This is a genomic window from Celeribacter naphthalenivorans (genome assembly GCF_020524585.1).
In the GTDB taxonomy this organism is placed as follows: Bacteria; Pseudomonadota; Alphaproteobacteria; order Rhodobacterales; family Rhodobacteraceae; genus Celeribacter; species Celeribacter naphthalenivorans.
The window spans coordinates 1-56521 of sequence record NZ_JAIVLK010000006.1 but is presented as its reverse complement, the minus strand read 5'-3'; the positions used below and the strand labels follow the sequence as shown (position 1 = coordinate 56521).

Here is a 56521-nt window from a genome sequence, read left to right as displayed (position 1 = left end):
CGGTCACGCCCTGCATGTTCTTCAGAAGCGTCACTTCGTCGGCATTCTGAGGCATGCCCTCGGAGGCGGCAGGCAGGTTGATTTTCGGGTTCACATATTCGGAGTTGATCGCGAGGATCGTTTTGTCGCCATCGACAAAGGTCTCCATGCCGTCGGTGTTCTCGCCGAAAACCTTGTCGGACATCGCGACCGGCACGCCGGTCTCGGCGGAATAGGCGCCTTCGGCGTCGGAGAACAGAGCGTCGCCCCAACGGACGAGGACTTTCCACTGGTAGCCTTCCGGCACGTGGATCTCGTGGTCGGTGGAAATGCCGATCGGCGTGAAGTTGAAGCCTGCGCTTTGAGCGCGAGCCGCCGTGGTGGAGGACATCAACCCGGCGGTGCCCATGGCCAGAGCGCCGGAACCAAAGGCCAGAGCGCCGCCCAAAAACCCACGACGCGAAATCGCACGTTCGACGACCGCGTCGAACTCATTGGTGTTCGGACGCGGGTCGCGCATCTCATCGAAATCATCCCAAGACAGGTCGGTGAAATCCTGATCTTTCATTTTTAGCTCCATCGCTTTTGTGCGTTGCTGAAAAGATTAAGGTGCAGCCCCCGTGCGGAGGCCCGTCCCTTCGCGGCGACAAGTGCCAAGTCTTCGCAACAGTTCTGTGACGGCTATATGACGGCTCCATGAAGCCGCTTCATCTGGCCGATCTTTGCCAGTGAAAACCCTTTGGGATCAGCCCTCTGTGCGCAAAAACTATAGGGCTTTCGCATCTCTTCATGAGACCATGCATTTCCCCACAGCCTGCCCACCCTCTTGCCGGGGCGGCAGGAGTTCGGCACAGTCATTCGGCACAGTCATAATGTCACCTATGGCGAGGATCGGGAGGGCCCGCGATGTTGGAAACCGCACTTTTGCAAGACGGCCAAGGCGCCCCCCTGTTGCAGGACAAATTGAACAGCACGCGCGAATGGTCCGTGGTGAATGAGTTTTGCCACCGGGCCTATATGCCGCTCTCGACCCGGCCCTTGGTTGCGGGCACCGACCCCAATGCCAAGATCCGTATGCTGGGCATCGGGCGGATCACCTTTAGTCGCTTTTGCTTCGGCACGCCGACGCGGGCCGATGAGTTCGACCCGGACAGCGGCAATATCATCGTCGTGAACACCCTGCGCGGCTCCGTGCGGCATCCTCTGGGCGGCAATGACGCCATCGACACCCGCCCGGGCGACAGCTACGTCGTCGATTGCAGCCGCACCGACTATTGGAACCTTGCCGACGGGCATGACCTGCAACTCAACCTCACCATTCCGCACAAGCTAATGGAGGAGACCGCCGCGCGGTGGTACGGCTTTGTGCCGGAGGACGATCTCTGGAAGAAACGCCTGATCTTTGGCGCGGGTCAGTCAGCCTGGCTGTCGCTACTGGACTATGCCACCCGCTCGATTGACGCGAGAAATGATCGGGTGAGCGACGCTTTGACGGAAAAACGGATCGAAGAGATGATCTGCCTCGATCTCCTGCGCAACTGGGCCGCGAGCGCGGGGCTCAATCTGGACACCGGCGCGAGGGCCGCGGCACCGCATTACGTGCGCGAGGCCGAACGGCTGATGCGCCGCACCGCCGAAGACGCACCCACCATTGCCGAGATCGCCACGCAACTGGGCATCACCGCCCGCAGCCTCTCCGAAGGTTTTCGCCGCTTTCGCGGCCTCACCCCGCATGAATTCCTGACCCAGGAACGGCTTGACGGCCTGCACCGCGCTTTGAAACAGGCGCGCCCCGGAGACACCGTCGCCGCCATCGCGCGGGCACGCGGCTATGTGAACATGGGCGCGATGACGGCGCGCTATCGGGAGAGGTTCGGTGAAAGCCCGGCGCAGACTTTGCGACGGGGGCGGCATTGAGGGTGAGGGCGTCACAATCAGAAATACGTCGCTTTTGCTGCTAACAGCACCAATCCGGTTGAGTCCTCAGGACAGTATCTTGACTTGAATATAAGGCACTCCGACAATGAAAACTCGTACGCCAGAGGCCTCAGGAATACTAAAAACTTTATGGATCAAAATCAAAAAAACGAAACATTCGGTGACCTTTCGCAACATGATCGCATCTGTGAAAAACTTTATGGTCTTGTTTCTCAGTTACTCCAATTTCCAAACAACAACGAAAATTAACGGCACTATTTGCTTGCCGCAATTCGGCGTACGCTGTCCTTAAATAAGGCGTTTAGACAGGCCATAGAGAGCAAGAATGGGCAAATGGCGTATACTCTTGTCCGGCTAAACTTGGATACGGTCGCCAGAACCTATGCGCTGTACTGGGCCGACGAAACTCACGGAATGTCTGCTGAAACGTTCTCTAAAGCCATTTCCGAAGGTAAAAGCATTAGAGACATGAAGCTCCGGGGGGCTAAGCAAAAAGCTACTGATCGATGGCTGATTGACCAAATCGCCGGTTTAGGAGACTGGATTCCAGAGGTCTACAAACGGACTTCGGGGGCGATACACTTCTCGGCATTCCACATCCAACAGTTATTTCAGCAAGCATCGGCAATTGAAGAGTGTGAGGATGGGACTTTGATTGCTCAATTCGTTATTGGCCCAGGAGAAAAAGACGCTGATGCCGAACTTTATCGCGAGCTGATGCAAGCGTTTCTACACATTACGATGATGTTTGCCACTGCTGTTGAACATAGGGTTGAAACTGTGATTGGTTCTCTTCCTCCCACAGTTACGCCTTCATGATCGAATGCCCACTTTGCCCGCAATAGCAGACTTTACCGCACCAAATGCCAGATTTGGACCAAAGCTGTGCCAAAGCATCCGCATACCCGTTACGCGTCATTTCGGCAAACATTATACATGATATAACATTACACGCCCTTACAACCCAATCTCCGCACCGCAGCACGCTTTCCTTCCGCAATCGAGCGCGAATTTCCGATTTGGATCGGGCGACGGTATGCGGCGGTCTACCCTCTGTCGTTGAGAAGATTAGGCTCTCCCCCGACGCGAGGCCCTGCCCTCGCCTCACCCAACCCCATGAGGAGGAGACCCAGAATGAAAGCGCTCGTATACCAAGGCCCCGGTCAAAAGGACTGGGTCGAGAAAGACAAACCCGGCATCGAGAACCCCACCGACGTGATCGTCAAAGTCACCAAGACGACGATCTGCGGCACGGATTTGCACATTCTCAAGGGCGACGTGCCCGCCGTCACCCCGGGCCGCACGCTGGGCCATGAAGGTGTCGGCGTGGTCGAGGCCGTGGGCGAAGCTGTCGCCAATTTCAAACCGGGCGATCCGGTGTTGATGTCCTGCGTCACCTCCTGTGGCAAATGTCCGAATTGCAAACGTCAGCTCTACGCCCATTGCGATGATGGCGGCTGGATTTTGGGCCACCTGATCGACGGCACTCAGGCCGAATACGTGCGCATCCCACATGGCGACAATTCACTCTACCCGATCCCCGAAGGCGCCGATGAGGAGGCTCTCGTGATGCTCTCCGACATCATGCCGACGGGGCTTGAGATCGGCGTGCAATATGGGCGCGTGAAACCCGGCGACACGGTGGCCATCGTCGGCGCCGGCCCCGTGGGCATGTCAGTGCTTTTGACCGCGCAATTCTATTCGCCGGGGCGGATCGTGATGATCGATATGGACCCGGCGCGGTTGGAGCTTGCGAAACAATTCGGCGCCACCGATACGCTTGAGGTCGGTTCGGTCGATGTGGTCGAGGAAATCATGAAGATGACCGGCGGGCTTGGCGTCGATGTCGCGATCGAGGCGGTCGGCGTGCCCGCCACCTTCGACACCTGTCAAAAGATCGTCTCCGCCGGCGGCTCCATCGCCAATGTGGGCGTGCACGGCAAACCCGTCGAGCTGCATATCGAAGAGCTCTGGATTAAGAACATCAACATTTCCATGGGTTTGGTCAGCACCAACACCACGCCGATGCTGTTGAAAACCCTGAACTCGGGTAAGGTCGATCCGGCAAAACTTGTGACCCACAGGCTCAAGCTGGATGAGATCATGGAGGCCTATGAGATCTTCGGCAATGCTGCACGCGAGAAGGCGATGAAGATCATTCTGACCGCCTGAGCCCCGCCAAGATCAAGACCGTCGGAGCCATCCCCATGGCCCCGGCGGTTGTTTTCGGCAAAAATCTGACAACAGGGAAGATTTCTCTTTCTTTACCCCTTTCGCCTCCGGACGACACGGGTCACAGTCCCCGCGATTATGACTACCGGGGCTTTAGCGCCCCGAAACGAAAAGGATCTTCCGATGTCGTCGCCGAAAAATGCCGTGACCACCTTCTTGCGCCCGCTGGCCACCGCCGCCGTTCTGGGCCTGACCGCCCTGCCCGCCGCCGCCGAGCCGGAGATTTTGACTTTTGACGATCTCGATGTCTTCGAAGAGCTGCTGAGCGGCTTTGGTTCGGTCGAGGCCGACACCGATGGCGAAGACGACCCGATGTTCCGCGGCCGCATGAGCGGCACGCGTTACGCGCTCTACTTCTACGGCTGCGACAACCACAAGGACTGCAACAACGGCACCTTCGTGGCCTATTTCGACGGTAACGACTATTCCACCGATGCGGATGTGATCAACGATTACAACAACAGCTACCGCTTCGGCAAAGCCTCCGTCGACAGCGACGGCGATCTGGAGATCAACTATTCCTTCGCCTTCAAAGGCGGCATCACGCGGGTCGCTCTGGACGACACCTTCGATTGGTGGCGGGTGATTTTGGAAGAAGCCGAAGAGCATTTCGAATAAGCGAAACACGGCTTTGAATGGTTAAAAAGGGCGTCCTCACCGGGGCGCCCTTTCTCTTTGGGGGCGTTAATTTGAGGTGATATTGGGCAAATAGAGGTCGTTATTCACATCGTAAAGCAGCGCGCTCCACGAGGTCACACTCTGTCGGATGTCCCTCTTGGACAGCGCCGGATCAAGCGAGGCCGACATTTGCACAATCAAGACGGGCTCGCTCACATGATATGCAACACCGGCCCCCGGATGCTCCGCCATAAATCGCTCAAGGCGGTCCGGGTCCTTGGTGTAAGAGGCCGCATCGTATTTTGCGAGGAAATCGACCCGCTGACAGTCCGTCTGCGCCGCACAATCTTCGAAATAGGCACGGTAATGGACGGTGTGTGTCACGGCACTGAGCGCACCGTAGAGAACAGGTTCGCCATGCGCGCGCCAGCCGCGATCAACCGTCCCCTGCCGATCCAGAGAGGCTTCAAGCGCGAGCATCTGAGCTGAATATTCCGCTTTCGGCGTCATCTCTTGTGCCAAAGCAGGGGCGCTCACCAGAAGCCCCAATAAAGACCATTTCAAAAACATATGCCGCCCTTTTAAAGCGTCACGCCTTTAACGTGAGACATCAAATAAAGGCGAGGCGCGTGCAACGCTTATATTTTGTACTGCGCTCCGCCAAAATCTGTGTCTCAGGTTTTTGGCGGAACGCTTTCGGGGATTATCCTTCACAGAACATTCCCGAAAAGAGCGGCACACTCAAGAGCAACCGTTCCAACAATGAGGGTCAGCTCACTCGATGCCAAACCCCTGCGCGGCAAAAGCCTCTCGCGCGGTCTCGCCGCCCAGATAGCTCATGAATTCTGCCGCCGCCTCTGTATCGTGGCCTGCGATCATGGCCATCGGGTAGACGATGGGCGGGTGGCTGTCGGCCGGGAACGTGGCGACGACGCTGACACGCTCTTCGGCGACGGCATCCGTGGCGTAGACGATGCCGTAGGGGGCCTCGCCCAAGGCGACGAGGGCCAGTGCGGCACGGACGTTGTCGGCCTGGGCCACCTGCGGGGCAAGTGTGTCCCAAAGGCCAAGATGCGTCAGAGAGGCCTTGCCATAGATGCCCGCAGGCACCGCATCGATCAGCGCCATGGCCAGGCGATCCTCACCCAAAGCCTCGGGCAAGCTGTCGATCTCCATCGCCTCGGCGTCCCCTGTTGCGATGAGGACGATGGCATTGGTCAGCAGATCGCGACGCGTGCCCTCAGCCAACAAACCGTCCTCGTCGAGTGCATCCATCCAGCCGGGATTGGCGGAGATAAAGATGTCGGCGGGCGCGCCCTGTTGAATTTGCCGCGCGAGCGCCGAAGAGCCCGCGTAGGAGATTGCCAGATCATGGCCGGTCTCGGCCTCAAACGCGGTTTCGATCTCGCCCAGAGCATTGGTCATGCTGGCGGCGGCGAAGACGGTGATCTGATCGGCGTAAAGCGTGGCAGGCGCGGAAAGGAGCGCCGCGAGGCAGGCGGCGGTCAAGGAACGGGTGAGCATGGTGGGTCCAGTCTATTCGATATGTTTACACAAACATATTGCAAAGCAGGCCCTCAAAGGCAAGCGATATTCCCGACCGGAAATATCGAAAATCTACGGCGCCAAAAGCGCCTCAAGCGCGGCAATCTCGTCCTGTCCGGCCTGCAAGGTGATCTCTTCAAGCTGGCGGTAATGCGTCAGCACCAGCTCCCCCATCTCCGTCAAAGACGCTCCACCACCATGGGCCCCGCCACGGCTTGAGTGCACCAAGGGCGCGCGAAATGCAGCGTTCATCTCCTCGACCAGAGACCAAGCGCGTTTGTAGCTCATCGACATGCCGCGCCCTGCGGCAGCGATGGAGCCGGTGTCGCGAATGCCCTCCAACAGATCGGCCTTCCCCGGCCCAAGCATCAAGAGATCGCCAAAATGCAGCCTGAGCCGAAGGCGGATCGGGGCGGCGGATCGGGGCGACTTTTCGGGTTTGTCAGGGGACATTGCCGGGGACATTTCTGGGGCGGGCGGTGTTTGATTATCCTGCATAAACGGACTGTGCCGCGCCGCGTCGTCTTGCACAAGCGCCATCATCGCAGCGCGCATCACTTACCGACGTCTCTGCGCGGGCAAACTTGGGCAAATCTGGGCAAAATCTTGCTTAATCCTGCCGCCCCGGCCATTGACGCCCATGCCTCACCCGCCTAGGGTCCGCGCGTTTTTGCAAAGCCTAAAGCCATGCTTCCAAACATATTTTTCGATTCACGACCACACGCGTCAAGGATTCCCATGTTGAAACCCCTCTCTCTCGCCACCGCTCTTTGCCTCTGCCTTGCTCAGCCCATTTTGGCACAAAACGACATCAAAGGCGCTCATGACCACCCGCTGATTTCGCGCATGCCCGGCACCGACATTGTCGGCTACCACACTTCGGAATATCAGGAATTCATGATCGCCACCGGGCGGCTCACACCGGGAGAAAACCTTCCGCCGGTGGACCGGTTCGAGGGCACATCGACCAGCCTGACCTACCGCGCGCAGGAAAAGTCTCTCTCGGCACTGGCGATCTTTCGCAACTTCGAGAAAGCCTTTGAGCAGGCCGGGTTCGAGCCGGTGTTCACCTGCAAATCCGACGCCGAATGTGGTGATCGCTTTGTGCGGCAACTTTATTGGTACGGCGATCCGCAGCGTCATGGGCAGAACCCCTATCTGGGGGCGCCGAACCGGCATGGCGACGACGAAACCTATTTCTACTGGTCCGGCACCGGCGAAGCCGAGGGGGGCACCTATATCATCTCGCTTCTGGTGGCCCAACAAACGGCGATGACCTTCCCGGCCAGCATCGTGCTCGACATCAGCCAGACCGAGGCGTTGAACGACGAACGGATCAGCATCAATCTCGAAGGTCTGACCGACGACATGGAAAAAGACGGCCATGTGGTACTCGACGGGCTGTTTTTCGATTTCGACAAAGCGACCCTGACCGCAGAGTCCGCGCCAGCGCTTGAGGTCATCGCGGACTATCTCGGCAATCATCCCGACAAGCGCTTTTACGTTGTGGGCCACACCGACAGCAAAGGCGCTCTGGCCTACAATCGCGACTTGAGCGAGGCGCGCGCCGAGGCGGTCAGCACGGCCCTCGCGGGGCAATATGGCATCGACGGCGCACGGCTGACGCCCTACGGCGCAGGGCCTGTGGCGCCGGTCACAAGCAATGCCACGGACGCCGGACGCGCCAAGAACCGTCGGGTGGAGCTTGTGCTTCAGGAGTAAGTATAGCCCCTGCCCCAGAGCAGGCCTCAGACCCTGCCCCTGTGCGCATCGCGGTGCGCACAGGGGTTGCCGAAAAACTGACGCCCCCGCACTTTCCGCTCTCGACGGCTGGCCGATTGCGAATTATCTATAAAATATGAGCACAGCCAAATCCGAACCCATCGCCACCCGCATCGCCCGCGCTCTGGCAGAGCGCATCATCTCCGGCCGGATCGACGCCGGCGAGCGGCTGCGCCAAGATCACATCGCCGAGGAATTCGGCGCCAGCCATGTGCCGGTGCGCGAAGCCTTCCGTCAACTCGAAGCGCAAGGACTGGTCGAAAGCGAACCCCGGCGCGGTGTCCGGGTCACGCGGCTCGGGCCTGACGAGGCGCAAGAGATCGCCGAAATGCGCGCAGTCCTCGAAGCGCTGGCGCTCCGCCATGCCGCCCCGCATTTGACCAAAGCCATTCTCGATGAGGCCGAAGAGGCCACAAAAGCAGGGGATCGCGCCCCCGATGTCGAAACCTGGGAACGGGAAAACCGTCGCTTTCACCGCTTGATCCTGGCGCCCTGCAGCATGCCGCGCCTGTTGCGCAGCATCGACGAGCTGCATATTGCCAGCGCAAGATTCCTGTTTCGCGGCTGGCATGCCGAATGGGAAAGCCCCACCGACCGCGACCACCGCGCCATTCTGGTCGCCCTGCGCGCGGGCGATGTCGATGGCGCCGCACAGCGCCTGTCGCGCCATATCCGCTGGAGCGGCAAAAAGCCCACGGGGGCCTCCAAACGCCTCAATCAAGCCGCGCGCTGATTTAGAATTCTTTCCCTCAAAAACAACAGATTGCCTCCCTGCGCGCAGCGCGCGCGCAGGGATCACTTGTGCTTTATCTCGAAATGTGGCGAGTTTTAGATATAGATTCTTAAAATAATCTATAATTTACAAAAGGACCACCACATGACCGCCACCCCGACCACCCAAACACGAACGCCGGACCGCTTTAGCCCGCTGGATCTGCAAAGCCGCTCCCTGCCGATCAAGCTTGCCGCGATTTTCTTAGGCAGCCTGTTTCTGGCGACCTCTTCCTATATCGAAGTGCCGATGATCCCCGTCCCGGTCACCCTGCAAACCTATGCGATCATGCTTGTGGGCGCGCTTTATGGCTGGAAACTCGGTGGCCTCACGGTTCTCACCTGGCTGATCGAAGGCGCTGCGGGCCTGCCGGTTCTGGCAGGTGGGGCCTCCGGGGTTCAGCACTTCCTTGGCGCCACCGGCGGTTACCTTTTCGCCTTTCCAATATCCGCGATGCTGGTCGGCTGGCTGGCCGAACGCGGCTGGAATGGACATCGCCCGTTCCGCGCCTTTGCGGCCATGCTTTTGGGGACGGTGCTGTGCCTGTCGCTCGGCGCGGCCTGGCTCTCGACCTTGATCGGGGTGCAAAAAGCCGTGACCGCAGGGGTCCTGCCCTTCCTGATCGGCGCCGTTCTGAAATCGGCCTTTGGCGCCGCCACGCTCAGGCTGATGCAAGCCACGCGCTAACCCTCAACCCCTCAGAGACGCGCAGTACAACTGCGCGCCTCACACAGCCATAACGCCCAGCCATAACGCACCAAAACGGGCTGGCGAAATAGGTCAGCTCTTTTAACATTATTTCGCGCACACCCCGCCCCGCGACATTTTATTCACGAAACGGCGGTTTTGCAGTTGACGCCTGCTGCGGGTGCACATAATGTCGCCGCACGCAATGAAGGACCCCAAGCCATGTCAGGCATTATTCTTGTAGTCGTAGGGAAAACGCGCATGGGCCGGTGACGGTTAACCAGAATGGAACCCATGCGCCCCCGATTGAAACCGGGGGCTTTTTTATTGCCAAAAACGTAAGTGACGCGTGAGACGGAGAGAAACATGACACGTCAGATGACCGGAGCAAAAATGGTGGTTCAAGCCCTGAAGGATCAGGGTGTGGACACGGTATTTGGCTACCCGGGGGGCGCTGTCCTTCCGGTCTACGACGAAATTTTCCAGCAGAACGACATCAAACACGTTCTGGTGCGCCATGAGCAGGCCGCGATCCACGCCGCCGAAGGCTATGCGCGCTCGACCGGCAAGCCCGGTGTGGCGCTGGTGACCTCTGGTCCCGGCGCGACCAATGCGGTGACCGGCCTGACGGACGCGCTGTTGGATTCGATCCCGCTGGTGGTGTTCTCCGGTCAGGTGCCGACTTTCATGATCGGCACGGACGGGTTCCAAGAGGCCGACACCATCGGCATCACCCGGCCCTGCACGAAACACAACTGGCTGGTGAAGGACACCGACAAGCTGTCGGAGACGATCCATCAGGCGTTTCATGTCGCCACCACCGGTCGTCCCGGCCCGGTGCTGATCGACCTGCCGAAAGACGTGCAATTCGCCGATGGCGAATATACGCCCCCCGCGAAAGCCAAGGTGAGCCATTACCAGCCGCGCGTGAAGGCCTCGATCGAGGACATCAACAACCTCGTCGCTCTCATCGAGAAGGCCGAGCGCCCGGTGTTCTATACCGGCGGCGGTGTGATCAACTCCGGCCCCGGCGCATCGCAACTGTTGCGCGAGCTGGTCGATGCGACCGGCTTCCCGATCACCTCGACCCTGATGGGTCTGGGCGCCTACCCGGCGTCGGGCAAAGGCTGGCTGGGCATGCTGGGCATGCATGGTCTCTATGAGGCCAATATGGCGATGCATGGTTGCGATCTGATGATCAACATCGGCGCGCGGTTTGATGACCGGATCACCGGCCGCATTCAGGATTTCTCGCCGAATTCCACCAAGGTGCATGTCGACATCGACCCCTCCTCGATCAACAAGATCATCCGCGTTGACCTGCCGGTGATCGGCGATGTGGGCCATGTGTTGGAAGACGTGCTTAAGGTCTGGAAATCGCGTGGTCGCAAAACCGCCGACACCTCTGCGTGGTGGAAACAGATCGAGGAATGGCGTGAGGTGCGCTGCCTGACCTACAAACCCTCCGAGACGGTGATCAAACCGCAATATGCGCTGGAGCGTCTCGAAGCGCTGACCAAGGGCATGGACCGTTACGTCACCACTGAAGTGGGCCAGCACCAGATGTGGGCCGCGCAGTTTCTGAACTTCGAGGACCCGAACCGCTGGATGACCTCCGGGGGCTTGGGCACCATGGGCTACGGTTTCCCGGCCTCCATCGGTGTGCAACTGGCGCACCCGGAGAGCCTCGTGATCAACGTGGCTGGTGAGGCCTCGTGGCTGATGAACATGCAGGAAATGGGCACAGCGATGCAGTACCGCGCGCCGGTGAAACAGTTCATCCTGAACAACGAACGCCTCGGCATGGTGCGCCAGTGGCAGCAACTGCTGCACGGCGAGCGCTATTCGTCGAGCTGGTCGGAAAGCCTGCCTGACTTTGTGAAACTCGCCGAAGCCTTTGGCGCCAAGGGCATTCAATGCTCTGATCCCAAAGATTTGGACGACGCGATCATGGAGATGATCAACTACGACGGTCCGGTGATCTTTGACTGCCTCGTCGAGAAGCACGAAAACTGCTTCCCGATGATCCCCTCGGGCAAGGCACACAATGAGATGCTGTTGGGCGATGCCTCCGTCGAAGGTGCGATCAAATCCGACGGCGCGGTGCTGGTCTGATGAAACGGGTCGGGAAAGCACTCCGCACGGCTCTGGTCGCATTGATCGCGACCTGGGGTCTTGCGGGCTGCATGTCCCCGGATGCCGTCGAAGTGTCCTCCGGTGGCTTCGACTTTGCGGTCGAGGTCACGGGCAACACCGCCGTCGCGCGCAATTATCATACGGGTCGCCTCAACTTCGCCGAACTCGAAGAGGCCGCCCGCTCCGCCATTGAAACCGCCTCCGGCTGTGCCGTGCGCACGCTTGTGAAACGCGGTGAGATCAACACATTCGACGCCACTTTGACCTGCGCGTCATAAGGGAGAAAACCATGTCCGCCCTACGTATCCAACAAGGCTCCACCAGCCATTCCGCCTATGACCTTCGCGACTACCACGCCGAAGTGATCGAGAAACACACGCTGGCCGTTCTGGTCGACAACGAAGCGGGCGTTCTGGCCCGTGTCATCGGGTTGTTTTCCGGCCGCGGCTATAACATCGAAAGCCTGACCGTCGCTGAGGTGAACCACGACAGCCATCTGTCGCGCATCACGGTCGTGACCACCGGCACCCGCGACGTGATCGAACAGATCAAGGCGCAGGTGGGCCGTATCGTGCCCGTCCACGAGGTCCACGACCTGACCGTCGAAGGCCCCTCGATCGAACGCGAACTGGCGCTCTTTAAGGTCGAAGGCACCGGCAACAACCGCATCGAAGCGCTGCGTCTGGCGGAGATTTTCCGCGCCAATGTGGTGGACTCGACGCTTGAGAGCTTTGTCTTCGAGATGACCGGCACGTCGGAGAAAATCGATGCCTTTGCCGAGCTGATGCGGCCGCTGGGTCTGGTGGAAACCGCCCGCACGGGTGTCGCCGCTCTGGCGCGGGGCAGCCACGTCTGAGCTCAAGCCCCCAAGACGAAACCAAAGGGCCCCTCGCGGGCCCTTTTGCGACTCTCTGTGAGTTAACGGATCGGCGCGAATTTGTCGAAGAAACCGCGCACCAGAGGCGAGTAGATTCTACGCTCGCGAATGCCGAGTTGGTGTCGCGAGGCGATGAGCGCGGACAAGGTCGGCTCCAGGCGTTCCAAAAGGATCGGCGACGGTGCGATGACGTCCTGCGTCGAGACCGAACTGCCGAAATAGAACTTCGGATTGCCGATGTAATTGGGTTCAAAGCCCCCCAGCACCATGAGCGGCACCTGATCCATCGTCACCATGAAGGCAAAGCCCACCAGTTGACGAAACACCAGCCCGCGAAACAGGCGGGGTTGCGCAGCGCGCGGCAGACCGATCCGGGCGCCGGAGGTATAGGGCATATAGCCCCGAATGCGCAGATTTCCGTTGCCGTCGTAATAGAATTTTAACAGCGTCGTGCTGATGTGATCGGGCACAAAATAGGACACGCGGTGGTGCAGGTAACAGCCGGCGGGAAAGGCCTCGGGCGCAATTTTAAGCGCGTCGACGTCGAAGAGAAAGGAGGACAGCACACGCGAGGTGCGCTCTTTCATCGCCTGATCCCGCAGACAGTCCAGAGGTTCCAAAAGAATGCGCGCATCGACGTCGAAATGCGTGCAAATCTTGTAAAGCACATCAGGGCGCGGGAAAGCCTCGCCTTTCAGGTAGCGGTTGAACTGGGTGCGATTGATGTCAAGATCGCGGCACAGCTGAGAAATAGAGCCCGCCCGTTTCGAGAGCTGCCTCAAATTCGTTCCAAAAATATGGCGCAACTGCGCGGGAGATAATTCTCCTTGCTGCACGCGTCCCCCCTCCTCTGAGCCCCCTCAAAACACGTCGGGTCTTTTCGGACATCCCGTCCGCTATATTCCAATTGATCAGTAAAACGGATCGTCCATCGCCCCAAAATGGAACCGGTAGGATGGCTGATCATGGCCCCTGCAAAGGTTTTCCATCAATTGAATAGGGAGATTATGCGCCCTAGAGCCGTTTTTTGATACAGTTTTGTTTCACTTCTCGACAACTCTCATGATTTGACGCGGTTTAGCGTCACTTCGCGTTCGGTTGTGACACATAAATCGGAATATTTCTCGATATCTGCTCGTGTTATAAGTGAATGCTCACAGTGAATGTCGAGTGTTGAGAGTATTCAGATGGATGGAATTGTTATTTGGTCCAACCCTGACACGCATAAGGCCGTGATTTGGTGCAGTGACCACGCCGATTTGGTGTACGCGTCCGGTGCAGATGCCATGCTTGGCTCCTTTGCCATGCCAGAGGCCGGGACCATGGTTTCTTTCAAAACACGCATGGCAAACGGGGTCCGCATCTGCACCCATTTGACCCCGCTTCAGCGCGATGTGGCCCCTGAACTGGCCAAGGCTTTGCGCGACTTTGCGGCAAGCCTGATTGCGGCCTAGCCCTTTTGACAGGTCGATAGACACAGCGTTTTCACGCGACAGATCGACATAAATCCGACAAAGACAAGAAAAAAGGGGGACCAAACTGGCCCCCCTGAGGTTCGCTGATCAGGCTCATCATTGATACCGCCCGGTAAGTTTTTTTGCCTGCGGCCTGATCCGCGTCAGGGGCGAACGCATCCGCCCCGGAAAAGGAATTCTCTCAAGAACCCCTCACTCGGATGCTCCTGACGCATATGGTCGATAGAGCATCCCCACCCCGGTTCAGCCGTGAGGGGCTGAACCGTATCTCTTCATTGCCTCAGGGCGAAAAACGAAAACCGGTTCCCACTTTTCGTGCCCTTGCGGCGGGTTCTGCCGTGAGGGGCTGAACCGTATCCCATCGTTGCCTCAGGGCGAAAAACGAAAACCGGCTCCCACTTTTCGTGCCCTTGCGGCGGGTTCAGCCGTGAGGGGCTGAACCGTATTCCTTCAATGCAGCACCTGCCCCGCAGAGCTGTTGACCGAAAACGTCGCGCGGCATCCGTGTTCGCCCTCGGTGCGGTAGGTTTGCACCGAATAGGTCACCGACAGAGACGGTACGCCGAGGACAGAGACCGCGTGACTGCCGTCATAGGCATCGGCCAGCGCGCCCACGACGTTGCGGTCGAACTCCGCCTCCAAAGTGTTGCCGCGCATCGTCACGCGATCTGCCGCGCACAATTGACCGGCGATGTCGAAAACCAATTCCATTCTCATGCTCCTCAGCTACAGCCGGACGTGCCGCCGCAGGTGTTGCATTTCATGCAGGTGCCGTTGCGCACCAGCGTGTAGTTGCCGCATTCGCCACAAGCCTCGCCCTCGTAGCCTTGCATCTTTGCCTTATCGCGCGCGGTCATCGACACGGTGCCGGTGGAGAGCGCCGTTTCAGCCGTCGGCTTCACTTCCGGCACCAGCGTCTGAAGCGCGACTTCCGGATCGATGGAGCCATCAAGCGCCACGGCACCCGACTGCATTCCGCCTTGCAAAACAACGAGTTCCTGCGGCAAGCGCTTGCGCAGATAGCCGGTCGAAGAAATCTGTTTCAGCACCTCGATGGATTTCGCTGAGGCACTTTCCGACGGGGTTTTGATGTTGGACACGCCTTCGGCGGCGTCCTTGTCGAGATCGTCAAAGGCCGCGCCCTGCGGTTTGACATGCGCCAGATCGGTGCGGTCGAGGTAGCTGACGGCCAGCTCGCGGAAGATATAGTCGAGGATCGAGGTGGCGTTCTTGATCGAGTCATTGCCCTGCACCATGCCTGCCGGTTCGAATTTGGTGAAGGTGAAGGCATCGACGAACTCTTCCAGCGGCACGCCATACTGGAGACCCACGGAAACCGCGATGGCGAAGTTGTTCATCATCGCCCGGAAACCCGCACCCTCTTTGTGCATGTCGATGAAGATCTCGCCCAGAGAGCCGTCCTCATATTCGCCGGTGCGCAGATAGACCTTATGCCCGCCGACGACGGATTTCTGGGTGTAGCCTTTACGGCGATCGGGCATCTTTTCGCGGCCACGAGCGACCTCTTTGATGATGACCTTCTCGACGATCTTCTCGGCCAGCACAGCAGCTTTTTCCTGCGCGGTGCCGGAGGCAAGGATTTCCTCGGCCTCTTCGTCATCCTCGATCAAAGCGGTGGCCAACGGCTGCGACAGTTTCGAGCCGTCACGGTAAAGCGCGTTGGCTTTGGTGCCCAAGGACCAGGACAGCTCGTAAGCGGCCTGACAATCCTCGATGGTGGCGTCATTCGGCATGTTGATCGTCTTGGAGATCGCGCCGGAGATAAAGGACTGCGCCGCCGCCATCATGGTGATGTGGCTCTCAACCGACAGATAACGCTTGCCTTTTTTGCCGCAGGCATTGGCGCAATCGAAGACGTTGTAATGCTCTTCCTTGAGGAAAGGCGCACCTTCGAGGGTCATCGTGCCACAGACGTGATCATTGGCCGCCGCGATGTCTTTGGCGGTAAAGCCGAGGCTGCGCAGCAGGTCGAAAGACGGATCATTGAGCTTCGCCGCCGGAATGCCGAGCGTGCCGGTGCAGAACTCTTCGCCCAGCGTCCATTGGTTGAACACGAAGCGGATGTCGAAGGCGGACGGCAGAGCGGCCTCGATCTTGTCGATCTGCGCGGGGCCGAAGCCGTGGCCGATCAGAGCCGTGTGGTTGATCCCCGGCGCGTTGCCGATGGTGCCATGACCCACGGCGTAGGACACAATCTCCTCAATCTCAGACGAGGAATAGCCCAGCTTTTCAAGGGCTGCGGGCACGGAGCGGTTGATGATCTTGAAGTAACCACCGCCTGCGAGTTTCTTGAATTTCACCAGCGCAAAGTCCGGCTCAATCCCCGTCGTGTCGCAATCCATCACCAGACCGATGGTGCCGGTGGGCGCGATCACAGAGACCTGCGCGTTGCGATAGCCATGTTTCTCGCCAAGGGACAAAGCCTCGTCCCAAGCGGATTTTGCCAACTCGACAAGATGCGCATCGGGGCAATTGGCGTGATCCAAAGCGACCGGTTTGACCTCCAGGCCCTCATAGCCCGTGGTCTTGCCATAGGCGGCGGTGCGGTGATTGCGGATGACGCGCAGCATGTGCTCGCGGTTCTTCTCGAACTTGTCGAAGGCCCCCAGCTCACCGGCGATCTCAGCGGAGGTCGCATAGGACACGCCGGTCATGATCGCGGTCAGGGCACCGGCCAGCGCGCGACCTTCATCGCTGTCATAGCCAAAGCCCATGTTCATCAAAAGCCCGCCGATGTTGGCGTAACCCAGCCCCAGCGTGCGGAAATCATAAGAGCGCTGCGCGATCTCTTTTGAGGGGAACTGCGCCATCATCACGGAAATCTCGAGCGTCAGCGTCCAGATGCGGGTCGCGTGCATGTAGCTTTCCGCATCGAACACGCCGTCGAGCAAGAAGGTCAGCAGGTTCATCGAGGCAAGGTTACAAGCCGTGTCATCGAGGAACATGTATTCCGAGCACGGGTTGGAGCCGCGAATTTCGCCGTCTTCCGGGCAGGTGTGCCAGGCATTGATCGTGTCGTGGAACTGGATGCCGGGATCGGCACAGGCCCAGGCGGCATGGCCGACTTGCTCCCAGAGATCGCGAGCCTTGACAGTCTTGGCGACCTTCCCGTCGGTGCGGCGCAGCAGTTCCCATTCGGCATCGTCTTTCACGGCCTTGAGGAAGGCGTCGGTGACGCGCACGGAGTTGTTGGAATTCTGTCCGGAGACCGACGCATAGGCCTCAGAATCCCAATCCGTGTCGTAGGTCGGGAATTCGATCGAGGAATAGCCCTGTTTCGCGTAATCCAGCACGCGTTTGACATAGGTTTCCGGGATCGCGACCTGTTTCGCGGATTTCACAGCCGCTTTCAGAGCCGGGTTCTTAGCCGGATCAAAGGCATCGACTTCCGCGCCATCCCAAGTGCCAATCGCATCGAAAATCGCATTGAGCTGGCGTTCGTGCATCTTGGAGCCCGCGACGATGGACGCCACTTTCTGCTCTTCGATCACCTTCCAGTTGATGAAATCCTCGATGTCCGGGTGATCCATGTCGCAGATCACCATTTTCGCCGCGCGGCGCGTGGTGCCGCCGGATTTGATCGCGCCTGCCGCCCGGTCACCGATTTTCAAAAAGCCCATGAGGCCGGAGGATTTGCCACCGCCCGAAAGGCTCTCATTGGCCGCACGCAGCGAGGAAAAGTTGGTGCCGGTGCCGGAACCATATTTGAACAGACGCGCCTCACGCACCCAGAGATCCATGATGCCGCCATCGGACACGAGATCGTCGGCGACGGATTGGATAAAGCACGCGTGCGGCTGCGGATGCTCATAGGCCGAGGCCGAGCGCGTCAGCTCACCGGATTGATAATCCACATAATAATGCCCCTGCCCCGGACCGTCGATGCCATAGGCCCAATGCAGGCCGGTGTTGAACCACTGCGGAGAGTTCGGCGCACCCATTTGAGCCGCCAGCGTGAACCGCATCTCGTCGTAATAGGCTTTGGCGTCTTCTTCGGAGGAGAAATAGCCGCCCTTCCAACCCCAATAGGCCCAGGCGCCTGCGAGACGGTCAAACACCTGTTTCGCGGAGGTCTCGCCGCCGAAACGGGCCACTTCGGGCAACTTCGCGAGCTTGTCTTCGTCAGGAACAGACCGCCAGAGGAAAGACGGAACGCCTTTTTCACGAACTTTCTTCAGCGCCGCCGGCACGCCCGCCTTGCGGAAATATTTCTGCGCGATGACGTCGGAGGCGACCTGCGACCACTTGGCGGGCACTTCGCAATCGTCGAGATGAAACACCACCGTGCCGTCCGGGTTGCGGATTTCCGAGGAGGTCTTGGTGAACTCCAGTTCCGCATATGCGTCTTTGCCTGCCGTCGTGAATTTGCGTTCGATTTTCATCTGCTCAACTCTCGCGTTGTTTTGCTTTACCGCCAAATTTCCGTCACCGGCGACCCCACGACCTCCTCCACATCTTGTGTTTTCTCTTCGGCAAGAAACAAGCCCGGCTCACAGACAAATCTAAGCCATCCCGGTGCGGCCATAGCGCCCGGATGCGACAGAGATTCGTCTTAGGTCCTCAAGCTGATCCTCGGTGGCATATCCGTTCTCACCCCGGCCGCACCCTTTATTTTCAAGCCTTTCGACCTGAAAGCCGGTGCGATCCCTACGCGGATATGTCCCCCGAGACCCTTGTCTCTCGCCGTCGAAAAACAACTAAATGTAGTGTGTCCCTCATCCGGCCTCCACAATGTGCAGCGGCTGAGCCCTTGTGGTCAACGCAAAATTTACCCTTTTGAAACGCAAAAAACGTTTGACGAAAATTGCCCACAGCCCCCTACGATTCGAAGCCCCTCGCGTTAATACTTTTTTCTTTGTTTCCTATGGGTTTCGCAAAATTCGTTAAGATTTTGCACAAGCAGATGTGGATAAGTGACCGCGACAAAAAAACGCTCGGCCTGCCCCCTGTGTGGCACGTTTGCACAATTCATCAGCATACTACATCTAGTGGACCAAGCGATGCGAAGGATGGCTCAAAAACGCCAGTTTTCTCAGGAAAAACCCTGAAAACCAGCGGGGTTAGCCACCAAATCGGCGCATATATACCGTCATCGCACATATATGCGACCAAGGCAGCCACGCTCGAATCATTTTTATGACGCACTCACAAGTTGTCCCGCCCGGCACCGGTTTCAGATCGACCAAAACAGGACGCGCGCAGCAAACCGTCATATAAACGGGCACGGAGCCGGACATCATGCTGAGAGGAGAAAGTGGTCGGGGCGGCGAGATTCGAACTCACGACCCCCTGTACCCAAAACAGGTGCGCTACCAGACTGCGCCACGCCCCGACCGTGCGCCTCTCCTACCGTGCAAACGCGCGGTTGAAAAGCACTTATTTGCGTCTCAGTCGGTGAGACAGGGATCCGCCGCCTCGGCCCCAAAGGCAGGATGGCGGAGATGATCGCCGGGACGAATGCCCAAAGCACGCGCCAGACCGCCATTGATTTCAAGCACCGCATAGACGGCATCGCCCCCCGCAATCGGGGTCCGGTCCAAAGGCACGGCCTCGTCATGCACACGGGTCACCACGCCACGCTGATCAACAAAGATCATATCCAGCGGGATCAAGGTGTTGGCCATCCAAAACGACACCGGCTGCGGCTTTTCATAGACGAACAACATGCCATGCGAGCGCGGCATCTCGGGCCGGTTCATCAGGCCAAGCGCCCGTTCACCGGCGTCGTCGGCAATCTCGACCGAAAAACGCGCCTGCGTCTCTGGCCCAGAGATCACCACCTCATCCATGCGGCAGGTGTTTTGCGCCAGCGCAGGCATGGCGGCGACGCAAAAGATCGCGGTCAAAAGTGTCGGGACACGCGACAGGTGGCGCATCTCAGGCCTCCGCCTCTTGCGCCTCACGCAGAGCCACATCCCAGGCGGTGACATGCGCGGCCATCCGGCCCCGACGCCCGTCGATGACGCGCAGCCCGACGGCCTCGCCCGGCATCAAATCGGCCAGACCGGAACGGCGCAGCACTTCGATATGGATGAAAACATCCTCAGGGCGCCCAAAAACATTGGCAAACCCAAAGCCTTTGCCCTTGTCGAACCATTTCACACGCGCGGGTTCGAGCGGCAAGGACAGGCTTTCCTCATCGATCTCTTCGAGGTCTTCCAGCATCGTCCCGGTGCCCGGCGCCGGGGGTGCAATCTCAAGCACCTCGACCGCCTGCACACCGCGATCCGTGCTTTGCACCACCAGCCGCACCATAGCGGCATCCGCTACGGAGCTTTGCCCGAAGTTGCGCAGAACATTTGCATGCAACAAAATATCCGGACCGCCGTCATCGGCGATCACAAAACCAAAACCGCGAGTCGGATCGAACCATTTTACATGGCCCGAAACGACCTTCCCCAAGTCTGTGTCGTTCATTCTCTCATTTACTCATAAGGGCCAATGCGCATTTCGACTGGCCCATAACAGGGGGTACGCACCCCTCATCCCGCTCTGAACCTGAGACAATCGAGCGGAAGGTGCAAGCCCCCTTCCCCCTGTCTTTTTGATCAGTTGCAAAGCTGACCTAACGTAAACCAAACTCTCAAGGGTTCAGGCGCAGAATGTTCCACGCCGCGTCCGGGCTCTCGCGACGCCAGCGGAAGCGGTCGTGCAAACGGAACTCACCATCGGCCCAGAACTCGATCTCCAAAGGCGTGATCCGATAGCCGCCCCAGAACGGCGGGCGTTTCGGTTTGGGGCCGTGTTTGAGGCCCTCTTTGGCCACGGCTTCCATCAGTGCGGTCTTTGACGCGAGCGGTCGCGATTGTTGGCTGGCCCAGGCGCCGATGCGCGATCCGAGCGCGCGGGATTGGTAATAGGCGTCCGAGGCCTCCGGCGTTTCACGGGCAATCAGGCCGCGCACACGGACCTGACGGCGCAGCGATTTCCAATGCATGACAAAGGCTGCTTTTCCTGCACTTTCAATCTCTTGCCCCTTGGCACTCTCATAGTTGGTGAAAAACACAAAGGCGTCGTCAGCGATCTCTTTCAAGAGCACCATCCGCACATTCGGCAGGCCTCCCTCGTCCACCGTGGCGATCGCGATGGCATTAGGATCGTTGATCTCCTTGGCCTCGGCTTCGGTCAACCAACGTCGCGAAATCTCGAACGGGTCGTCTCCGGCGAAAATGCCTTTGCGGGGGACATCTGCTGACACCATGGCGGCTCTCCTCTGGCGGCGTTCTTAGTTGTTTTCGGGATAGTCCTATTGCGCCCGAGCGACAAGACAAACCCCACGCACACCCCGCCTGTCCCCGGTTTAAACAGCGACGCACAAGCGGTTTGCAGCGGCCAAATGACCCTACGTCGTGAATTTGCCGGGGCCAGACTTGATCGCTTTGCGCAAAACCCCTAAAGCACGTTTCAACATCAAATAATAAGCGGAACAAGACACGCCATGACGAAACTGATGGACGGCAAACGCGGGCTGATCATGGGCCTTGCCAACGACAAATCAATCGCCTGGGGCATTGCCAAAGCGCTCTCCGATCATGGCGCCGAGCTGTGTTTTTCTTATCAAGGTGAACAGCTTAAGAAACGGGTCGATCCGCTGGCCGAACGTCTGGGGTCCGATTTCGTTCTGGAATGCGACGTCTCCGACGAAGCCTCGATGGATGCGCTTTTTGCCGAAATCGAAGCGAAATGGGGCAAGCTCGACTTTATCGTGCATGCCATCGGCTTCTCTGACAAAAACGAGCTGCGCGGTCGTTACGTTGACACCACGCGCGCCAACTTCAATCTGACCATGGATATCTCCGTCTTCTCCTTCACCGCCGTCGCACAGCGCGCCGCTAAGCTGATGACCGAGGGCGGCTCGATGCTGACCATGACCTATTACGGTGCTGAGCGCGTGATGCCGCATTACAATGTGATGGGCGTCGCCAAGGCTGCTCTGGAGGCCTCCGTGCGCTACCTCGCCGAAGATCTGGGCAAAGACGGCATCCGCGTCAACTCGATCTCCGCCGGTCCGATCAAGACGCTTGCCGCCTCCGGCATCGGCGACTTCCGCTACATCATGAAGTGGAACGAATACAACTCGCCGCTGCGTCGCAATGTGACCATCGACGATGTGGGCAATTCCGCGCTGTACCTGCTCTCCGATCTGGGCGCGGGCGTGACCGGCGAGACCCACCATGTGGATGCGGGCTACCATGTCGTCGGCATGAAGGCCGTCGACGCCCCGGACATCTCCAAGGGCTGATCTGCACCATAAACGCTTTGAAAACGGGGGCTTCGGCTCCCGTTTTGGTTTACAGATGTCTTTGGGAGGAGACATGACCCTCGCGATTTTTCTATCCATTTTGAGCCTGCATCTCGTCGCCGCCATGTCGCCCGGCCCCTCTTTCGTGGTCTCCGTGCGCACTGCCGCCTCCGAAGGCTTTCGCCCCGCCTTCGGGCTTGCCGTGGCCTTTGGATTGGGGGCGGTGATCTGGGCGCTGGCCGCCATGTCCGGCCTCTCGATCCTGTTCGAAATTTTCCCCCGCGCCTATCTCGCCTTCAAACTCGCGGGCGGGCTTTTCCTAATCTGGATCGGCTATAAGACCTTCCGCCATGCACATGATCCGCTGCCCGAAACCACGTTGCTCGCCAGCCCGCGTTCGCTCGCCAATGCCTTTCGCCTCGGCCTCATGACGCAATTGTCGAACCCGAAGCCTGCGGTGTTTTTCGGTGCGGTCTTTGCCGGGCTGATCCCGCCCGAGACCTCTTTGGCCGTTAAGGGCTTGTTGTTGTTTTTCGTCTTTTTTGACGAAACACTGTGGTATGTGATTGTCGCGCGGCTTTTTTCACGGCAAAAAGCACGACAAGCCTATGGCCGGGCCAAGCTTTGGACCGACCGCGCCCTTGGCGGTATGATCGCCCTGTTCGGGGTCCGGATCGCAACCCAATAAGCCGCCCAACTTGTTGAAAGGATCAAAAGAGATGTCCGACCGCCTGCCCCATGAAAAAGGCTTTCACATCAGCTGGGATCAGATTCACCGCGACAGCCGGGCGCTGGCGTGGCGGCTCGACGGCAAAGGGCCGGATGACGGCGCGTGGCGTGCCATCGTGGCGATCACCCGCGGCGGCATGGCGCCCGCGATGATCATTGCGCGTGAGCTGGACATCCGCACGGTCGATACGATTTCGGTGAAATCCTACGACCACCAAAATCAATCCGACGCCGTGGTGCTCAACGCGCCGAATGACGAGATGATGGGCGACGGCACCGGCATTCTGGTGATCGACGATCTGGTGGACAGCGGCAAGACGCTTGAGCTGGTCCGCTCGATGTATCCCAACGCGCATTTCGCCACCGTCTACGCCAAGCCGAAAGGCCGGCCGCAAGTCGACAGCTACATCACCGAAGTGTCTCAGGACACGTGGATTTTCTTTCCATGGGATATGGCGATGCAATACGTCAAACCCTATCGCGGTCGCGACTAAGACACATAACTAAGGGGCCAAGCGGCCCCTTGTTCATGCGCCCTTCACCCCCAGAGCCTCGACCTTTTTGAGCCAGCGCGACACGGTTTTGGGCGTCGCATCGGTGGCGCCCGCGAATTGCGTCAGCCGCACCGGTTTGATGCCGACAAATCCCAAGATATGGCCTTTGAGCGTCGACGCAATCGGATTGCGATAGGCCAGCCAGAGAAACCACGTCGGCGTATCTGACGTCAGTACCACCCGCGCGCTGCGCCCCGTCAGCATCGGCGCAGGCATGCCGAAGCGGTTCGGATTGCGCGTGTCAAACGTCCGCCCCGGCAAGAACGCGCGATCAAAGAGCCCCTTGAGTTTGGCGGGCAGCCCGCCCCACCACATCGGCGCGACGATCACCACATGCTCCGCCCACGCGATATTCGCCATGACCTCTTCGAGATCGGTCTCCAGCGGCTTGACGTCTTTGTAGCCCGCGCGTTCGAAATCCATGTCGAACTTCAGGCTGTTCAAATGCTGAAGACGCGTCTCGAACCCTGCGGATTTCGCGGCCTTCGTGTAGGTTTCAGCGAGTGTTTTCGACAGAGACGTCTCGGCCGGATGACCATTCAGGATGTAGATACGCGTTTTGGACATGATGTCCCCCAGACTAAATTGACCACGGTCATTTTCATAGATTCTAAAAGTGACCACGGTCAATAATTAAATTTGACCACAGTCAAAAAACATGCACACTCCCCGCATGACGAACCCCATGACCAAACCGATCCAGAAACGCGCGCTCGCAACCCGAGACAAGCTGCTCACAGCCGCGAAATATCTGATTTCAAAAGAAAGTTTCGAGGCCCTGCGCGTCGAGGACGTGGTGCGCGCGGCGGGTGTCGCCAAGGGCACGTTTTTCGCGCATTTCAAAGATAAAGACGCGTTGATGGAGCAGATCATCGGCGCGCGTATGGCCGATTTGATCGCAGAAACGGCAGACGCGCAAACGCCGAAGGATATTCGGGAGATGGTCGAACGGCTCCTGCCGCTGATCCATTTCATGACATCGGAGCGCTATGTCTTCGATGTGATCATCCGCCACTCGGGCGCGGCGGCGATTTCGGACATCGGGCCGATTGCTACGCAGTTCGATGAACAAATCGCCCTCTTCGCCCGCTGGGCGCGCGAGGCTCCCTACCGCCCCGACATCGCGCCGGAATTGGTCGGCGAAGGCATCAGCGCGTTTTTCATTCAGGCCATCGCATTGAATTTCTGCGCGCTGAACAGCCGTCAGGCGTTGGAGAGCCGGCTGGAGAGCTATCTCGACGCCTGGCTCTGTCCGAAGTAAGTCGGTTCAGGCCGCAGAGGCCGCGCCTTGCGAGCGCCAGAGCATATCCTGAACGTTTTCAATCGCATGTTCGGCGAAAGCGAGACTGTTTTCGCGATCAAACCCACGCATCGCCGCGTCAATCGCACCACAGGCCGAGCGCACCAGATAGCCCGCCTGGCGCGGCATCATCTCATAAGAGGCATCGCGGATGTCCTCCGTCATCTCCTCTTCGCGCGCCTGATCGCCCTCGCGCGCAGCCGTCAAAGCGGCCCGAAGCGCGTCAATCAATGTGTCATATCCGTTCGGTGCGGCGAAACCATATGCCATATCTGTAACCTCATTTATCCTGTTGTGGCGCCGGGTTGATCCCCGGAGCCTGTCTGCTTTTGTCCTCTCGCACGCGCCCCCGTTTCAAATTCGGATGCGCCTCTTGTGAAGAGGCACTTGGGGGCGTTTTTCTTCAAAGTCATCCAAGAGTGAGACAAAAGAGGTAAACAAACCTTGAAGACGCCTGATCAAAACCGCACAACCAGAGTGAACGTCTTTTTTTTCAGCAACTTGCCTGCGTTTTGATCCGATTGCAGGCAGCCTGCGCTCTGCACGAGAGGCGATTGCATCCCCCGCAGCCGCCCCCTACTCTCAGAGCAACTTCAAGACCGAGGATTTCCAAATGCTGACACCTCTTGCCGCCCCCATGGCCCGCACCTTTGCCTCGCCCATCGTGGCCTCTCGTAAATGGGCCGAAGGTGTCACCTTTCCGCCCGAGCGCCCGTTGATCAACGTGAGCCAGGCCGCGCCGATGGAGGCGCCGCCGCTGCCCCTGCGCCAAGAGATCGCCCGCATGGCGATGGACGACACCAGCGCTCATCTTTACGGACCGGTTCTGGGCCTGCCGGAGCTGCGCAGCCAGATCGCCAAGGATTGGACAAAAGCCTATCACGCAGACATCACCGTCGATCAGGTCGCCATCACCGCCGGTTGCAATCAGGCGTTCACCTCTGTGATGAGCACGATTGCCGCGCCGGGCGACGAGGTCATTCTGGTCGCGCCATGGTATTTCAACCATAAAATGTGGTGCGATATGTCGGGCGTCACCGCCGTGCCTTTGGTCGCAGGCGACGATCTTTTGCCCGATCTCGAAGAGGCCGCGCGTCTGATCAGCCCACGCACCCGCGCCATGGTGTTGATCACGCCGAACAATCCGGGCGGCGTGGAATATCCGCCGGAGCTTTTGACGAAATTCTACGCGCTGGCCCGTGATCGTGGCATCATGTTGATCTTGGATGAGACCTATCGCGATTTCGACAGCCGCACGGAGGTGCCGCATTACCTGTTCCGGCAAAAGGGCTGGCAGGATACGTTGGTGCATCTTTATTCCTTCTCGAAAGCGTTTCGCCTCACCGGCCACCGCGTGGGCGCCGTGATCAGCTCCGCGGAACGGCTCGAACAGGTGGAGAAATACCTCGACACCGTGTCGATCTGTCCCAATCAAATCGGCCAGAAGGCGGCGCTTTGGGGGCTGCAAAACCTCAGCGACTGGGTCGCGGGCGAGCGCGCCGAAATTCTGTCGCGGCGTCAGGCCATCATCGATGGTTTCCCGCAACTTGAGGCCAAAGGCTGGCGCCTTTTGGGCTGCGGCGCGTTCTTCGCCTATGTCAGCCACCCCTTCGAGATGCCGTCGTCGGAACTGGCCCCTTGGCTGGTGCGCGAGGCCGGTGTACTCTTGTTGCCGGGCACGACATTCATGCCCGAAGGCGACAAACGCGCCGAGCATCAGCTCCGCATTGCATTCGCCAATATCGATCAAGCCGGGATCACGGAGCTTTTCACCAGATTGGCCCAAATCACACCCTGATCTGCCTTGCCCTCGGTTTCGCTTGCCCCTACACAGTTTCCCAACCTTGAAGGAGACTAAAAACATGGCGAGCGGCAAGGGTTCTGGCACGAAAATGGTGGTGTGGGGCCTGATGGGCCTCCTGATCGTCGGTTTGGGCGGTTTTGGTACGGCAAATTTTGGCGGTTCCGTGACCCGCGTTGGCGCGGTTGGCGATGAAGGTGTCTCCACCAATGCCTATGCGTCCGCGTTGCAAAACCAGATGCGCGCCATCGAGGCCCAAACCGGCCAGCCGTTTTCCGTGGCACAGGCGCTGGAATTCGGCCTGTCGCAACAGGTGCTCGACCAGCTTTTTTCGCAGGCCGCCTTGGATGCGGAAACCGCGCGCGTCGGCCTCTCCGTGGGCGACGATGCCGTGCGCCGCGAGCTGTTGAACATCGACGCGTTCAAAGGTCTCGACGGCAAGTTCGATGCCGAGGCCTATCGTCAGGCCCTGTCGCGCAACAACATGACCGACAAGGGCTTTGAGGACAATCTGCGCAAGGAAGCCGCGCGGTCGCTTTTGACCGGCGCTTTGGCCACCGGCATCACCATGCCGCCCTCTTACGGCCAGGTTGTGGTCGATTGGCTGGGCGAACGCCGCACCGTGTCCGTCGCCACGCTCGAAGCCGACGCGCTTGAAACCGGCGCACCGATTGCCTCCGAGAGCGACATTCAGGCTTGGTATGACGCCCACCCCGACGCCTACACCGCGCCCGAGGCCCGTCGCATCACCTACGCATGGCTCACGCCCGCGATGATCATGGATGAGGTCGATCTCGACGAGGAGGCGCTGCGCAAACTCTATGACGAGAACATCACCAGCTACATCCAGCCGGAGCGCCGTCTGGTCGAGCGTCTGGTCTATGGTTCCGAGGACGAGGCTCAGGCCGCCGCCGACCGCATCGCGGCAGGCGAGACGAGCTATGAAGACGAGGTCACCGCGCGTGGGCTCGATCTCATTGACGTCGATATGGGCGATGTTTCCGAGGGGGATCTATCCACCGCGGCGGGCCCTGCGGTCTTTGCGTTGGACGGCACCGGCGTCGTCGGCCCCGTGATGTCCGATCTCGGCCCGGCGCTTTACCGCGTCAACGGAACTCTGGCGGGGTCTGAAGTGTCCTTTGAAGAGGCGCGTGAGGAATTGGCCGCCGTGATGAGCACCGATGCCGCCGCGCGTCTGATCTCCGGTCTGCTGGAAGAATTCGACAACGATTTGGCCGAAGGCTACACGCTCGAAGACCTCGCCAACGAGACCAAAATGGAGCTTGACACGATGGATTGGACGCCGTCGAGCGAGGGGGGCATCGCCGCCTATACCGCGTTCAAACAAGCCGCCTCTGAGGTGACTTTGGACGATTACCCCGAGATCATCGAATTGTCCGATGGTGGCATTTTCGCGCTGCGCCTCGACGAAATCGTGTCCGCGACACGGATGCCGCTGGACGAGGTGCGTGATCAGGTGACCGCCGATTGGGAAGCCGACGCGCTACAACAACGTCTGACCGAGCGCGCCGAAGCATTTGAAACCGAGGTCGCCACCGGCAAGCTGATCACCGATCTGGGCCTGCCGTCCGAGACCTTCTCGGCGATCACGCGTCAGGATTTCCTGTCCACCATGCCCGAGGGCTTCATGGATGCGGTCTTTGCGCCGGGTCTTCAGGCCGGTGGCACCACCTTGATCCCGGGCGACAACCGCGTTGTCATCGCCAAGATCGACACGATCGAGCCGCCCGCAAGCACCGATGAGAACACCACCATCGCAGAGAGCTATATCACCTCCGCCGCGCAGGGCGCTGCCACGGATGTGATCGACGCTTTCACAGAAGCGCTTCGGACCCGCGAAGGGGTGACGATCAACCAGACGGCACTCACCGCCATTCACAGCCAGATGCAATAAGAGACACTCATGGCCACGCTCATCCCGACCTATTCCGAGTTTGAAACCGGCTTTGCCCAAGGCAAAAACCAGTTGGTCTACGCCAAAGTGGCCGCCGATCTCGACACGCCGGTGTCGATCATGCTCAAACTCGCGGGCGCCCGCACCGACAGTTTCATCCTCGAATCCGTCACCGGCGGCGAGGTGCGCGGGCGCTATTCCATCATCGGCATGAAGCCCGATCTGATCTGGAAATGCGAAGGTACGGGCGGTGAGGCGAAAGCCTCGATCAACCGCAATGCGCGCTTTGACGACGACAGCTATGTCGTTGACGACAAGGACCCTTTGTCCTCGATCCGCGCGTTGATTGACGAGAGCCGCATCGACATTCCCGATGAATTGCCGGGCGCTGCTGCCGGTCTCTTTGGCTACTTGGGCTACGATATGATCCGGCTCGTGGAACATCTGCCCAATGTGAACCCCGACCCGATCGGCCTTCCGGATGCGGTCCTGATGCGGCCCTCTCTGGTGGCGATCCTCGATGGGGTCAAAGGCGATGTGATCCTCGTCTCCCCCGCTTGGGCCTCCTCTGGACTGTCGGCCAAAGCCGCCTATGCGCAGGCCGCCGAACGCGTGATGGATGCCCTGCGCGATCTCGAACGCGCGCCGTCTGAGGCCAGCCACGAAATGGGCGAAGCTTACGTGGCGCCCCCCGCCACCTCGAACTTTACCCACGAGGGCTACAAAGCCGCCGTCGAGAAAGCGAAAGAATACATCACCGCAGGCGACATCTTCCAAGTCGTGCCCGCGCAGCGCTGGACGCAAGACTTCCCGCTGCCGCCCTTCTCGCTCTACCGGAGCCTGCGCCGCACCAACCCGTCGCCCTTCATGTTCTTCTTCAACTTCGGCGGCTTCCAGATCATCGGCGCCTCGCCCGAAATCCTCGTGCGCGTCTTCGATGGCGAGGTCACCATCCGCCCGATCGCTGGCACCCGCAAACGTGGCGCGACGCCCGCCGAGGACAAAGCGCTCGAAGAAGATCTGTTGTCCGATGAAAAGGAACTGGCCGAGCACCTGATGCTTCTCGATCTGGGCCGCAATGACACCGGCAAGGTCTCGAAAATCGGCACGGTGCATCCGACCGAAGAGTTCATCATCGAACGCTATTCGCACGTCATGCACATCGTCTCCAACGTGGTGGGCGAACTGCGCGAGGACGAGGACGCGCTCTCCGCCCTGCTCGCAGGCCTGCCCGCAGGCACCGTCTCCGGCGCGCCGAAAGTCCGCGCCATGGAGATCATCGACGAGCTGGAGCCCGAGAAACGCGGCGTCTATGGCGGCGGCGTGGGCTACTTTTCCGCAGGTGGCGACATGGACATGTGCATCGCGTTGCGCACCGCCGTTTTGAAAGACGAAAAGCTCTATATCCAAGCCGGCGGCGGCGTGGTCTACGACAGCTCGCCCGAGGGCGAATACCAAGAAACCGTCAACAAATCCAACGCGCTGCGCAAAGCGGCCGAGGATGCGGGCCTGTTCACACGCTCCGGCAATCGCTGAGCTGACCGCCACTTAGGACCAAGGGCGCATCGGTCACCCGCTGCGCCCTTTCTTTTGCCAGACCTTCTTTTGTCCTGAAATATCCTGCGGGGGTCCGGGGGTGCAAAACCCCCGGCATTCTCTCAAAGCGGCAACATCGTCGTCGATTTGATCTCTTCCATCGACAAAAGCGCCGTCACATTATAGATCGACACCTCCCCTATCAGCGCCTGGTAAAACTCGTCGTAGGCCTTGGCGTTCTTCACCCGAACCTTGAGGATATAGTCGATCTCCCCCGCCAGCCGGTGCGCCTCCAAGACCTCGGGGCGCTTTTGCAGCACCTTGAGGAATTTCTCCTGCCACCCCGCCTCATGGGCGCTGGTGCGCACGAGGACAAAGAAACAGGCCTCAAGACCGAGGCTTTCCGGGTCCAAAATCACCGTCTGCTGTCCGATGACGCCCGCATCCTTCATTTTGCGAATGCGATTCCACACCGGCGTCTTCGAAGAGCCGACTTTGCGGGCAATTTCGTCCAGAGACTGGCTTGCATCGCGTTGCAGCTCGGCCAGAATTTTCCGGTCCATCGCGTCGATCTGGTCCACCATTTCGATTTTCCTTTCCATATCGGAATTCCGGCCTCTCTGCCGCTAGGGAAAGGAACAATCATCCTTATCTCTCCGCGCATCTGGCCAGATATTGGGACAATGTTCTAAATTAATGGCAAGAAATCGCAAGTTGGAAAAAGCCATGCCGCGCCCGTTTACGCCCAAAGCCATCACCGCCAACGCCCTTTTAGAGGGCGATGTGATCTATCTCGATGATCAAGGCCAGTGGGTCCGCGACCTGCGTCAGGCCCGTGCCTTCACCGAAGCCGAGGTCGCCGACGCCGCTCTGGCCGAGGCCGCGAAAGACGGCATGGTGGTCGGCGCCTATCTGACCGACATCAAGCTGGGCGAAAACGGCCCCGAGCCCACGCACTTCCGCGAGGAGTTCCGCCGCACCGGACCGTCCAACTACTTCCACGGCAAACAGGAGGCCGAAGCCCATGTATAAGTACAACGACTTCGACGAAGCCTTTGTCCGCGAGCGCGTCGCTCAGTTCTCCGCTCAGGTGGCCCGCCGCATCGACGGCAGCCTGACGGAGGAAGAGTTCCGCCCGCTGCGCCTGATGAACGGCCTCTACCTGCAACTGCACGCCTATATGCTGCGGGTCGCGATCCCCTATGGCACGCTCAACAGCGGCCAGATGGATCAGCTTGCTCATATTGCCGAAACCTATGATCGTGGTTACGGCCATTTCACCACGCGGCAGAACATTCAGTACAACTGGCCGAAGCTGCCCGATGTGCCCGCGATCCTCACGGATCTGGCGGATGTCGAAATGCATGCGATCCAGACCTCGGGCAACACGATCCGCAACGTCACCGCCGACCATTTCGCGGGTGCGGCCGCCGATGAGGTCGCCGATCCGCGCCCCGTCGCCGAGCTGGTGCGTCAGTGGTCCACCGATCACCCGGAATTCCAGTTCCTGCCCCGCAAATTCAAAATCGCCGTCTCCGGCGCCAAAGCCGACCGTGCGGTGATCAAGGCGCATGACATCGGGCTCTACCTGCGCGAGCAGGACGGCGAGATCGGCGCTCAAATCATCGTCGGTGGCGGCCTGGGCCGCACGCCGATGGTGGGCAAGGTGCTGAAAGACTTCGTGTCTCTCGCAGACCTCCTGCCCTATCTCGAGGCCACCGTATCGGTATGGAACCTCTTGGGCCGCCGCGACAACAAATACAAAGCCCGGATCAAGATCACCGTGCATGAGCATGGCATCGAGGACATCCGCGCCCGTGTCGAAGCACGCTTTGCCCAAGTCAAACCGCTGTTCGGCGGCATCGACATGGCGATGCTCGAAGAAATCAAAGCCGCCTTCGCCCCGCCCGCCTTCGTTGAGGCCGCGACCGAGGCCTATGACCGCGCGTATGCCACCGATGCGGTGTTCCGCGCCTGGGCTGACACCAACCTGTCCGCGCACCGCGCGCCGGGCTATGCCATCGCGACCGTGTCAATCAAAACGCCGGGCCAGACGCCGGGCGACGCAAGCGCCGATCAAATGCGGGTGCTGGCGCAACTCGCACGCGATTATGGCCACGACGAGCTGCGCATCTCGCATGAGCAGAACGTCATCCTGCCGCATGTCCATAAATCCGACCTGCCGGCGATCCACGCAGCACTCAAAGAGGCCGGGCTTGCGGCCGCAAACATCGGTCTGGTGAGCGACATCATCGCCTGCCCCGGCATGGATTACTGCGCGCTGGCCACCGCCCGCTCGATCCCCGTGGCACAAGGCATTGCGACGCGCTTCGACGAGCTGAAACTCGAACATGAGATCGGCCCGCTCAAGATCAAGATCTCCGGCTGCATCAACGCCTGTGGGCACCACCATGTCGGTCACATCGGCATTTTGGGCCTCGACCGCGCGGGTGTGGAGAACTACCAGATCACGCTGGGCGGCGACGGCACCGAAGACATGGTGATCGGCGAGCGCACCGGACCAGGCTTTGCCTATGACGAGATCATCCCCGCGATTGAGCGCATTCTTGCGACCTATCTGGAGCTGCGCGAGGCCCCTGAGGAAACCTTCCTCGAGGCTTATCGCCGCCTCGGCATGGCGCCGTTCAAGGACGCGCTCTATCCTCCGAAAGAGGAAAAAGCGAATGCAGCATAATCTGGCGGAAGCCATCTCTTTGCGCGAGGAGTTCGGCTCGGTCGACGACCGGGTCGCGCGCCTCAACGCGCGCTACGCCAACCATTCCGCGACCTCGGTGCTTGAACTGGCGCTGAGGGATCGGGAGTTGGGGCGGATCGCGCTTGTGTCGTCTTTTGGCGCCGAAAGCGTCGTGCTCTTGCACATGATTTCGGTGATGAAACCGGACACGCCGGTGATTTTCATCGACACGGAAATGCTGTTCGAAGAGACGATCCAATATCAGCTCGAGTTGATCGACAAGCTCGACCTGCGCGATGTGCGGCGCATTTCGCCCTCGCCCGCGCGCGTGGCCGCGCATGATCCCGACGGGTTGTTGCACCTGTCGAACAAGGACGCCTGCTGCGATCTGCGCAAGACCGTGCCGCTGCAACAGGCTCTGGGCAATTTCGACGCCTGGATCACCGGACGCAAACGCTTTCAGGGGTCGACCCGCGCCAGTCTCGATTTCTTCGAGAATGAGGATGACACGCGGATCAAGATCAATCCTCTCGCCTATTGGGCGCCTGAGGATCTGAAAGACTACATGATCAACAACCGCCTGCCGCGCCATCCTTTGGTTGCGAAGGGCTACCCGTCGATCGGCTGTGCACCCTGCACCAGCCCGGTCAAAGAGGGCGAAGACCCGCGGGCGGGCCGCTGGCGGGGCGAAGACAAAACGGAATGCGGGATTCACTTCGTCAACGGCAAGATCGTGCGCGGCCCGATTACAGGAGATGCATCATGAGCGTGATTGTACGCGACACTGGGTTTGTGGCCGAGGACTATGCCGGAGAGTGGGTTGACCTGCCCTCCGACACCGATCCCGAAAGCCTTGCCCAACACGGCAATGCGGCGGCGATCCGCATCGCCTTTCCGGCGTTTAGCGATGGCCGTGGCTTTACGCTCGCGCGCCTTCTGCGGCTTCAGGGCTTTCAGGGCCGTTTGCGCGCCGAGGGTCATGTGATTTGCGAACAATATGCCATGGCGCGGCGTTCGGGCTTTGACGAGGTAGAGATCAGCGACGATCTGGCGGCACGCCAGCCCGAAGACCTATGGCTGACGCGCGCCGATTGGCGGGCGCATGACTATCAGTCGCGGGTGCGCGGCGGCTTGCATACCGGGGCCTAAGCGGTCAGAAAGGGCACATTCCCGGCGCGATGAGGGGACTGTGCCTTTTTGCCTCACATCAATGTGACTGACATCGAAATCGCATATTCACTACTCATTCTGCGCGAGACAAAAGAGATGACCGAGTTGACCCAAGTGACCGAAGCAAAATCCAAACCCGTCCCCACCCTGCCCGATGCCGCCAAGGTTCTGGAGGTCAAGCACTGGAACGACCGGCTGTTTTCCTTCAAGGTCGAGCGCCCGGCGAGCCTGCGGTTCCGCTCTGGCGAATTCGTCATGATCGGCTTGATGGGCGATGTGAACCCGGCGACGGGCAAAGCGAAACCGCTTTTGCGCGCCTATTCCATCGCCTCGCCGTCGTGGGAAGAGCATCTCGAGTTCTACTCGATCAAGGTGCAGGACGGTCCGCTGACCTCGCGGTTGCAGCATATCGAAGCAGGCGATGAAATTATCCTGCGGCCGAAACCCGTCGGCACGCTCGTTGTTGACGCGCTTTTGCCGGGCAAACGCCTTTGGTTCTTCGCGACCGGCACCGGCATTGCGCCTTTCGCCTCGCTGATGCGCGAGCCGGAAGTCTTCGAGAAATTCGACGAGGTGATCCTGATGCACACCTGTCGTGAGGTCTCCGAGCTGGAATACGGGCGGCAACTGGTCGAGCATATCAAATCGGATGAGATTCTGTCGGAGATCGAACAGGGCAAGCTGCGCTACTATCCGACCACGACCCGCGAAGAGTTCCACCATATGGGCCGCGTGACCGACAACCTCAGCTCCGGCAAGGTGTTCGAGGATCTGGGCATCGCGCCGATGAACCCGGAAACCGACCGTGGCATGGTCTGCGGCAACCTGGCGTTCAACAAGGACATCATGGCCATTCTCGACGGCTTCGGCCTGCGCGAAGGTGCCAATTCCGAACCCAAGGAATATGTGGTCGAAAAGGCCTTTGTGGACTGATGTCCCACTCACTCGAAACAAGACAAACCCCGCAATTCGCGGGGTTTTCTTTTGAGTATTTGCCCCAAGAAAAAGACAAAAGCCGCGCAAGATGATCTTGCGCGGCTTCCATTTTGTTCAGGATATCCTGAGACTTACATGCCCAGAAGGGTGCGGGCCTTTTCCAGGATCGCGGTCAGGATTTCCGGGTTGTTCTGAGCCTGCGTCATGCCGGTGATGATGGTCGATTTCGCGGTCTCGGAGAGGCTGGAAGAGTTCACAACTTCGGTGGCTTTGTCGAGATCGAAACCGTCGACGGTCAGCACTTCGGCAGCGGTCGCCATGTCGAAGGAGGAGGTGCCTTCTTCGGCGGCGGGTTCGGTCACCATGTCGGTGGCGGTTTCTGCCGCATCGGTTGCGGTTTCGACGGCATCGGCGGCGGCGTCGGTTGCGACATCGGCAGCGGCTTCAGCGGTGTCGGCGGCCTCTTCGGCCATGTCTGCTGCAGTGTCGGTCGCAGCGTCGGTCGCGTCAGATGCGGCATCCGTTGCGGCTTCAGTCGCCGCTTCGGTGGCGTCAGCAGCTGCATCGGCGGCGTCGGTGGCGGCCTCTACAGCGGATTCAGCCGCGTCAGATGCAGCTTCGACAGCGCCTTCAGCAGCGGATTCTACGGCATCGGTGGCGGCCTCAACGGCGTCGGAGGCAGCTTCGGCTGCGTCTTCGGCGGCTTCAGACGCGGTATCGGCGGCGTCGGTCACGGCTTCGGCGGCCTGTTCCATCACGGTGCCCGTGGTGGTTTCCGTCTCAGCGGCTTTCTCTTCTTCTTTACAAGCTGCCAGGGAAAGCGCGAGGCTGGTCATCAGAGCGCCGGTCAAAAAACGTTTGGTCATTTGTGTGTCTTCCTCACCAAATACATAAGCCACGAAGGATGTGGCCGGAATTGGGGGCAGTCTACGCTCCCCCTCCACTGCGGCATATGACATGCGTGTTACAGGAATGTAAGGGCCGCATCTCTGGTTTTTTCCCCGCGAGCGGCGATGTGCGAGAACTCGCCGAATTCGGGTTGAAAACAGGCGCATTAGGCCTTATTTTTCCGCAACACAAATGCAATGACAGACAGGAGCTTACCATAGCCCGCAGACCGCATAACGCCCCGCCGACCCGTGACACCGGACCGCGTATCAACGAACGCATCCGCGCACCGGAAATTCGCCTGATCGGCGCCGAGGGTGAAAACGTGGGGGTTGTTCACCCCGCGAAAGCCATGGATATGGCCGCAGAGGCCGGATTGGATCTCGTCGAGATTTCTCCGAATGCCACTCCGCCTGTGTGCAAGATCATGGATTACGGCAAGTTCAAATACGAACAGCAAAAGCGTGAATCCGAAGCCCGCAAAAAACAGAAGATCATCGAGATCAAGGAAGTCAAATTCCGTCCGGGCACCGATGTGCACGACTATCAAGTCAAGATGCGCAATGTGGTCAAGTTCCTTGAGAATGGCGACAAGGTGAAGGTCACCCTGCGGTTCCGCGGTCGTGAGATGGCGCACCAGGATCTGGGCCGTCAGCTTTTGGAACGTGTGGCCGAGGACACCAAAGAAATCGGCAAGGTCGAAAACATGCCGAAGATGGAAGGCCGCCAGATGGTCATGATGATCGGGCCGCTTCCCTCGAAAGGCTAAGCCTTTCAGATTTAGAACAGTCGAACCCCGGGCCTTTTGGGTGCCGGGGTTTTTCTTTGGGTTTCGCTTAGAACGCCCCTGCTCCCAGACCTGCCAGCACGAGCACCAACACCTGTGGCGCCAGAATGCGCAGGAACATCACCAACGGGTAGACCGAGACATAGGCCACAGAGGCCGCGCCCGTTTTGCTCATCGAAACGGCAAAGGCCAGCGCTGGCGGATCGGTCATGGAACCGGCCAAGACCCCGCAAAGGCTCAGGTAGTTGAACTTGCCAACGACCCGCGCGATCACGCCGACGACCAGCAAAGGCACCAGCGTGATCAGGATGCCGTAGCCCATCCAACTAAGCCCGTCGCCGTGGAAAAGCGTGTCAAAGAACCGGTCCCCTGCGACGATCCCCACAACAGCCAGAAACAACACGATGCCGAATTCACGCAACGCATGGTTGGCAGCGGGGGGCATGTACCACGTGAACGGCCCCCAATGGCCAAGCCGCCCCAAGAGGATCGCGGCCATCAACGGTCCGCCCGCAAGACCCAGTTTCAAAGGCGCCGGAAGCCCCGGCACGGCCAAGGGGATGGAGCCCAAAAGCACACCCAAGGCGATGCCGAAAAACAGCGCCGGGAATTGCACCTCCTGCAACCGCGCGTTCTCATTGCCCAATTGATGCGCCACCGCGTCGATGTCGGGTTGCGAGCCGACCACGGTCACGATGTCGCCGAAAGCCAAAGTCGAAGAGGCCTGCGCCGGAAGCTCGACGCCCGCGCGGTTGATCCGCGAGACGGTGACGCCGTTGCCTTCCAAAAACGCAAGCTGACGCAAGGATTTACCCAAGACCCGCTCTTTGGTCACCACAAGACGGGACCATGTGAGCCGCGTGCCTTTCGTCGTCATCGCGGCGTCAATCTCACGCCCCAGAATAAGCTTCATCGCCTGCAATTTCTCTTTCGGCCCCACGAGGTGCAGGCAATCGCCCAGATGCAGGATCACGTCACGGGTCGGCACCACCAATTCGTCGCCCTGTTTCATCCTTGAGGCCACGACACCATGGTCGAAAAGGTCCGGCACATCGCCCAATTTGAGGCCATCGAGATTGGCATTGGCCACCGCAATGTTCATCGAGGGCAGCGCCTCTTCACCGCTTTGGGTCTCGGCCTTATAGGCGGCCTCTTCGCGCTCCAAGACGATTTTGAACACAGCGCGAATAACGAACATAGAGGTCAAAATCCCAAGGATGCCAAAGGGATAGGCCATCGCGTAGCCCATGCCGGAATTCGCCACTTCAGAGGCAGAAAAGCCCGCGTCCCCCAGCACCTGTTGCGCCGCCCCCAGCCCCGGCGTGTTGGTCACAGCGCCCGACATGACGCCCACGAGCACCGGCAAAGGCAGATCGGCCAGCGCATAGATCATCAAGGTCATCACAACCCCACCCAAGACGATGCCAATAGCCGCAAGATTGAATTTAAGGCCAGATTTGGCAAACGATGAGAAGAAACTCGGGCCGACCTGAATGCCAATCGTGTAGACAAACAGGATCAGGCCCAGTTCCCGGATGAAATGCATCACCTCGCCATCGAACTCTATCCCTGCACGCGAGGCGATATGGCCGATAAGAATGCCGGAAAACAACACGCCACCGATGCCCAGCCCAACCTTTCGGATTTGGATTTTACCCAGCAAAAGTCCCAAAGCGCCTGCGAGGCAGAGCGCCATGGTGGTCACGGCGATATCGGAGAGAGGCAAAGACATGAGACCGCTTTCTGGGGGAGGAGACCCGGCTGTCGTAAAGTCAAATTTGGCGCGATTGTGCGCGCTTCACCCACAGAGGTAAGTGATATGTGTCAATTTTCTGCAAATGCATAACGGTCATGCAAGGAGAATTCCCGGCGCTTGCCTTAGAAAACGCCTTTCGCCCAAGACTTACCCGCGCGGCAAAAGACCCCCGACGCCCAGGTTGGCCAAGTCGTCATCCGAAATGCTAACCCCGCAAACCAGCCGCTCAAAGACCCAATCCGTGCCATTCAAAGCCGTCAGACGGGCACAGTCCGGCAGGCCCAAAATGGGCACAGAGCCCAGCCCGCCTGCGAACATCGAGGCGCCGGGATCGACCGGAATGCCAAAGCGCGTGATCACGCCCCCGGCGCGCCGGACGGCTTCGGGGGCGACGTCATGGCGATCCACCGTGGCGCGCGCGGGCAGGATCAGGACGACATCTCCGGTGACCGACAAAAGCACCTCAGCCAGGGCCTCTTCGCGATGGGCGACCACGAGGCTATTGGCCATTTTGAGCCCCAAAGGCGCGAGCCGCGCACGAATCGCCGCCTCGGCACCCTGCCCCGCCTCGCCGCCCTCGACGGTCTGGATCAGCGTCACTGTCTCTGCCAGAACGGGTCGCAGGCGGATCATATCCTCGCCCTCGCTCAGCACCCGCGACAGGGCAGATCGCTTCACCGCCAAGGGCGTGATCCGCAGTTTGGCGATCACCTCGCCCGCGCAGGCCCTTTGGAATTGCCGCATGGTGATCACCGCAATTCCCTCATCAACCCGGTTCATCCGGGTGATGCCCTCCGTGTCGAGACCAACGACACCGGGCGCTGTGGCGATCAGATCGAGACAGCCGAACGGCCCCTCCTCGCGCCGCACAGACGCATCGCCCAGATTGGGCACAAGTGCCTTGGCCAACCGCGCCACCGCCTCATCGGCAGGCACATCGTGAGGCTCGACCTCCACCACCGGGATCTCCGCAATCCCCGCCATGGTCAGCGCCGCAATGTCTTCCGGGCCGATCTGGCGCCCACGCACAATCTTCGCGCCAGAGGCCAGCGTGATGTCCCGTGCCAGCAAAGCCCCTTTCGAGTGTCGCAGCGATCGTGTGTCGAAAATCATCTACACCTCTCCTCCTGCGCTCACTGTGCACGCTCCATGAGGCATGACAATGCTTACCAGACACTTAACGGCACAGCGGAAGATCAAATCGAGAGGCGGGCAAAAAAAAGGCGTCACAGGAGAAACGCAAACCCTGTGACGCCAGTATGGTATTCTGCCCACGCACAAAAGGCAGGATACGGCGCGGACGATCGGAAGGAGAGTCCGCGGGAGGAATGCAAGGCTCCTTGTCTGACTGCTGACACCGGAGCCCTGCGCTCGAGATAAGGAATATGTCAGGGGAATCGCGAAAACATTGATCTCGATCAACCGCATGTCCGAAGGGCATATTGACCACGCTGCAGAGCGGCAAAAATCGGCGTGATTCGACCTTTTGAGCCGCAAAATCCGTCTCGATTAGAACCCTAACCCTCAGATAAGGTTCAAACTTTCAAAATTATCGCCATTTTTGACCAATTCACGCCAAATTGTCGCAGGCTCCCAAATATCCGGCGCCTGATCGGTAAAATTGCGCAGCCGAATCTCGGCATGCAAAAGCCCCATGAGATCCGCCGCCTTCATCGGGCCACCGCGATAGCGCGGATAGCCCTTGGCCAGCATCATCACCACATCGATGTCGACCGGATGCGCGACCCGCCCCGATTGCAAAAGCCGCGCGCCCGCGTTGGCTTCGGCCAGAACGATCCGCTCGTAGATGTCCTGATCCGACAGCCGCAGATCGGGCACGCCGCCCTGACGCCGCAGATCGGCCAAAATGGCTTCGGACGTCGTGTCATCGCGCCCGCCATCCTCAGGATAGTCGTAAAACCCCTGTCCCACGGCTTTGCCTTTGCGGCCTTCGCTGACCAAAAACTGCGCCACGGCGCCCGACATAGAGGTGAGACCCATCGCGTCCATGACTTCGCAGGGCCCCGCCGCAAACCCATAGCTCCGCATCACCGCATCAATCCGCGCGGGCCGCGCCCCCATGAGCAAAAGCACGTCAACGGCGGACCAGCCTGCCTCCTGCACAACATTGGCGATCAACCCGTCGCGGGCGCGCACGGTCACCGGCACCTTGCCGATGCGGCGGGCAAACCCGTGGGCCGTTGCCAGCGCCGTGAGGTCAACGCCTTCGCAGCGGGCCAGTTCGACCACACGCATGGCTTGGGGCGGCGCAAAGAAATGCAGCCCGACAAAGCGTTCGGGATGCGCCAGGTCCTGTGCAATCCGGACAAAGCCGCGGTCCGCGACGGTGGCCAACACCGTGTTTTCCGGCAGGAATTCCTCGATCCTGGACAAAAGGCGCGCGCGCGCCTCAATCGAGCTAGAGGTGGCGTCGAGCACCAGATCGGCCTCGGCCAGAGTGTTGATTTGTGTGGTCGCGATCAGGGATTTGAGACGTGAATCACGCTGCTCTGACGTCATCTGGCCCTGTTGCACGGCACGGGTGTAGACGGACTTGATCCGCTGTTCATCGATCACAAGCTGATCGGCAGAATTGCCCAAAAGCCGAACCTCGATGTCGTGATCGAGGGCGGCCATCGCGATGCCGAGGGTGAAATTGCCCGATCCCACAAGGCCCAGCGTCTTGACCTCGCGGGGCGCGGCCGCCTCCGCCCCGATCAGACGCGCGGCACGGCGTTCGGAGAAAAACGCATGGCGCAGGGCTTTCGACTCTTCGGTCGCGAAACACTCTTCACGGGCGACCATTTCGCGGCGCACCCCGGCGTCAAAAGGCAACATCACAGCGGCTTCGACACAGTCGATGATCCTTGCCGGCGCAATGATCCGCGCGCCGTGAATTTCTTCGCGCCGTGCTGCGATTTCCTTGAAATAACGGGCCCCATCGCGCAGCCCCTCGCTGCGATCCCGGCTCGGGCGCGGGCCTTGCCCAGTGGCGATGAGGCGTTTTGCGAACTCCACCGCCGCTTCGCCCGTGCGCTTTGGCGCCAGCTCATCCACCAGCCCAAGTTTGGCGGCTTGTGGGCCGGACACAGGTCGTCCAGAGAGCAGCAATTCCAAGGCAGGCCCCGCCCCGATGAGACGCGGCAAGAGTTGCGTCACCCCACCGGTGGGCACGAGGCCAAAGGTAATCTCAGGGGCACCCAGACGCGCGGCGCGCCCCATGACGCGGTAATGCGCCGCCAGCGCGAGCGCCAATCCGCCCTCAAGGGTCGAGCCATGCAATGAGGCGATGACGGGTTTGGGGCAGGAGGAAATTCTGTCGCAGAGCGCGGTGAGGCTGGGGGCGGCGTCTTGGGCCAGAAGTGTGTCCGGCGCAAAACCGGTACAAAAGGAGGCGCCGGTGCCCATGAGCACGAGGGCTTTCACCGCGGGGTCTGCCTCCGCCTCGGCCAGACTGTCCCATAGCGCTTGACGCAGCTCTTGGGTCAACAGATTGACGGGCGGGCGCGACAGGCGCAAAAGCGCGATCTCGCCGTTGCGCTCGAAAACCACGGCGGCATCATGCGCCGCGCTTGGTTGTCCCATCTGGTCCTGCCCGACCGCCTTTGTTTCACTCATACGCAACCGCCCCCTGACGTGTCGCGGGGAGGTGCCTAGGATCACACGCCGACGGCTCAGCCGGAGTTATCCACAGGTTCCCCACAGGTTTTCCACATAATGGCGGAGGGCATGCCCTTAAGGCAAGATGATTTGAGCGTGGACCGCACCACGCGAGATGGCTCCGGGGCGTTGCGGCCTAGGTCGGCGGATAAATCCTGTCGGCGACGCTTTCTTCTAATTCCGCCTCCAGACGCACGAGATCTTCGGGCAGCGGCAGACCCAAGGCGGAAAGCTCCGCCAGTTTTTCGCGCAGGCTCTCCTGCAAGATATGGCGATCCGCCGGGCGCGCCGCGATTTCGTCCAGAATCATATAGACCTGAGTTTTCAGGGCTTCGAACGCCATGGCGCCCTCCTTTCCTACGACATTTGCGGGCCTTTGCAGCGCTCAGACCGGCATATTGTCCCACATGTCGTCATCGTCGTCCTTCGTGGCCTCTGGGCGGGCAAAATGCGCCTCAGGTTCCGCAAAGGATTGATGCAGCTTGCCTTTCAGGGCCTCTGCCGTCTTTTCGTCTTTTACGAGATCATCGACGATCCGGTCGATTTCCGCTTCGGTCTTCGTCACTTTGGTCATGTCTTTCCTCCCTGAAGTCATGGTCACGCCTTCTGCCCCCTCTCGCAGCAGACGTGTCGCAGATCAGTGACGCGCGGCGTTCCGCGCCGCGCACTCCCGGCACACTGGGGTATAGGGTAGCACATCGAGGCGTTCGGCGCTGATGTCTTCGCCGCAGACGGCGCAAATTCCGTAGTCTCCGGCGTCCATCCGCTCAAGGGCGGCGTTGATCATCGCGATCTCGGCCTTGCCAGAGGCGCCCATGCCTTCGAGGACTTCATCGCCCTCGCGTTCGGTGGCCAGCTCTTCCCAGTCCTTCGACTGATGAGACTCCAGCTCCGCATCGATCTCTTCCAAACGGTCTGTCAGCTCCGCCTTGCGGTCCAACAATTGCGCGCGTCTTTTGTCATAGGTGCTCATGATGGCTTCTCCCTGAGTATTAAGATCAACCCAAATCATGGGAAAAGCCTTGATTCACATCAACAGCAGGCGCGAAATCCGGTGCGAAATCTGAGCGAGTTACTCAAGCGGCGGCAGATCGCCCATGGCCGGGAAGCCCTCGCCATCGCCAAGCGGAGGCAGGTCGCCCAGCGGAGGGAGATCCCCCCCGCCAAGTGACGGCAAGTCCCCCATCGCGGGCAAATCGCCCATGGCCCCCAGAGGTGGCAAGCCGCCCAGATCAGGCAGGTCATCGGGCCCGCCCGCCATATCCCCCATCCCCGACAAGGCCGGGAAATCGGAGGGACCAGAGAGCCCGCCCAAATCGCCCGCGCCGAACATATCGTCGCCCAAATCCTCCTCATCGCCTTCGACGCAGAGGACAACCCGCACGGCGCGTTTGCCATTGATCTGGCCCAGGCGCGCGCGGCTGACCAGACGATCGTCGGCGCGCAATTCGACCCGCGACAGGGCCTCGCGCGGGATCGGGATCATCATGCCCTCGGTCAGCGAGGTGACATCGGCAAGCGTCAGGCGCACCCGGTGCAACACCGTGTCGAGCCGGGCCTCGGATTTCAGCACGACATTCTGGAACGTGCTGCTGAAATCGCCCGCGCCCTCGTCCATGGTTTTCGGCTTCGGCGCCGCATAGGGGAAGACAAAGAACACCTCGCCCTCACGTCCGCCGCGCCCGAGCTTCACAGACACGCGGTAAAGCCGGTAAGGCACGTCGTCGAAGGCAATCGCGATGGAGCGCGCCTCACGCAACTGGGCGGCAACGTGAAACCCCGCGACCTCCGGCGGATCGGCGACCTCGGCGACATGGGTTTCGAACTGACGCAGCACGCGGTTGCACAGCTCAGAACACATCACCGCATCGGTGGCGGTCGGCGGGCGGTCCTCAGGCGGTAGGTTCAACACCTTGCCGGTGGTCTGTTGTTCTACGATGGCGGAGACGGCATTCTTGTCCCAGACAGCCAGCCCATAGGCGTTGTTCGGCCCCTCCAGAAGCGACAAAAGCGCATTGTCGGGCACCTGCCCGGGCAGGCGCGAGATGGCGGAGCGTTCCTCGGTGACATCCAAAACCTGAAGCACGAGACCAATCGTGTCCTCCGCCGCTTTCGCCATGGCGAGGCGCAGCGCCTTTGCGGGTGACATGGGCTGGACATCCGGGGGCGGACGGCCCACGCCCGCCTTGCGGCGCATCGCGGAAATGATGTCGGCGTCTGACATGGGAACGGCAGGCTTTCAGGGGTTTCGCTCAAATGGACTCCCGATCCCTTTTCAACGCTTAAAGTAAACAAATCATTGAAGCGGGATAAAAATTCGCCGGATCGTCGCATCTCAGGCACAACCTCAATCCCGCAGCCGCACGCGCGGCAGTTCCAGGCGAAACGCGGCACCACCCTGCCCCGGCAGATAGGCAATCGTGCCGCCCAGATTGGCCATGATCTCGCGACAAATCGCAAGGCCAAGCCCCGCGCCGCCCGCCTTGGCGTGATCGGTCAAACGCGAGAATTTCTCGAAAATCACCGCCTGTTTGTCCTTGGGAATGCCGAATCCATTGTCGATAAAATCGATCTGGAGGCGGTCGTCGTTTTTGCGCCGGACATGGATCGTCAACTCAGGCCGGGGCGCATCACAATATTTGCGCACATTGGCGATCAGATTGATGAAGACCTGCGCCAGACGATCCGGGTCGGTCTCAATCGCGATATGTTCAGACAATTCAGTGCGCCGGATCAGCAGCCGCACGCCACCGCCCGCCTCGGAGCTTGCATGTAGCGCTCGGTCGATCACATCGTGCAGGTTCGCCCGCGCCCAGTTGAGGCTGACCTGACCGTTTTCCAAGACCGACAGATCGAGCAAATCATCCAACAATCGCGTGAGACGCTGGGCCTCGTCATGGATGATCGTGGAGAACCGCTCAAGGCTTTCGGCGTCCATCTCGCCCGAGTGCCCGGCCTCGCGCAAAATCTCGGAAAACGCCCGGATCGAGGTCATCGGCGTGCGCAATTCATGCGAAATTTGCGACAGAAACGCGTCCTTTTGAATGGAGAGCGCCGTAAGTTTTTCGTTGGCCTCGCGCAATTGCCGCGCGGTGCGGGCCAATTCGTCGGATTTCATTTCGAGCTGGCTGGAATGCTCCATCATCTGCGCGGTCTCATCGGCCACGGCCATCAGGTCCTCGACCGAAACCAAGACCCCGCCCGCAATCTGGCCCAGCATCGCATGCGCCGTGGCGGCCCCGACAGAGCCCGCCATTTCACGCTCCAACCGCTCGATGAAAGCGGGCGTGGTATCGGGGAGATAGCCCTCCTTGCCCTGGGCTTCGGCCTCCGATTGGAACAGGTTTTGCGCCTCGGCGGGGCCCAGAATGCGCTGCGCCATGACCAAAAGGTCCTCGGCCTCGGCAAAGCCATGCGACCAGCCGCGTGTCGAGCCGGAATGCTCGAAAACATTGACGAATTGCGCGCCTTGCAGCCGTTCGACGGGACGCGGGAAGGACAAGAGCGAGCCGAGGATAAAGAGGACCGTGTTGAGCGCCAGAGACCAGCAAATCGCATGCACCACGGGGTCCACCCCCTCGACGCCGAACAAGGCCTGCGGGCGCAGGAAGGTGAGGCCGAAGGGTCCATTTGCCAAAAGCTCCGGCGTAAATCCGGAGGCCGCACCGAAAGACGGCAGAAACATCGTGTAGGCCCAGACAATAAAGCCCAAGACCACGCCACCGATGGCGCCGATCCGCGTGGCGCCGCGCCAGAAAATGCCGCCCAGCATGGCGGGCAGAACCTGCGCCACGCCGGTAAACGAGATCATGCCGATGGAGGCCAGCGCCTCTGAGCCGCCGGAGAAATGGAAATAGAGGTAGCCCAACGCCAGCACGCCAAAAATCGACAGGCGGCGGGCGTAAAGCACAACCCGGCGCACATCGCCCGAAACCATCGCGCCGCCCGAGCGCGACGACAGCCAGATCGGCATGACAATGTGGTTCGACACCATGGTCGAAAGCGCAATGGCGGCGACGATGACCATGGAGGTGGCCGAAGAAAAGCCACCTAAGAAAGACAGCGTCGCCAAGACACGGTGGTCATAGTGCAGCGGCAGGGTCAGGACGAACATGTCAGGGTTCGAGCCTTGGGGGAGGACCTCAAGCCCCACGACCGCGATCGGGATCACGAAAAGCGACATGCCGAAGAGGTAGAGCGGAAAGGCCCAACCTGCTGTGAACACATGGTTTTCGTCGGAGTTTTCGACGACCAAAACCTGAAACATTCGCGGCAAAGTGATGAGGGCGGCCGCCGACAACATCGTGAGCGCGATCCAGCGCGTGCCCATGATCGGATGCTGCGACACGGGCGAGGCGTCGATGCGCGCCATCAGGTCCCCGACCCCGTCGGACAGCCCCCAGACGACAAAGACCCCGACCGCCACCAGCGCCATGAATTTGACGATGGCCTCCAAAGCGATGGCGGTCACCACGCCGTGATGGCGTTCGTTGGCGTCGAGGTTGCGGGTGCCGAAAAGCGTGGTGAACAACGCCAGACCGGTGGCCACCCAAAGCGCGGTTTTGTCGAGATCGGGCAGCACCGCCCCCGTCGGATCATTGGCGCCAAAGACCGCGAAAGACAGCGCCACGGATTGCAATTGCAGCGCAATATAGGGCGTCGTGCCGATGACCGCCAAAAGCGTCACCAAGACGCCCAAAGTGGTGGATTTGCCGTACCGCGACGAGATCAGATCGGCCACGGAGGTGATCCGCTGCACCCGCCCGATCCGCACGAGTTTGCGCAAAATCCACCACCAGCCGATCATCATCAGCGAGGGCCCGAGGTAGATCGTCACGAACTCGAGCCCCGAGCGCACCGCGTAACCCACGGCGCCGTAAAAGGTCCAGGCGGTGCAATAGACGGACAAGGACAACGTGTAGACCCAGGGCGAGCGCAGCCAGCCCAAACGCCCGGCTTCGGCGCGTTTCTCGGCCCAGAAGGCCACGACAAACAACAGGGTCGCATAGGACAGGCAGGCGAGAACGAGAATGTTGAACCGCAGCATCAGCCTGCGTCCTCATTCGGTAGGTCGCCGGTTTTTTCCGGGGTCTTCAGTGCCTCAACAGGCCCTTCCGCCCGGCGCAAAGCGCGCGACAGCCAGATCGTCGCCAAAAGGCCCAAAGCCCAGACCACGAAAACATGCAAAAACGCCCGCGCCCCCGCGCCCACGGGGCGATCCGTGCCCTCGCCGCCCCACAAAAGCGGCAAAAGCCACAGCCCGAACATGAGAAAGGGCAAGAGCCTGAGCGCGTCGATCAGACGCCTGCGCCGGTAAGACGCGCGGGCCAGATAGAGCGGCGCGCGGCCCTCAGCCCGGCCATCAGACATGGGCCTCATCCGCCCCCGCGCCCGACGCCCCAGACGCCAAACGCCGCACGACCTCAAGCATTTCGGTGTTGGAGAACGGCTTGGTCATGAAATGCGACACGCCGGCGGCCTCGGCCATCTCACGGTCCTTTTTCTGGCCGCGCGCGGTGAGCATCAACACGGGCCGCGCGGCGTGATCCGCCATCTCGCGCAGCTCGCGCAGGATCTCGAAACCGGATTTGTTCGGCAACATCACGTCGAGAATGATCACATCCGGCCGCTTGCGCTCGACCGCGGCCACAGCCGTCGCCCCATCCGCATGGGTCTCCACCGTCCAACCATCGCGCGACAGGATGAACCGGATCGCCTCGATGATGTTCGGCTCGTCCTCGATCAAGAGCACGCGCTGTCCCATAATTGCATCTCTCCCCCTGGTTGATGCAGTTTATGGCGCTTTGTCATGCTTATGTCAAAAAATCCTGTGCTTTGCCCTCCCGCGGCAACGCCCACACGATCCGCCAATAAGACCAAGGGTACGGGCCGATCCAGGAAGATCAAATCTGCAACCCCCTTTCGCCGTCTTCCGAACTTTGCCCGGGCCCCCGCACAGTCTAGGTTGCCCATCGCACATTCAAAACCACGGGGGGGGGGCCGAAGCCGCGATCTGCCTTGCCCCGCCAAAGGAGCGCCTCATGCAAAACCCCATTGCCGTGTTTGACGCCGGTATCGGCAGCTATGCCATTGTCGATGAAATCCACAAACGCCTGCCACAACAGGACATTCTCTATTTCGCGGATCGCGCCAGTTTTCCCTACGGCCAAAAATCCCCGGCACAATTGCGTGCCGTCATGCAAAGCACCCTGTCGCGCCTTCAAAGCTACGACCCGGTCGCCATTGTCATGGCCTCCAACGCACCCTCGATCATGGTGCTCGACGACATCCGCGCCTTCTGCAATGTGCCTCTCTACGGCGTTTTTCCACCGCTGGAGCAGGCGCTGGATCTCTCGGTGACAGGCCATGTTGGCATTATGGGGGTCGCTTCCCTGACCGAAAGCGAAATGCTGACACGTTTCATCGCAGCCCGAACCGATCAGCCGCAAAACGTTGCCCGGATCAATGCGTCCGCAATGGTCCGTTTGGTCGAAAGCGGGGCGTTCCTATTCGATCCCGATGCCACACAACAGGCGGTCTCGGTCTTTATGGAGGATGTCTTCGCCCGGCATCCGGATATTGACACGCTCACCCTGTCAAGCACGCACCTGCCATGGCTGCGCCCATTTTTCGAACGTGCCCGCCCGACCTGTCGCTTTCTCGATCCGGCGGCGGACATTGTCACGGCGCTCTGCACCCGGATTGAGGGCACAAACGCCTCAGGAACCGGCCAGATACAGGGGCTGGTCACCGAAACGCCCGATTATGACCTTGCCACTTTCCGCAAGATGCTGGCCCAGATCGGCGCAGACATTCCACTCACACCTGTGACGTCCTAACCTGCTCAGTCGTCTTCCGGCACCTCAAGCACCATCGAGGGTTCGCGCCGCGCCGGGCACTCGATGCGGGCGCAGACACGACAGGACGTGCCGATGCCATGCACTTCGCCGTCGCGTACCTCCATGTCGAGCTGATCCAAAGGCATGAAAAGCATCGTCGCCTCGATCACCTCCGGCGCGTCGAAGCTTTCCGGGCGTTGCGGCTGCGCAATCGCATAGGCGAGGTAGCGGCGTGGCGGTTGGCTATGCTGTTCGACCACGCGTCTGACCGGCACCATGGGGCGCAAGAGCGCTTGATAGAGCGGCCAGAGCGGGCATGCGGCACCAAAACGCGGCGGCGCAAAGCCATCGAGCGGTTTGCGGTGGGTCAGCGCGCCGGAACCATCGCAGATCGCCAAGCCCATCGGCGGGCGCGTCTCAGAGGCCGGAAGGCTCGCCAGACGCCGCATCGCCGCCGACAACTCCACCCCCATGGCCTGCGCCAGCGCTGAAGGGTCGGGACCGTGGCGCGAAATGATCGCCTCCACCATAGCTTGCGGCATTTTCTCGGCCTCGGCGCGGGCGCGCAGCACCCATTTGCGCGCGAGACTGCGCGCGGCGGGGGTGCGCAACCCGCCCTCGCCTGACAGATCGGGCATCTTGCCCTGCTCCAGCTCCGGCAGGACGAAATCGCGCGCCGCCAGCCAGGCCTCCACCTCTTCGAGCGGCGAGGCCAGCGTGTCCTCGGATTTGCCCACCGTATCGAGATAGCTCACCAGCGCCTGCGAGCCGTCTGCGAGGCGTTGACTGTCCTCATAGAGGTTGCGGTGAAAGCGCGCCTGCCAATCGCGGTCGATCTCGCCCGCGTTGTTGAGAATGCCCGCGGTCGAGCGGATCGCGGTCACGGTGGAGAGCACCTCGTGCAGACTGTCGGAGAGAAACGGGTCATGCGCGAGACGGTCGTTCAGCGCCTCGACCCGGCGTTCGAGCGCGGTGATCCGGTTGCGCTGCGCCACCACAAGCGCCGCCCAGCCGGGAAAACGCCCGGCGAATTCCTCGGCGCGTTGGGTTTCCGGCAGGCTGACGGGCTTGCCCTCCTGTGGCCGCAGCCCGCTGGTGCTGGCAGCCTCTTGCAGGCCTTCCATCAGCGGCAGTTCGGCCCCCTCAGACAGAGCCGTCGGCTCGACGCCCAGCTCGCGCGCCAGATCGATCAACAACTTGCCGCCGATTCTACGCCGGTTGTGTTCGATGAGGTTCAAATAGGCCGGAGAGATGCCCACGGCGCGCGCCAAATCGGCCTGTTTCACGCCTTTGAGCGTGCGTCTTTCCCGAATGCGCGTGCCCGTTAACGCTGATCTCGGCATGTTTGCCCCCCTCTTCCCGTGTAATCCGCTGCGCGGATCGCCTTTGACCGTCCTTCGCTATAAAACTCGTTTTTCAAACGCAGCACAAAATTCCGACGCCTTCTCAAGGCTTTTCCGCGCGCGCAAAGCACAGTATTCTGCGAATGCGGGAAAACGGATTTACAATGCATACAATAGTATTGTGTAATCATTAACAAAAAAAGTGTTAAATACAAAGCACTTGTTGATGGGTTTTCGAAGGTCGCCCAATACTACTCCCATCTCGTTTACAGCCATAACTTGAGTGCCTCACACCTCGGCACGAACGGGATCTGTGCATCGCCTGGGCTTCGGGGAGGAACTCCGGGCGATGCACCGAAGACCGCAGGCGACCGATCTGGTCCGAATGTCCGGGCCAAATCTGGGCCACATGCCTGCGCCGAATTGATGGGCCGAATATCTGGGAGGAATATAGATGTCCAAAACCGATCTGACACGCCACACAACACGCCGCACGGTGCTAAGAACCGGAGCCATTGCCGGCGCCGGTCTGGCGCTGCCGACGATTTTCACCTCTGGCGCCCGCGCCTTTACCAACGAACCGATGGGCGGCACCGTGACGCTCGGCTTCAACGTGCCGCAATCGGGCGCCTATGCCGACGAGGGCGCCGATGAGCTGCGCGCCTATCAATTGGCGGTTGAGCACCTCAATGGCGAGGGCGACGGCGGCATGCTCAACACCTTCAGCTCGAAGGTCTTGGAAGGCAACGGCATCATGGGCAAGAAGGTCGAATATGTGACCGGCGACACCCAGACCAAATCCGATGCGGCACGGGCCTCGGCGAAATCCATGATCGAAAAAGACGGCGCGGTGATGATCACCGGCGGATCAAGCTCGGGCGTGGCCGTGGCGGTGCAAGGCCTGTGCCAAGAGGCAGGCGTGATCTTTATGGCGGGGCTGACGCATTCCAACGACACAACCGGAAAAGACAAGAAAGCCAATGGCTTCCGCCACTTCTTTAACGCCTATATGTCGGGGGCAGCCCTCGCGCCGGTGCTGGCCGCGCGCTATGGTGCGGATCGCAAGGCCTATCACCTGACCGCCGATTACACCTGGGGCTGGACGCAAGAAGAAAGCATCGCGGCAGCCACCGAAGCCTTGGGTTGGCAGACCGTGAACAAGGTCCGCACTCCCTTGGGCGCTGGCGATTTCTCGTCCTACATCACGCCGGTGTTGCAAACGGATGCGGATGTTCTGATCCTGAACCACTACGGCGGCGATATGGTCAACTCGCTGACCAACGCGGTGCAATTCGGGCTGCGCGAAAAGATGGTCAACGGCAAGCAATTCGAGATCGTCGTGCCGCTGTTCTCGCGTCTGATGGCGCGCGGTGCGGGCGAGAATATCAAAGGCATTTTGGGCTCCACCAACTGGCATTGGTCTTTGACCGATGAGGGGTCGCAGGCCTTTGTGCGGAGCTTTGGCACCAAATACGGCTTCCCGCCGTCGCAGGCCGCGCACACCTGTTATGTGCAGACGCTTTTGTATGCCGATGCCGTGGCGCGTGCTGGATCGTTCAACCCCTGTGCCGTGGTCGAAGCGCTCGAAGGCTTTGAGTTCGACGGGCTGGGCAACGGGCCGACGCTCTACCGCGCCGAGGATCACCAGTGCTTCAAAGACGTGCTCGTGGTGCGCGGCAAAGAGAACCCGACGTCCGAGTTCGACCTCTTGGAAGTGGTCGAAGTGACGCCTGCGTCTCAGGTCACCTACGCTCCAGATCACCCGATGTTCGCGGGCGGCGCGCTCGGGGCCTGTAACGCGGGCTAAGCCGTTCCACGCGAGGGGGTAACACCCTAAAGGCAAGAGGCGGCCCGAACCGTAAGAGCGGCGGGCCGGCCATATTCCACACGACAGTCAAACCAAGGCCCCTTGCGGATTTCACCCGCGAGACCGGGAGAGGTTTGGCGCAACTGGGGGAAACCATGGAAACCATCCTTCTGCAATTGCTCAACGGGCTGGACAAGGGCTCGGCCTATGCGCTCATTGCGCTGGGGCTGACGCTGATTTTCGGCACTTTGGGCGTGGTCAATTTCGCCCATGGCGCGATTTTCATGATTGGCGCCTTTTGTGCCGTGACGCTGTCCAAGCTGTTGAACCTGTCATTTGAGACGATTGATCCCGACAAGGTCGATTTCCTCGGCAATCCGGCCAAGATCAAAACACCCTATGTCGAGGCCTGGTTCGGACCTGAATTCGGTCATGCTTTGATCGACTGGTCGGTGCCTCTGGCGATCCTGTTTTCCATCCCGATCATGATCGTGGTGGGCTTTGCCATGGAACGCGGGCTGATCAAGCATTTCTACAAACGCCCACATGCCGACCAGATTCTCGTGACCTTTGGTCTGGCGATCGTCTTGCAGGAGATCATCAAGTATTTCTACGGTGCCAACCCGATCTCGACCCCTGCTCCCGATGCCTTCAAAGGCTCTTTTGATTTCGGCGCGATGCTGGGGTTCGATCCCAATCTGATCATCTACCCCTACTGGCGGCTGATCTATTTCGGCTTTGCCGCGGTCGTCATCGGGGCGGTGTTCTCATTCTTGCAATTCACCACCTTTGGCATGGTCGTGCGCGCCGGCATGGCGGATCGCGAGACCGTGGGACTATTGGGCATCAACATCGACCGGCGGTTCACCATCATGTTCGGGCTGGCCTCGGCCGTCGCGGGCGTCGCGGGCGTGATGTATGCGCCGATCCTCTCGCCCAACTATCACATGGGGATGGATTTTCTGGTACTTTGCTTTGTCGTCGTGGTGGTCGGCGGCATGGGCTCCCTGCCCGGCGCTGTGGCTGCGGGGTTCCTCTTGGGCATTCTTGAGAGTTTCTCCTCGATGAATGCCGTCAAATCGGTGCTTCCCGGCATCGACCAGATCATCATCTATGTCGTCGCCATCGTGATCCTTCTGACCCGTCCGCGCGGTCTGATGGGCAAAAAAGGCGTGATGGAGGAGTAACTTATGTTCGGGCTTAACAAAAAAGACAGGTCTTTCCTGCTGATCGTGATTGCACTCACTTTGCTAACGCCGATCCTGTTGCAACCCTTTCCGGCGGGATCGGAACTGGCACAGTTCAACGGCGGCTATCCCGATCTGATGCAGAAAATCGCGATTTTCGGCATCTTCGCGGTCGGGTTCAACATCCTCTTTGGCCTCACCGGCTATCTCAGCTTTGGCCACGCGGCCTTCCTTGGCATCGGCTCCTATGCCGCTGTCTGGATGATGAAGCTTTTGACCATGAATGTGATCCCCGCAATCATGCTCGCCATGGTGGTCTCCGGCCTCTTCGCCGCCGCCATCGGCTATGTCTCGCTGCGCCGGTCGGGCATCTACTTTTCGATCCTGACACTGGCCTTCGCGCAGATGTCCTACAAGATGGCCTATTCGGTGCTGACCCCTCTGACCAATGGCGAGACCGGGTTGCAGCTTGCCCTCGACGATCCACGCATCCTCGATGGCGCAGCAGAGGGCAGTTCCTTGCCCGTGACCAACATCTTCGGTCTGGCGATGAATTCCTCTTATAAACTGGAGGCTTTGGGCCGGGTGTTCACCTTTAATGTCGGCTATTATTTCTGCGCTTTCATCGCGATCCTGGCCTTTTACGTGGCCATCCGGCTGTTCCGGTCTCCCTTTGGCATGATGCTCCGCGCGGTGAAATCCAACCAGCAGCGCATGACCTACACCGGCCTCGATCCGAAACCCTACACTTTGGCGGCCTTTGTGATCTCGGGCATGTATGCGGGGCTTGCGGGCGGGCTTTTGGCGGCGATGGACCCGCTCGCGGGCGCGGATCGGATGCTTTGGACCGCAAGCGGTGAAGTTGTGATCATGACCATCCTTGGCGGCGCAGGCACCCTGATGGGGCCGGTTCTGGGCGCGGGTGTGATCAAATATCTCGAGAACATCTTCTCGAAGATCAACGAAGGCGTGCTGCATGGCTGGTTCTCTTTCCTGCCCGACGGCGTCGAAGATGTGGTGATCTGGATCTTTGCGCGGTTCACCGGCGAGGGCTGGCACCTGACCCTTGGCGTGACCTTCATGCTGGTCGTGACCTTCCTGCCGGGCGGTCTGATCGAAGGGCTGCGGCGGCTGTCGAAACGGATCAAACACGGCTCGCAAAAGCGCGACAAATACGATGACCCGGACCCGGAGCACCGCCCCGACCCCGGCAAACGCGTTGCAGGAGAATGAACATGACCTCACTCCCGATCCCGGCGCGGAGCAAAGGCCGCAGGCCGCCGCGCCATCGCCTGACCGTCCCTCGGTCTGGCGATTTGCAAAGCCCCACACCGATGCAGTGTTACCCGGATTTTGCCAACATAAAGCACGCCGCTGAAACCTCTTATCGCCAGCCCCCGGTCAGCCGACCGCACGGCTTGCACATCGAAACATAAGGAGGACCACCCATGGGAATTCTTGAAGTCAAAGGCGTCGGCAAACGCTTCGGCGGCCTTCAGGCCTTAGGCGACGTCACCCTCTCCATCGAGGAAAACACCGTCCACGCCATCATCGGCCCGAATGGAGCGGGGAAATCGACGCTGCTCAATTGTCTCGTCGGCAAACTCATCCCGGATGAGGGTTCTGTCACCTTCGCAGGCACTTCGGTTCTGGGCCGCAAACCGCATGAGATCAACCAGTTGGGCATTTCTCGCGTCTTCCAAACCCCTGAAATCTTTGGCGATCTCACGGTGATGGAAAACATGATGATCCCCTGTTTTGCCAAACGCGACGGCGCCTTTCGGATGCATGCCATCGAGAGCATGGAGCAAGAGGCTGAGCTGATCGCCAAGGCCGAAGCCATGCTCGCCGATGTCGGCATGTTGGAGAAACGCGAGATGATCGCATCGTCGATGTCGCGCGGCGACAAGCGGCGGTTGGAGATCGCCATGTGTCTGGTGCAGGAGCCGAAACTTCTGTTGCTGGACGAGCCCACGGCGGGCATGGCGCGGGCCGACACCAACAACACCATCGCGCTTTTGAAAGAGATCAAAGAGACCCGCGACATCACCATCGCGATCATCGAACACGATATGCATGTGGTGTTTTCCTTGGCCGACCGGATCACCGTTCTGGCGCAGGGCACGCCTCTCGTTGAAGACACCCCCGACAACATCAAGGGCAACCCCAAAGTCAAAGAAGCCTATCTGGGCGAAACGCAGCAGGTGTAAAAGATGAGCGATACTTTCAACCCGAACGCCAACCACGCCCAGAACGCGCCCGCGTTTTTCTCCGCTTGGGATGTGCATGCGTATTATGGCGAAAGCTACATCGTGCAGGGCGTCACCTTTAACATCCACGAGGGCGAAATCCTCGCCCTTCTGGGCCGCAACGGTGCGGGCAAGACCTCGACACTTCGTGCGCTGGCCCGGCTCGACAGCCCGGCGGTGACCCATGGTGAGATCTGGCTCGATCACAAGCATCTTCATACCAAGACCTCCTATGAGGCCGCCGTCGAAGGCATCGCTTTGGTGCCGGAAGACCGCCGCATCATCCCCGGCCTGACGGTCGAAGAAAACCTGCAACTGGCGCAGATCGTGGAACCCGTCGGCTGGTCTCTGGATCGGCTCTATGATCTTTTTCCGCGCCTCCGCGAGCGGCGCAAACAGGAGGGCATCACGCTCTCGGGCGGCGAACAACAGATGCTCGCCATCGCCCGCGCGCTGGCCCGTGACATCAAGGTGCTGCTTTTGGATGAACCTTACGAAGGCCTCGCGCCCGTCATTGTGGACGAGATCGAAAAGACGCTGCGCATCATCAAAGAGCAAGGCATCACCACCGTTCTGGTCGAACAAAACGCCGTACGCGCCCTCAATCTCGCGGATCGCGCGGTGATTTTGGACACCGGGCGGGTGGTCTACGATGGTAGTGCTAAAGAAGTGCTTGAGAATGAAGCGCTCAGAGCCGAATATCTGGCCATCTGAGACAACGCCCCTCCCGAAGCGCCGGGCCGGGCCAGCTTTGGGAGGAGCCAGCATGACCGACACATCCTATTCCCCATCCGACGCTTTCGCAGCGAACGCCTTGATTTCCGAGGAGAAATACGAGGAGCTGTACAAACAATCCATCGAGGACCCCGTTTCCTTCTGGGCGGAGCAAGGCAAGGTTCTCGACTGGATGGAGCCCTACACGCAGGTCAAGAAGACCTGTTTCGATTTCGGGCGCGTGGACATCAAATGGTATGCCGACGGCGTCTTGAACGTCTCCGCCAACTGCATCGACCGTCATCTGTCGAAAAAATCCCTGCAAACCGCGATCATTTTCGAGCCGGACGA

At 60.0% G+C, this 56521-nt stretch carries 56 protein-coding genes and 1 tRNA gene (1 of these 57 cut by a window edge); 31 read left to right on the top strand and 26 right to left on the bottom strand.

The features are described from left to right. Positions 1–547, bottom strand: the 5' end (the start) of a protein-coding gene (locus tag LC094_RS13705) for a PhoX family protein (protein WP_226553361.1). Its footprint begins 1337 nt before the window's first position; 547 of the gene's 1884 nt are visible here — the first part of the coding sequence; the start codon lies at positions 545–547; the stop codon falls past the left edge of the window. A gap of 338 nt (positions 548–885) precedes the next feature. Here LC094_RS13705 and LC094_RS13700 point away from each other — a divergent pair, with 338 nt between their 5' ends. The 4 genes from LC094_RS13700 (at position 886) to LC094_RS13685 (ending at position 4767) form a co-directional block, all read left to right on the top strand. Continuing rightward, on the top strand, positions 886–1896 hold the full coding sequence (locus tag LC094_RS13700; protein WP_226553360.1) for a helix-turn-helix domain-containing protein: 1011 nt from the start codon (positions 886–888) through the stop codon (positions 1894–1896). Between the two features lie 354 nt (positions 1897–2250). Next, on the top strand, positions 2251–2736 hold the full coding sequence (locus LC094_RS13695) for a hypothetical protein (protein ID WP_226553359.1): 486 nt from the start codon (positions 2251–2253) through the stop codon (positions 2734–2736). A 315-nt stretch (positions 2737–3051) separates the two neighbouring features. After that, entirely contained in the window at positions 3052–4089 is a 1038-nt protein-coding gene (locus LC094_RS13690; protein WP_226553358.1) for a zinc-dependent alcohol dehydrogenase family protein, read from the top strand. A gap of 183 nt (positions 4090–4272) precedes the next feature. Then, complete coding sequence (locus tag LC094_RS13685) at positions 4273–4767, top strand: YbjN domain-containing protein (RefSeq protein ID WP_226553357.1); 495 nt, start codon at positions 4273–4275, stop codon at positions 4765–4767. Between the two features lie 66 nt (positions 4768–4833). On the opposite strand, the gene LC094_RS13680 is transcribed toward LC094_RS13685, so the two are convergent. The 3 genes from LC094_RS13680 to LC094_RS13670 all read right to left on the bottom strand — a co-directional run bounded on the left by LC094_RS13680 (position 4834) and on the right by LC094_RS13670 (position 6765). After that, positions 4834–5337, bottom strand: coding sequence for a YbjN domain-containing protein (locus LC094_RS13680; RefSeq protein ID WP_226553356.1), 504 nt, complete (start codon positions 5335–5337; stop codon positions 4834–4836). A 204-nt stretch (positions 5338–5541) separates the two neighbouring features. Next, positions 5542–6291: a molybdate ABC transporter substrate-binding protein gene (gene modA / locus LC094_RS13675; RefSeq protein WP_226553355.1), complete on the bottom strand. Its 750-nt coding sequence runs from the start codon at positions 6289–6291 to the stop codon at positions 5542–5544. Between the two features lie 93 nt (positions 6292–6384). Next, positions 6385–6765 (bottom strand): winged helix-turn-helix domain-containing protein, encoded by a 381-nt coding sequence (locus tag LC094_RS13670; RefSeq protein WP_319003296.1) that lies wholly within the window; start codon positions 6763–6765, stop codon positions 6385–6387. Between the two features lie 285 nt (positions 6766–7050). Between LC094_RS13670 and LC094_RS13665 the strand changes: the two genes are divergently transcribed. The 6 genes from LC094_RS13665 to ilvN all read left to right on the top strand — a co-directional run bounded on the left by LC094_RS13665 (position 7051) and on the right by ilvN (position 12545). Next, the gene (locus LC094_RS13665) at positions 7051–8034 is read left to right on the top strand and encodes an OmpA family protein (protein ID WP_226553354.1); all 984 of its coding nucleotides are present in this window, start codon (positions 7051–7053) and stop codon (positions 8032–8034) included. 136 nt (positions 8035–8170) lie between these two features. Then, positions 8171–8827, top strand: a complete 657-nt coding sequence (locus LC094_RS13660) for a GntR family transcriptional regulator (protein WP_226553353.1) — start codon at positions 8171–8173, stop codon at positions 8825–8827. Positions 8828–8971: 144 nt separating this feature from the next. Beyond that, the gene (locus LC094_RS13655; RefSeq protein ID WP_226553352.1) at positions 8972–9553 is read left to right on the top strand and encodes a biotin transporter BioY; all 582 of its coding nucleotides are present in this window, start codon (positions 8972–8974) and stop codon (positions 9551–9553) included. A 366-nt stretch (positions 9554–9919) separates the two neighbouring features. Beyond that, positions 9920–11668, top strand: coding sequence for an acetolactate synthase 3 large subunit (locus tag LC094_RS13650; RefSeq protein WP_226553351.1), 1749 nt, complete (start codon positions 9920–9922; stop codon positions 11666–11668). Next, a complete protein-coding gene (locus LC094_RS13645) occupies positions 11668–11967 on the top strand; it encodes a hypothetical protein (RefSeq protein WP_226553350.1) in 300 nt (99 codons plus the stop codon). Before LC094_RS13650 ends, LC094_RS13645 begins: the two co-directional genes overlap by 1 nt. A gap of 11 nt (positions 11968–11978) precedes the next feature. Then, on the top strand, positions 11979–12545 hold the full coding sequence (ilvN, locus tag LC094_RS13640; protein ID WP_226553349.1) for an acetolactate synthase small subunit: 567 nt from the start codon (positions 11979–11981) through the stop codon (positions 12543–12545). A 62-nt stretch (positions 12546–12607) separates the two neighbouring features. Here the strand turns inward: ilvN and LC094_RS13635 are convergent, their stop codons facing one another. Then, positions 12608–13348, bottom strand: coding sequence for a helix-turn-helix domain-containing protein (locus tag LC094_RS13635; protein ID WP_226553348.1), 741 nt, complete (start codon positions 13346–13348; stop codon positions 12608–12610). Positions 13349–13753: 405 nt separating this feature from the next. On the opposite strand from LC094_RS13635, the gene LC094_RS13630 reads away from it, so the two are divergent. Then, positions 13754–14020 (top strand): hypothetical protein, encoded by a 267-nt coding sequence (locus LC094_RS13630; RefSeq protein ID WP_226553347.1) that lies wholly within the window; start codon positions 13754–13756, stop codon positions 14018–14020. A gap of 471 nt (positions 14021–14491) precedes the next feature. Here the strand turns inward: LC094_RS13630 and LC094_RS13625 are convergent, their stop codons facing one another. From LC094_RS13625 to pdxH, 6 genes are all read right to left on the bottom strand, one after another. Beyond that, a complete protein-coding gene (locus LC094_RS13625; protein ID WP_226553346.1) occupies positions 14492–14752 on the bottom strand; it encodes a hypothetical protein in 261 nt (86 codons plus the stop codon). A gap of 11 nt (positions 14753–14763) precedes the next feature. Next, positions 14764–18444: a vitamin B12-dependent ribonucleotide reductase gene (locus LC094_RS13620; protein ID WP_226553345.1), complete on the bottom strand. Its 3681-nt coding sequence runs from the start codon at positions 18442–18444 to the stop codon at positions 14764–14766. An 873-nt stretch (positions 18445–19317) separates the two neighbouring features. Further along, a tRNA-Pro gene (locus tag LC094_RS13615) sits at positions 19318–19394 on the bottom strand. 55 nt (positions 19395–19449) lie between these two features. After that, positions 19450–19938, bottom strand: coding sequence for a DUF192 domain-containing protein (locus LC094_RS13610; protein ID WP_404815014.1), 489 nt, complete (start codon positions 19936–19938; stop codon positions 19450–19452). A 1-nt stretch (position 19939) separates the two neighbouring features. After that, positions 19940–20479 carry a cold-shock protein gene (locus tag LC094_RS13605; protein WP_226553344.1) on the bottom strand — a complete coding sequence of 180 codons (540 nt, stop codon included), beginning with the start codon at positions 20477–20479 and terminating at the stop codon, positions 19940–19942. A 166-nt stretch (positions 20480–20645) separates the two neighbouring features. Beyond that, positions 20646–21263 carry a pyridoxamine 5'-phosphate oxidase gene (gene pdxH / locus LC094_RS13600; protein ID WP_226553343.1) on the bottom strand — a complete coding sequence of 206 codons (618 nt, stop codon included), beginning with the start codon at positions 21261–21263 and terminating at the stop codon, positions 20646–20648. Positions 21264–21500: 237 nt separating this feature from the next. Between pdxH and fabI the strand changes: the two genes are divergently transcribed. The 3 genes from fabI (at position 21501) to gpt (ending at position 23527) form a co-directional block, all read left to right on the top strand. Further along, the gene (gene fabI / locus LC094_RS13595) at positions 21501–22304 is read left to right on the top strand and encodes an enoyl-ACP reductase FabI (protein ID WP_226553342.1); all 804 of its coding nucleotides are present in this window, start codon (positions 21501–21503) and stop codon (positions 22302–22304) included. 73 nt (positions 22305–22377) lie between these two features. Beyond that, a complete protein-coding gene (locus LC094_RS13590) occupies positions 22378–22992 on the top strand; it encodes a LysE family translocator (RefSeq protein ID WP_226553341.1) in 615 nt (204 codons plus the stop codon). A gap of 31 nt (positions 22993–23023) precedes the next feature. After that, a complete protein-coding gene (gpt, locus tag LC094_RS13585) occupies positions 23024–23527 on the top strand; it encodes a xanthine phosphoribosyltransferase (protein WP_226553340.1) in 504 nt (167 codons plus the stop codon). A gap of 33 nt (positions 23528–23560) precedes the next feature. Here gpt and LC094_RS13580 read toward each other — a convergent pair whose 3' ends face one another. After that, a complete protein-coding gene (locus LC094_RS13580) occupies positions 23561–24154 on the bottom strand; it encodes an NAD(P)H-dependent oxidoreductase (protein ID WP_226553339.1) in 594 nt (197 codons plus the stop codon). Positions 24155–24272: 118 nt separating this feature from the next. Between LC094_RS13580 and LC094_RS13575 the strand changes: the two genes are divergently transcribed. Further along, positions 24273–24848 (top strand): TetR/AcrR family transcriptional regulator, encoded by a 576-nt coding sequence (locus tag LC094_RS13575; RefSeq protein ID WP_226553338.1) that lies wholly within the window; start codon positions 24273–24275, stop codon positions 24846–24848. 6 nt (positions 24849–24854) lie between these two features. Here LC094_RS13575 and LC094_RS13570 read toward each other — a convergent pair whose 3' ends face one another. Further along, positions 24855–25157 (bottom strand): hypothetical protein, encoded by a 303-nt coding sequence (locus LC094_RS13570; protein ID WP_226553337.1) that lies wholly within the window; start codon positions 25155–25157, stop codon positions 24855–24857. 343 nt (positions 25158–25500) lie between these two features. Here LC094_RS13570 and LC094_RS13565 point away from each other — a divergent pair, with 343 nt between their 5' ends. The 3 genes from LC094_RS13565 (at position 25501) to trpE (ending at position 30139) form a co-directional block, all read left to right on the top strand. Further along, on the top strand, positions 25501–26685 hold the full coding sequence (locus LC094_RS13565; RefSeq protein WP_226553336.1) for an aminotransferase: 1185 nt from the start codon (positions 25501–25503) through the stop codon (positions 26683–26685). A gap of 64 nt (positions 26686–26749) precedes the next feature. Then, complete coding sequence (locus tag LC094_RS13560) at positions 26750–28603, top strand: peptidyl-prolyl cis-trans isomerase (protein ID WP_226553335.1); 1854 nt, start codon at positions 26750–26752, stop codon at positions 28601–28603. A 9-nt stretch (positions 28604–28612) separates the two neighbouring features. After that, positions 28613–30139: an anthranilate synthase component I gene (trpE, locus tag LC094_RS13555; protein ID WP_226553334.1), complete on the top strand. Its 1527-nt coding sequence runs from the start codon at positions 28613–28615 to the stop codon at positions 30137–30139. Positions 30140–30261: 122 nt separating this feature from the next. Here the strand turns inward: trpE and LC094_RS13550 are convergent, their stop codons facing one another. Then, positions 30262–30723, bottom strand: a complete 462-nt coding sequence (locus tag LC094_RS13550; RefSeq protein WP_226553643.1) for an Lrp/AsnC family transcriptional regulator — start codon at positions 30721–30723, stop codon at positions 30262–30264. Between the two features lie 142 nt (positions 30724–30865). Between LC094_RS13550 and LC094_RS13545 the strand changes: the two genes are divergently transcribed. The 5 genes from LC094_RS13545 (at position 30866) to LC094_RS13525 (ending at position 34937) form a co-directional block, all read left to right on the top strand. Next, the gene (locus LC094_RS13545; protein ID WP_226553333.1) at positions 30866–31171 is read left to right on the top strand and encodes a DUF2849 domain-containing protein; all 306 of its coding nucleotides are present in this window, start codon (positions 30866–30868) and stop codon (positions 31169–31171) included. Next, on the top strand, positions 31164–32834 hold the full coding sequence (locus tag LC094_RS13540) for a nitrite/sulfite reductase (protein ID WP_226553332.1): 1671 nt from the start codon (positions 31164–31166) through the stop codon (positions 32832–32834). The genes LC094_RS13545 and LC094_RS13540 overlap by 8 nt, the downstream gene beginning before the upstream one ends. Next, positions 32824–33600: a phosphoadenylyl-sulfate reductase gene (locus LC094_RS13535; protein ID WP_226553331.1), complete on the top strand. Its 777-nt coding sequence runs from the start codon at positions 32824–32826 to the stop codon at positions 33598–33600. Before LC094_RS13540 ends, LC094_RS13535 begins: the two co-directional genes overlap by 11 nt. Beyond that, on the top strand, positions 33597–33983 hold the full coding sequence (locus tag LC094_RS13530; RefSeq protein WP_226553330.1) for a DUF934 domain-containing protein: 387 nt from the start codon (positions 33597–33599) through the stop codon (positions 33981–33983). Before LC094_RS13535 ends, LC094_RS13530 begins: the two co-directional genes overlap by 4 nt. A gap of 117 nt (positions 33984–34100) precedes the next feature. Continuing rightward, complete coding sequence (locus LC094_RS13525; RefSeq protein ID WP_226553329.1) at positions 34101–34937, top strand: ferredoxin--NADP reductase; 837 nt, start codon at positions 34101–34103, stop codon at positions 34935–34937. Between the two features lie 134 nt (positions 34938–35071). Here LC094_RS13525 and LC094_RS13520 read toward each other — a convergent pair whose 3' ends face one another. After that, positions 35072–35806, bottom strand: a complete 735-nt coding sequence (locus LC094_RS13520; RefSeq protein WP_226553328.1) for a translation initiation factor 3 — start codon at positions 35804–35806, stop codon at positions 35072–35074. A gap of 149 nt (positions 35807–35955) precedes the next feature. Between LC094_RS13520 and infC the strand changes: the two genes are divergently transcribed. Beyond that, the gene (gene infC, locus LC094_RS13515) at positions 35956–36597 is read left to right on the top strand and encodes a translation initiation factor IF-3 (RefSeq protein ID WP_319003295.1); all 642 of its coding nucleotides are present in this window, start codon (positions 35956–35958) and stop codon (positions 36595–36597) included. A gap of 67 nt (positions 36598–36664) precedes the next feature. Here the strand turns inward: infC and LC094_RS13510 are convergent, their stop codons facing one another. The 10 genes from LC094_RS13510 to LC094_RS13465 form a co-directional block, all read right to left on the bottom strand. Then, entirely contained in the window at positions 36665–38347 is a 1683-nt protein-coding gene (locus LC094_RS13510; protein ID WP_226553327.1) for a putative transporter, read from the bottom strand. Positions 38348–38518: 171 nt separating this feature from the next. Then, positions 38519–39484 (bottom strand): molybdopterin-binding domain-containing protein, encoded by a 966-nt coding sequence (locus LC094_RS13505; RefSeq protein WP_226553326.1) that lies wholly within the window; start codon positions 39482–39484, stop codon positions 38519–38521. Positions 39485–39895: 411 nt separating this feature from the next. Then, positions 39896–41989: an enoyl-CoA hydratase-related protein gene (locus LC094_RS13500; RefSeq protein WP_226553325.1), complete on the bottom strand. Its 2094-nt coding sequence runs from the start codon at positions 41987–41989 to the stop codon at positions 39896–39898. Positions 41990–42167: 178 nt separating this feature from the next. Next, the gene (locus tag LC094_RS13495) at positions 42168–42374 is read right to left on the bottom strand and encodes a hypothetical protein (protein WP_226553324.1); all 207 of its coding nucleotides are present in this window, start codon (positions 42372–42374) and stop codon (positions 42168–42170) included. Positions 42375–42416: 42 nt separating this feature from the next. Further along, entirely contained in the window at positions 42417–42605 is a 189-nt protein-coding gene (locus tag LC094_RS13490; protein WP_226553323.1) for a hypothetical protein, read from the bottom strand. A gap of 63 nt (positions 42606–42668) precedes the next feature. Next, positions 42669–43004 carry a TraR/DksA family transcriptional regulator gene (locus LC094_RS13485; protein WP_226553322.1) on the bottom strand — a complete coding sequence of 112 codons (336 nt, stop codon included), beginning with the start codon at positions 43002–43004 and terminating at the stop codon, positions 42669–42671. 99 nt (positions 43005–43103) lie between these two features. Then, positions 43104–44255 carry a flagellar motor switch protein FliM gene (locus LC094_RS13480; protein ID WP_226553321.1) on the bottom strand — a complete coding sequence of 384 codons (1152 nt, stop codon included), beginning with the start codon at positions 44253–44255 and terminating at the stop codon, positions 43104–43106. Positions 44256–44378: 123 nt separating this feature from the next. Beyond that, positions 44379–47078 carry an ATP-binding protein gene (locus LC094_RS13475; protein ID WP_226553320.1) on the bottom strand — a complete coding sequence of 900 codons (2700 nt, stop codon included), beginning with the start codon at positions 47076–47078 and terminating at the stop codon, positions 44379–44381. After that, entirely contained in the window at positions 47078–47401 is a 324-nt protein-coding gene (locus LC094_RS13470; protein ID WP_226553319.1) for a hypothetical protein, read from the bottom strand. Before LC094_RS13470 ends, LC094_RS13475 begins: the two co-directional genes overlap by 1 nt. Beyond that, the gene (locus tag LC094_RS13465; protein WP_226553318.1) at positions 47394–47795 is read right to left on the bottom strand and encodes a response regulator transcription factor; all 402 of its coding nucleotides are present in this window, start codon (positions 47793–47795) and stop codon (positions 47394–47396) included. Before LC094_RS13465 ends, LC094_RS13470 begins: the two co-directional genes overlap by 8 nt. 277 nt (positions 47796–48072) lie before the next feature. Here LC094_RS13465 and LC094_RS13460 point away from each other — a divergent pair, with 277 nt between their 5' ends. Continuing rightward, the gene (locus tag LC094_RS13460; RefSeq protein ID WP_226553317.1) at positions 48073–48870 is read left to right on the top strand and encodes a glutamate racemase; all 798 of its coding nucleotides are present in this window, start codon (positions 48073–48075) and stop codon (positions 48868–48870) included. A gap of 5 nt (positions 48871–48875) precedes the next feature. On the opposite strand, the gene LC094_RS13455 is transcribed toward LC094_RS13460, so the two are convergent. Next, positions 48876–50213: a helix-turn-helix domain-containing protein gene (locus LC094_RS13455; protein ID WP_226553316.1), complete on the bottom strand. Its 1338-nt coding sequence runs from the start codon at positions 50211–50213 to the stop codon at positions 48876–48878. A gap of 454 nt (positions 50214–50667) precedes the next feature. Here LC094_RS13455 and LC094_RS13450 point away from each other — a divergent pair, with 454 nt between their 5' ends. The 6 genes from LC094_RS13450 to LC094_RS13425 form a co-directional block, all read left to right on the top strand. After that, positions 50668–52020 (top strand): substrate-binding protein, encoded by a 1353-nt coding sequence (locus LC094_RS13450; protein WP_226553315.1) that lies wholly within the window; start codon positions 50668–50670, stop codon positions 52018–52020. A gap of 155 nt (positions 52021–52175) precedes the next feature. Next, on the top strand, positions 52176–53207 hold the full coding sequence (locus LC094_RS13445; RefSeq protein WP_226553314.1) for a branched-chain amino acid ABC transporter permease: 1032 nt from the start codon (positions 52176–52178) through the stop codon (positions 53205–53207). A 3-nt stretch (positions 53208–53210) separates the two neighbouring features. Continuing rightward, a complete protein-coding gene (locus LC094_RS13440) occupies positions 53211–54440 on the top strand; it encodes a branched-chain amino acid ABC transporter permease (protein ID WP_226553313.1) in 1230 nt (409 codons plus the stop codon). A 215-nt stretch (positions 54441–54655) separates the two neighbouring features. Continuing rightward, positions 54656–55417, top strand: a complete 762-nt coding sequence (locus LC094_RS13435; RefSeq protein ID WP_226553312.1) for an ABC transporter ATP-binding protein — start codon at positions 54656–54658, stop codon at positions 55415–55417. A gap of 3 nt (positions 55418–55420) precedes the next feature. Further along, positions 55421–56170 carry an ABC transporter ATP-binding protein gene (locus LC094_RS13430; protein ID WP_226553311.1) on the top strand — a complete coding sequence of 250 codons (750 nt, stop codon included), beginning with the start codon at positions 55421–55423 and terminating at the stop codon, positions 56168–56170. A gap of 52 nt (positions 56171–56222) precedes the next feature. Then, the coding region (locus tag LC094_RS13425) for an acetyl-coenzyme A synthetase N-terminal domain-containing protein (protein WP_319003294.1) at positions 56223–56521 on the top strand (299 nt) is incomplete at its 3' end.

Excerpts from the sequence above, each read along its gene's own strand:
- LC094_RS13700 (WP_226553360.1), top strand. The coding sequence starts at position 886 with ATGTTGGAAACCGCACTTTTGCAAGACGGCCAAGGCGCCCCCCTGTTG.
- LC094_RS13695 (WP_226553359.1), top strand. The coding sequence starts at position 2,251 with ATGGCGTATACTCTTGTCCGGCTAAACTTGGATACGGTCGCCAGAACC.
- LC094_RS13690 (WP_226553358.1), top strand. The coding sequence starts at position 3,052 with ATGAAAGCGCTCGTATACCAAGGCCCCGGTCAAAAGGACTGGGTCGAG.
- LC094_RS13685 (WP_226553357.1), top strand. The coding sequence starts at position 4,273 with ATGTCGTCGCCGAAAAATGCCGTGACCACCTTCTTGCGCCCGCTGGCC.
- LC094_RS13680 (WP_226553356.1), bottom strand. The coding sequence starts at position 5,337 with ATGTTTTTGAAATGGTCTTTATTGGGGCTTCTGGTGAGCGCCCCTGCT.
- modA (WP_226553355.1), bottom strand. The coding sequence starts at position 6,291 with ATGCTCACCCGTTCCTTGACCGCCGCCTGCCTCGCGGCGCTCCTTTCC.
- LC094_RS13670 (WP_319003296.1), bottom strand. The coding sequence starts at position 6,765 with ATGTCCCCTGACAAACCCGAAAAGTCGCCCCGATCCGCCGCCCCGATC.
- LC094_RS13665 (WP_226553354.1), top strand. The coding sequence starts at position 7,051 with ATGTTGAAACCCCTCTCTCTCGCCACCGCTCTTTGCCTCTGCCTTGCT.
- LC094_RS13660 (WP_226553353.1), top strand. The coding sequence starts at position 8,171 with ATGAGCACAGCCAAATCCGAACCCATCGCCACCCGCATCGCCCGCGCT.
- LC094_RS13655 (WP_226553352.1), top strand. The coding sequence starts at position 8,972 with ATGACCGCCACCCCGACCACCCAAACACGAACGCCGGACCGCTTTAGC.
- LC094_RS13650 (WP_226553351.1), top strand. The coding sequence starts at position 9,920 with ATGACACGTCAGATGACCGGAGCAAAAATGGTGGTTCAAGCCCTGAAG.
- LC094_RS13645 (WP_226553350.1), top strand. The coding sequence starts at position 11,668 with ATGAAACGGGTCGGGAAAGCACTCCGCACGGCTCTGGTCGCATTGATC.
- ilvN (WP_226553349.1), top strand. The coding sequence starts at position 11,979 with ATGTCCGCCCTACGTATCCAACAAGGCTCCACCAGCCATTCCGCCTAT.
- LC094_RS13630 (WP_226553347.1), top strand. The coding sequence starts at position 13,754 with ATGGATGGAATTGTTATTTGGTCCAACCCTGACACGCATAAGGCCGTG.
- LC094_RS13625 (WP_226553346.1), bottom strand. The coding sequence starts at position 14,752 with ATGGAATTGGTTTTCGACATCGCCGGTCAATTGTGCGCGGCAGATCGC.
- LC094_RS13620 (WP_226553345.1), bottom strand. The coding sequence starts at position 18,444 with ATGAAAATCGAACGCAAATTCACGACGGCAGGCAAAGACGCATATGCG.
- LC094_RS13610 (WP_404815014.1), bottom strand. The coding sequence starts at position 19,938 with ATGCGCCACCTGTCGCGTGTCCCGACACTTTTGACCGCGATCTTTTGC.
- LC094_RS13605 (WP_226553344.1), bottom strand. The coding sequence starts at position 20,479 with ATGAACGACACAGACTTGGGGAAGGTCGTTTCGGGCCATGTAAAATGG.
- pdxH (WP_226553343.1), bottom strand. The coding sequence starts at position 21,263 with ATGGTGTCAGCAGATGTCCCCCGCAAAGGCATTTTCGCCGGAGACGAC.
- fabI (WP_226553342.1), top strand. The coding sequence starts at position 21,501 with ATGACGAAACTGATGGACGGCAAACGCGGGCTGATCATGGGCCTTGCC.
- LC094_RS13590 (WP_226553341.1), top strand. The coding sequence starts at position 22,378 with ATGACCCTCGCGATTTTTCTATCCATTTTGAGCCTGCATCTCGTCGCC.
- gpt (WP_226553340.1), top strand. The coding sequence starts at position 23,024 with ATGTCCGACCGCCTGCCCCATGAAAAAGGCTTTCACATCAGCTGGGAT.
- LC094_RS13580 (WP_226553339.1), bottom strand. The coding sequence starts at position 24,154 with ATGTCCAAAACGCGTATCTACATCCTGAATGGTCATCCGGCCGAGACG.
- LC094_RS13575 (WP_226553338.1), top strand. The coding sequence starts at position 24,273 with ATGACCAAACCGATCCAGAAACGCGCGCTCGCAACCCGAGACAAGCTG.
- LC094_RS13570 (WP_226553337.1), bottom strand. The coding sequence starts at position 25,157 with ATGGCATATGGTTTCGCCGCACCGAACGGATATGACACATTGATTGAC.
- LC094_RS13565 (WP_226553336.1), top strand. The coding sequence starts at position 25,501 with ATGCTGACACCTCTTGCCGCCCCCATGGCCCGCACCTTTGCCTCGCCC.
- LC094_RS13560 (WP_226553335.1), top strand. The coding sequence starts at position 26,750 with ATGGCGAGCGGCAAGGGTTCTGGCACGAAAATGGTGGTGTGGGGCCTG.
- trpE (WP_226553334.1), top strand. The coding sequence starts at position 28,613 with ATGGCCACGCTCATCCCGACCTATTCCGAGTTTGAAACCGGCTTTGCC.
- LC094_RS13550 (WP_226553643.1), bottom strand. The coding sequence starts at position 30,723 with ATGGTGGACCAGATCGACGCGATGGACCGGAAAATTCTGGCCGAGCTG.
- LC094_RS13545 (WP_226553333.1), top strand. The coding sequence starts at position 30,866 with ATGCCGCGCCCGTTTACGCCCAAAGCCATCACCGCCAACGCCCTTTTA.
- LC094_RS13540 (WP_226553332.1), top strand. The coding sequence starts at position 31,164 with ATGTATAAGTACAACGACTTCGACGAAGCCTTTGTCCGCGAGCGCGTC.
- LC094_RS13535 (WP_226553331.1), top strand. The coding sequence starts at position 32,824 with ATGCAGCATAATCTGGCGGAAGCCATCTCTTTGCGCGAGGAGTTCGGC.
- LC094_RS13530 (WP_226553330.1), top strand. The coding sequence starts at position 33,597 with ATGAGCGTGATTGTACGCGACACTGGGTTTGTGGCCGAGGACTATGCC.
- LC094_RS13525 (WP_226553329.1), top strand. The coding sequence starts at position 34,101 with ATGACCGAGTTGACCCAAGTGACCGAAGCAAAATCCAAACCCGTCCCC.
- LC094_RS13520 (WP_226553328.1), bottom strand. The coding sequence starts at position 35,806 with ATGACCAAACGTTTTTTGACCGGCGCTCTGATGACCAGCCTCGCGCTT.
- LC094_RS13510 (WP_226553327.1), bottom strand. The coding sequence starts at position 38,347 with ATGTCTTTGCCTCTCTCCGATATCGCCGTGACCACCATGGCGCTCTGC.
- LC094_RS13505 (WP_226553326.1), bottom strand. The coding sequence starts at position 39,484 with ATGATTTTCGACACACGATCGCTGCGACACTCGAAAGGGGCTTTGCTG.
- LC094_RS13500 (WP_226553325.1), bottom strand. The coding sequence starts at position 41,989 with ATGAGTGAAACAAAGGCGGTCGGGCAGGACCAGATGGGACAACCAAGC.
- LC094_RS13495 (WP_226553324.1), bottom strand. The coding sequence starts at position 42,374 with ATGGCGTTCGAAGCCCTGAAAACTCAGGTCTATATGATTCTGGACGAA.
- LC094_RS13490 (WP_226553323.1), bottom strand. The coding sequence starts at position 42,605 with ATGACCAAAGTGACGAAGACCGAAGCGGAAATCGACCGGATCGTCGAT.
- LC094_RS13485 (WP_226553322.1), bottom strand. The coding sequence starts at position 43,004 with ATGAGCACCTATGACAAAAGACGCGCGCAATTGTTGGACCGCAAGGCG.
- LC094_RS13480 (WP_226553321.1), bottom strand. The coding sequence starts at position 44,255 with ATGTCAGACGCCGACATCATTTCCGCGATGCGCCGCAAGGCGGGCGTG.
- LC094_RS13475 (WP_226553320.1), bottom strand. The coding sequence starts at position 47,078 with ATGCTGCGGTTCAACATTCTCGTTCTCGCCTGCCTGTCCTATGCGACC.
- LC094_RS13470 (WP_226553319.1), bottom strand. The coding sequence starts at position 47,401 with ATGTCTGATGGCCGGGCTGAGGGCCGCGCGCCGCTCTATCTGGCCCGC.
- LC094_RS13465 (WP_226553318.1), bottom strand. The coding sequence starts at position 47,795 with ATGGGACAGCGCGTGCTCTTGATCGAGGACGAGCCGAACATCATCGAG.
- LC094_RS13460 (WP_226553317.1), top strand. The coding sequence starts at position 48,073 with ATGCAAAACCCCATTGCCGTGTTTGACGCCGGTATCGGCAGCTATGCC.
- LC094_RS13455 (WP_226553316.1), bottom strand. The coding sequence starts at position 50,213 with ATGCCGAGATCAGCGTTAACGGGCACGCGCATTCGGGAAAGACGCACG.
- LC094_RS13450 (WP_226553315.1), top strand. The coding sequence starts at position 50,668 with ATGTCCAAAACCGATCTGACACGCCACACAACACGCCGCACGGTGCTA.
- LC094_RS13445 (WP_226553314.1), top strand. The coding sequence starts at position 52,176 with ATGGAAACCATCCTTCTGCAATTGCTCAACGGGCTGGACAAGGGCTCG.
- LC094_RS13440 (WP_226553313.1), top strand. The coding sequence starts at position 53,211 with ATGTTCGGGCTTAACAAAAAAGACAGGTCTTTCCTGCTGATCGTGATT.
- LC094_RS13435 (WP_226553312.1), top strand. The coding sequence starts at position 54,656 with ATGGGAATTCTTGAAGTCAAAGGCGTCGGCAAACGCTTCGGCGGCCTT.
- LC094_RS13430 (WP_226553311.1), top strand. The coding sequence starts at position 55,421 with ATGAGCGATACTTTCAACCCGAACGCCAACCACGCCCAGAACGCGCCC.